General features: G+C 70.9%; 50 protein-coding genes and 1 tRNA gene (2 of these 51 only partly in view). 27 read left to right on the forward strand and 24 right to left on the reverse strand.

Going from position 1 to position 57,486, the window contains the following annotated elements; all coding sequences use genetic code 11:
• Both recD2 and OG226_RS31705 read left to right on the forward strand, forming a co-directional pair.
• Positions 1–1,400, forward strand: the 3' portion of a protein-coding gene (gene recD2, locus OG226_RS31700) for an SF1B family DNA helicase RecD2 (RefSeq protein WP_329350816.1). 907 nt of this gene lie to the left of the window's left edge; the window shows 1,400 of its 2,307 coding nt (coding positions 908–2,307); the start codon falls outside the window, past its left edge; the stop codon is at positions 1,398–1,400.
• Between the two features lie 159 nt (positions 1,401–1,559).
• A complete protein-coding gene (locus OG226_RS31705) occupies positions 1,560–2,849 on the forward strand; it encodes a citrate synthase (protein ID WP_328683232.1) in 1,290 nt (429 codons plus the stop codon).
• A gap of 788 nt (positions 2,850–3,637) precedes the next feature.
• On the opposite strand, the gene OG226_RS31710 is transcribed toward OG226_RS31705, so the two are convergent.
• The 3 genes from OG226_RS31710 to OG226_RS31720 all read right to left on the reverse strand — a co-directional run bounded on the left by OG226_RS31710 (position 3,638) and on the right by OG226_RS31720 (position 7,358).
• Positions 3,638–5,911 carry a heavy metal translocating P-type ATPase gene (locus OG226_RS31710; RefSeq protein WP_329350818.1) on the reverse strand — a complete coding sequence of 758 codons (2,274 nt, stop codon included), beginning with the start codon at positions 5,909–5,911 and terminating at the stop codon, positions 3,638–3,640.
• A 173-nt stretch (positions 5,912–6,084) separates the two neighbouring features.
• Positions 6,085–6,324 (reverse strand): heavy-metal-associated domain-containing protein, encoded by a 240-nt coding sequence (locus OG226_RS31715; protein WP_328683234.1) that lies wholly within the window; start codon positions 6,322–6,324, stop codon positions 6,085–6,087.
• A gap of 83 nt (positions 6,325–6,407) precedes the next feature.
• Positions 6,408–7,358 carry a PrsW family intramembrane metalloprotease gene (locus OG226_RS31720; RefSeq protein WP_328683235.1) on the reverse strand — a complete coding sequence of 317 codons (951 nt, stop codon included), beginning with the start codon at positions 7,356–7,358 and terminating at the stop codon, positions 6,408–6,410.
• Positions 7,359–7,419: 61 nt separating this feature from the next.
• Here OG226_RS31720 and OG226_RS31725 point away from each other — a divergent pair, with 61 nt between their 5' ends.
• A complete protein-coding gene (locus OG226_RS31725) occupies positions 7,420–7,662 on the forward strand; it encodes a hypothetical protein (protein WP_328683236.1) in 243 nt (80 codons plus the stop codon).
• On the opposite strand, the gene OG226_RS31730 is transcribed toward OG226_RS31725, so the two are convergent.
• The gene (locus tag OG226_RS31730; RefSeq protein ID WP_328683237.1) at positions 7,640–8,335 is read right to left on the reverse strand and encodes a TetR/AcrR family transcriptional regulator; all 696 of its coding nucleotides are present in this window, start codon (positions 8,333–8,335) and stop codon (positions 7,640–7,642) included. The genes OG226_RS31725 and OG226_RS31730 overlap by 23 nt on opposite strands.
• 169 nt (positions 8,336–8,504) lie before the next feature.
• Here OG226_RS31730 and OG226_RS31735 point away from each other — a divergent pair, with 169 nt between their 5' ends.
• Both OG226_RS31735 and OG226_RS31740 read left to right on the forward strand, forming a co-directional pair.
• Positions 8,505–10,793, forward strand: a complete 2,289-nt coding sequence (locus tag OG226_RS31735; RefSeq protein ID WP_329350819.1) for an MMPL family transporter — start codon at positions 8,505–8,507, stop codon at positions 10,791–10,793.
• Positions 10,762–11,805, forward strand: a complete 1,044-nt coding sequence (locus tag OG226_RS31740) for a zinc-dependent alcohol dehydrogenase family protein (protein WP_329350820.1) — start codon at positions 10,762–10,764, stop codon at positions 11,803–11,805. Before OG226_RS31735 ends, OG226_RS31740 begins: the two co-directional genes overlap by 32 nt.
• Here OG226_RS31740 and OG226_RS31745 read toward each other — a convergent pair.
• A complete protein-coding gene (locus tag OG226_RS31745) occupies positions 11,786–12,373 on the reverse strand; it encodes a GNAT family N-acetyltransferase (RefSeq protein WP_328683240.1) in 588 nt (195 codons plus the stop codon). The genes OG226_RS31740 and OG226_RS31745 overlap by 20 nt on opposite strands.
• A gap of 100 nt (positions 12,374–12,473) precedes the next feature.
• Positions 12,474–12,674 carry a helix-turn-helix transcriptional regulator gene (locus tag OG226_RS31750; protein ID WP_019065707.1) on the reverse strand — a complete coding sequence of 67 codons (201 nt, stop codon included), beginning with the start codon at positions 12,672–12,674 and terminating at the stop codon, positions 12,474–12,476.
• Positions 12,675–13,119: 445 nt separating this feature from the next.
• Between OG226_RS31750 and iolC the strand changes: the two genes are divergently transcribed.
• The 10 genes from iolC (at position 13,120) to OG226_RS31800 (ending at position 28,583) form a co-directional block, all read left to right on the forward strand.
• On the forward strand, positions 13,120–14,070 hold the full coding sequence (iolC, locus tag OG226_RS31755; protein ID WP_328683241.1) for a 5-dehydro-2-deoxygluconokinase: 951 nt from the start codon (positions 13,120–13,122) through the stop codon (positions 14,068–14,070).
• Between the two features lie 188 nt (positions 14,071–14,258).
• The gene (locus OG226_RS31760) at positions 14,259–15,128 is read left to right on the forward strand and encodes a Cgl0159 family (beta/alpha)8-fold protein (protein ID WP_443067012.1); all 870 of its coding nucleotides are present in this window, start codon (positions 14,259–14,261) and stop codon (positions 15,126–15,128) included.
• A gap of 10 nt (positions 15,129–15,138) precedes the next feature.
• Positions 15,139–15,978, forward strand: a complete 840-nt coding sequence (gene iolB / locus OG226_RS31765; protein WP_329350821.1) for a 5-deoxy-glucuronate isomerase — start codon at positions 15,139–15,141, stop codon at positions 15,976–15,978.
• Positions 15,975–17,858, forward strand: a complete 1,884-nt coding sequence (gene iolD, locus OG226_RS31770) for a 3D-(3,5/4)-trihydroxycyclohexane-1,2-dione acylhydrolase (decyclizing) (RefSeq protein WP_329350822.1) — start codon at positions 15,975–15,977, stop codon at positions 17,856–17,858. The genes iolB and iolD overlap by 4 nt, the downstream gene beginning before the upstream one ends.
• A gap of 14 nt (positions 17,859–17,872) precedes the next feature.
• Entirely contained in the window at positions 17,873–19,375 is a 1,503-nt protein-coding gene (gene mmsA / locus OG226_RS31775; protein ID WP_328683244.1) for a CoA-acylating methylmalonate-semialdehyde dehydrogenase, read from the forward strand.
• A gap of 207 nt (positions 19,376–19,582) precedes the next feature.
• Positions 19,583–20,980 (forward strand): APC family permease, encoded by a 1,398-nt coding sequence (locus tag OG226_RS31780; RefSeq protein ID WP_329350823.1) that lies wholly within the window; start codon positions 19,583–19,585, stop codon positions 20,978–20,980.
• 171 nt (positions 20,981–21,151) lie between these two features.
• The gene (locus OG226_RS31785; RefSeq protein ID WP_329350824.1) at positions 21,152–23,965 is read left to right on the forward strand and encodes an alpha/beta fold hydrolase; all 2,814 of its coding nucleotides are present in this window, start codon (positions 21,152–21,154) and stop codon (positions 23,963–23,965) included.
• The gene (locus OG226_RS31790; protein ID WP_328683247.1) at positions 23,962–24,825 is read left to right on the forward strand and encodes an ABC transporter permease; all 864 of its coding nucleotides are present in this window, start codon (positions 23,962–23,964) and stop codon (positions 24,823–24,825) included. The genes OG226_RS31785 and OG226_RS31790 overlap by 4 nt, the downstream gene beginning before the upstream one ends.
• 148 nt (positions 24,826–24,973) lie before the next feature.
• Positions 24,974–26,566, forward strand: coding sequence for a vWA domain-containing protein (locus OG226_RS31795; RefSeq protein ID WP_329350825.1), 1,593 nt, complete (start codon positions 24,974–24,976; stop codon positions 26,564–26,566).
• Positions 26,567–26,651: 85 nt separating this feature from the next.
• The gene (locus OG226_RS31800) at positions 26,652–28,583 is read left to right on the forward strand and encodes an AMP-dependent synthetase/ligase (RefSeq protein WP_329350826.1); all 1,932 of its coding nucleotides are present in this window, start codon (positions 26,652–26,654) and stop codon (positions 28,581–28,583) included.
• A 59-nt stretch (positions 28,584–28,642) separates the two neighbouring features.
• Here the strand turns inward: OG226_RS31800 and OG226_RS31805 are convergent, their stop codons facing one another.
• Together OG226_RS31805 and OG226_RS31810 are read right to left on the reverse strand one after the other, a co-directional pair.
• Entirely contained in the window at positions 28,643–29,053 is a 411-nt protein-coding gene (locus OG226_RS31805) for a rodlin (protein ID WP_328683250.1), read from the reverse strand.
• A 315-nt stretch (positions 29,054–29,368) separates the two neighbouring features.
• A complete protein-coding gene (locus tag OG226_RS31810) occupies positions 29,369–29,782 on the reverse strand; it encodes a rodlin (protein WP_328683251.1) in 414 nt (137 codons plus the stop codon).
• 191 nt (positions 29,783–29,973) lie between these two features.
• On the opposite strand from OG226_RS31810, the gene OG226_RS31815 reads away from it, so the two are divergent.
• The 3 genes from OG226_RS31815 to OG226_RS31825 all read left to right on the forward strand — a co-directional run bounded on the left by OG226_RS31815 (position 29,974) and on the right by OG226_RS31825 (position 32,017).
• On the forward strand, positions 29,974–30,390 hold the full coding sequence (locus OG226_RS31815) for a rodlin (protein WP_328683252.1): 417 nt from the start codon (positions 29,974–29,976) through the stop codon (positions 30,388–30,390).
• Between the two features lie 259 nt (positions 30,391–30,649).
• A complete protein-coding gene (gene chpD / locus OG226_RS31820) occupies positions 30,650–30,877 on the forward strand; it encodes a chaplin ChpD (protein ID WP_033284615.1) in 228 nt (75 codons plus the stop codon).
• A 96-nt stretch (positions 30,878–30,973) separates the two neighbouring features.
• A complete protein-coding gene (locus OG226_RS31825; protein ID WP_329350827.1) occupies positions 30,974–32,017 on the forward strand; it encodes a chaplin family protein in 1,044 nt (347 codons plus the stop codon).
• Positions 32,018–32,070: 53 nt separating this feature from the next.
• Here the strand turns inward: OG226_RS31825 and OG226_RS31830 are convergent, their stop codons facing one another.
• Together OG226_RS31830 and OG226_RS31835 are read right to left on the reverse strand one after the other, a co-directional pair.
• Positions 32,071–33,327 carry an NAD(P)-binding domain-containing protein gene (locus tag OG226_RS31830; protein WP_329350828.1) on the reverse strand — a complete coding sequence of 419 codons (1,257 nt, stop codon included), beginning with the start codon at positions 33,325–33,327 and terminating at the stop codon, positions 32,071–32,073.
• A complete protein-coding gene (locus OG226_RS31835) occupies positions 33,327–34,637 on the reverse strand; it encodes a carboxylate--amine ligase (RefSeq protein WP_329350829.1) in 1,311 nt (436 codons plus the stop codon). The genes OG226_RS31830 and OG226_RS31835 overlap by 1 nt, the downstream gene beginning before the upstream one ends.
• 152 nt (positions 34,638–34,789) lie before the next feature.
• Between OG226_RS31835 and OG226_RS31840 the strand changes: the two genes are divergently transcribed.
• On the forward strand, positions 34,790–36,079 hold the full coding sequence (locus OG226_RS31840) for a glycoside hydrolase family 26 protein (RefSeq protein ID WP_329350830.1): 1,290 nt from the start codon (positions 34,790–34,792) through the stop codon (positions 36,077–36,079).
• 22 nt (positions 36,080–36,101) lie between these two features.
• Here the strand turns inward: OG226_RS31840 and OG226_RS31845 are convergent, their stop codons facing one another.
• From OG226_RS31845 to OG226_RS31885, 9 genes are all read right to left on the reverse strand, one after another.
• The gene (locus tag OG226_RS31845) at positions 36,102–37,205 is read right to left on the reverse strand and encodes a GNAT family N-acetyltransferase (RefSeq protein ID WP_328683256.1); all 1,104 of its coding nucleotides are present in this window, start codon (positions 37,203–37,205) and stop codon (positions 36,102–36,104) included.
• Positions 37,202–37,834 carry a lipopolysaccharide biosynthesis protein gene (locus tag OG226_RS31850; protein ID WP_328683257.1) on the reverse strand — a complete coding sequence of 211 codons (633 nt, stop codon included), beginning with the start codon at positions 37,832–37,834 and terminating at the stop codon, positions 37,202–37,204. The genes OG226_RS31845 and OG226_RS31850 overlap by 4 nt, the downstream gene beginning before the upstream one ends.
• Positions 37,831–38,985 (reverse strand): glycosyltransferase, encoded by a 1,155-nt coding sequence (locus OG226_RS31855; protein WP_328683258.1) that lies wholly within the window; start codon positions 38,983–38,985, stop codon positions 37,831–37,833. The genes OG226_RS31850 and OG226_RS31855 overlap by 4 nt, the downstream gene beginning before the upstream one ends.
• Positions 38,982–39,740 (reverse strand): polysaccharide deacetylase family protein, encoded by a 759-nt coding sequence (locus tag OG226_RS31860; RefSeq protein ID WP_329350831.1) that lies wholly within the window; start codon positions 39,738–39,740, stop codon positions 38,982–38,984. The genes OG226_RS31855 and OG226_RS31860 overlap by 4 nt, the downstream gene beginning before the upstream one ends.
• Positions 39,724–41,460 carry a murein biosynthesis integral membrane protein MurJ gene (gene murJ / locus OG226_RS31865; protein ID WP_329350832.1) on the reverse strand — a complete coding sequence of 579 codons (1,737 nt, stop codon included), beginning with the start codon at positions 41,458–41,460 and terminating at the stop codon, positions 39,724–39,726. Before murJ ends, OG226_RS31860 begins: the two co-directional genes overlap by 17 nt.
• Positions 41,457–42,791 carry an O-antigen ligase family protein gene (locus OG226_RS31870; RefSeq protein ID WP_329350833.1) on the reverse strand — a complete coding sequence of 445 codons (1,335 nt, stop codon included), beginning with the start codon at positions 42,789–42,791 and terminating at the stop codon, positions 41,457–41,459. The genes murJ and OG226_RS31870 overlap by 4 nt, the downstream gene beginning before the upstream one ends.
• A gap of 66 nt (positions 42,792–42,857) precedes the next feature.
• Positions 42,858–44,279 carry an exopolysaccharide biosynthesis polyprenyl glycosylphosphotransferase gene (locus tag OG226_RS31875; RefSeq protein WP_329350834.1) on the reverse strand — a complete coding sequence of 474 codons (1,422 nt, stop codon included), beginning with the start codon at positions 44,277–44,279 and terminating at the stop codon, positions 42,858–42,860.
• Positions 44,276–45,451 carry a glycosyltransferase gene (locus OG226_RS31880; protein ID WP_329350835.1) on the reverse strand — a complete coding sequence of 392 codons (1,176 nt, stop codon included), beginning with the start codon at positions 45,449–45,451 and terminating at the stop codon, positions 44,276–44,278. Before OG226_RS31880 ends, OG226_RS31875 begins: the two co-directional genes overlap by 4 nt.
• A 54-nt stretch (positions 45,452–45,505) precedes the next feature.
• Positions 45,506–46,585 carry a DUF3344 domain-containing protein gene (locus OG226_RS31885; RefSeq protein WP_329350836.1) on the reverse strand — a complete coding sequence of 360 codons (1,080 nt, stop codon included), beginning with the start codon at positions 46,583–46,585 and terminating at the stop codon, positions 45,506–45,508.
• 254 nt (positions 46,586–46,839) lie between these two features.
• Between OG226_RS31885 and chpG the strand changes: the two genes are divergently transcribed.
• The 7 genes from chpG to OG226_RS31920 all read left to right on the forward strand — a co-directional run bounded on the left by chpG (position 46,840) and on the right by OG226_RS31920 (position 51,339).
• On the forward strand, positions 46,840–47,079 hold the full coding sequence (gene chpG / locus OG226_RS31890) for a chaplin ChpG (RefSeq protein ID WP_266768802.1): 240 nt from the start codon (positions 46,840–46,842) through the stop codon (positions 47,077–47,079).
• 260 nt (positions 47,080–47,339) lie between these two features.
• On the forward strand, positions 47,340–48,056 hold the full coding sequence (locus OG226_RS31895; RefSeq protein ID WP_328683265.1) for a hypothetical protein: 717 nt from the start codon (positions 47,340–47,342) through the stop codon (positions 48,054–48,056).
• Positions 48,057–48,312: 256 nt separating this feature from the next.
• Positions 48,313–48,603, forward strand: a complete 291-nt coding sequence (locus tag OG226_RS31900) for a hypothetical protein (RefSeq protein ID WP_328683266.1) — start codon at positions 48,313–48,315, stop codon at positions 48,601–48,603.
• A gap of 127 nt (positions 48,604–48,730) precedes the next feature.
• Positions 48,731–49,228 carry a DUF5949 family protein gene (locus OG226_RS31905; protein ID WP_328683267.1) on the forward strand — a complete coding sequence of 166 codons (498 nt, stop codon included), beginning with the start codon at positions 48,731–48,733 and terminating at the stop codon, positions 49,226–49,228.
• A gap of 135 nt (positions 49,229–49,363) precedes the next feature.
• Entirely contained in the window at positions 49,364–49,882 is a 519-nt protein-coding gene (locus tag OG226_RS31910; protein WP_033284546.1) for a hypothetical protein, read from the forward strand.
• A gap of 163 nt (positions 49,883–50,045) precedes the next feature.
• Positions 50,046–50,489, forward strand: a complete 444-nt coding sequence (locus tag OG226_RS31915) for a tyrosinase family oxidase copper chaperone (protein WP_329350837.1) — start codon at positions 50,046–50,048, stop codon at positions 50,487–50,489.
• A complete protein-coding gene (locus OG226_RS31920; protein WP_329350838.1) occupies positions 50,473–51,339 on the forward strand; it encodes a tyrosinase family protein in 867 nt (288 codons plus the stop codon). The genes OG226_RS31915 and OG226_RS31920 overlap by 17 nt, the downstream gene beginning before the upstream one ends.
• Positions 51,340–51,454: 115 nt before the next feature.
• On the opposite strand, the gene OG226_RS31925 is transcribed toward OG226_RS31920, so the two are convergent.
• Positions 51,455–51,754, reverse strand: a complete 300-nt coding sequence (locus OG226_RS31925) for a chaplin (protein ID WP_327403990.1) — start codon at positions 51,752–51,754, stop codon at positions 51,455–51,457.
• Between the two features lie 196 nt (positions 51,755–51,950).
• On the opposite strand from OG226_RS31925, the gene OG226_RS31930 reads away from it, so the two are divergent.
• A complete protein-coding gene (locus OG226_RS31930; protein ID WP_329350839.1) occupies positions 51,951–52,493 on the forward strand; it encodes a DUF2087 domain-containing protein in 543 nt (180 codons plus the stop codon).
• Between the two features lie 40 nt (positions 52,494–52,533).
• Here the strand turns inward: OG226_RS31930 and OG226_RS31935 are convergent, their stop codons facing one another.
• The 4 genes from OG226_RS31935 to OG226_RS31950 all read right to left on the reverse strand — a co-directional run.
• Positions 52,534–53,493, reverse strand: a complete 960-nt coding sequence (locus OG226_RS31935) for a D-2-hydroxyacid dehydrogenase family protein (RefSeq protein WP_329350840.1) — start codon at positions 53,491–53,493, stop codon at positions 52,534–52,536.
• A gap of 40 nt (positions 53,494–53,533) precedes the next feature.
• Positions 53,534–55,072, reverse strand: coding sequence for an APC family permease (locus tag OG226_RS31940; RefSeq protein WP_328683272.1), 1,539 nt, complete (start codon positions 55,070–55,072; stop codon positions 53,534–53,536).
• 344 nt (positions 55,073–55,416) lie between these two features.
• Positions 55,417–57,303 carry a TerD family protein gene (locus OG226_RS31945; RefSeq protein WP_329350841.1) on the reverse strand — a complete coding sequence of 629 codons (1,887 nt, stop codon included), beginning with the start codon at positions 57,301–57,303 and terminating at the stop codon, positions 55,417–55,419.
• A gap of 176 nt (positions 57,304–57,479) precedes the next feature.
• Positions 57,480–57,486 (reverse strand) — tRNA-Arg (locus tag OG226_RS31950) (it continues 66 nt past the right edge of the window).

Below are 57,486 nucleotides of genomic sequence, written 5' to 3' on the forward strand. Positions count from 1 at the left end.
CCGCGGTCTACCTGGTCCCCTTCCACCGTGCCGAGCTCTCCCTCGCCGCCCAGCTCCGCCGCCTGCTGAACACGACCGCGGACCGTATGCCCGGCTTCCACGACGTGGCCTGGGACAAGGCGCTGGGATGGCTGAAGGGGCGTACCGGCGTGGAGCTGGCCCCCGAGCAAGAGGCCGCCGTCCGGCTCGCGTTGACGAAGAAGGTCGCCGTCCTCACCGGTGGTCCCGGCTGCGGAAAGTCCTTCACGGTCCGCTCGATCGTCGAGTTGGCCCGCGCCAAGAAGGCCAAGGTCGTCCTCGCCGCCCCCACCGGCCGCGCCGCCAAACGCCTCGCCGAACTGACCGGCGCCGAGGCCTCAACTGTCCACCGCCTCCTCGAACTCAAGCCCGGCGGCGACGCGGCGTACGACAAGGACCGCCCCCTGGACGCGGACCTGGTGGTCGTGGACGAGGCCTCCATGCTCGACCTCCTCCTTGCCAACAAGCTGCTCAAGGCCGTGCCCCCGGGGGCACACATCCTCTTCGTCGGAGACGTGGACCAACTCCCCAGCGTCGGCGCCGGCGAGGTGCTGCGCGACCTGCTGGCCGACGGCGGTCCGATCCCCGCCGTACGCCTCACGCGCGTGTTCCGCCAGGCCCAGCAGTCCGGCGTGATCACCAACGCGCACCGGATCAACTCCGGGCAGCAGCCGGTCACCGACGGGATGAAGGACTTCTTCCTCTTCGTCGAGGACGACACGGAGGAGACCGGCCGGCTCACCGTGGACGTGGCGGCGCGGCGGATTCCGGCCAAGTTCGGGCTCGACCCGCGCCGGGACGTGCAGGTGCTCGCGCCCATGCACCGGGGACCGGCGGGCGCGGGCAACCTCAACGGACTGCTGCAACAGGCGATCACGCCCGGCCGCCCCGACGTCCCCGAGAAGCGGTTCGGCGGCCGGGTCTTCCGCGTCGGCGACAAGGTCACCCAGATCCGCAACAACTACGACAAGGGCGAGAACGGCGTCTTCAACGGCACGGTGGGCGTCGTCACCTCACTCGACCCGGTGGACCAGCGCCTCACGGTGCTGACGGACGAGGACGAGGAGGTTCCGTACGAATTCGACGAACTCGACGAACTGGCGCACGCCTACGCGGTGACCATCCACCGCTCCCAGGGCAGCGAGTACCCGGCCGTCGTGATCCCGGTCACCACGGGCGCGTGGATGATGCTTCAGCGGAACCTTTTGTATACGGCCGTCACCCGGGCCAAACAGCTGGTTGTGCTGGTCGGATCGCGCAAGGCGATCGGACAGGCCGTGCGTACGGTGTCGGCGGGACGGCGCTGCACGGCACTGGACTTCAGACTGAGCATGAAAAATGATCGATCAAATGAGTCAGGAAGGTCACACAGCACTTCCTGATAGCGGGGTGGAGGGGGCAGGATGAGCAGGTTGGCGGCACTGAGTGCCGCCAATAGGCCCAATGGTCGACCCCGAGTGCACTCTCCTGCGCCAAATGGGGGATGGTAGAGACAGTCAGGGCAACCTCGAAGAAGAGGCACAACGTCGGTGAGGGATGACGTGAGCGACAACTCTGTAGTACTGCGGTACGGCGACGGCGAGTACACCTACCCGGTGATCGACAGCACCGTCGGCGACAAGGGCTTCGACATCGGGAAGCTCCGCGCCCAGACCGGTCTGGTGACGCTGGACAGCGGTTACGGGAACACCGCCGCCTATAAATCCGCCATCACCTACCTCGACGGTGAGCAGGGCATCCTCCGGTACCGCGGCTACCCGATCGAGCAGCTGGCCGAGCGCTCCACCTTCGTGGAGGTCGCCTACCTGCTCATCAACGGCGAGCTGCCGACCGTCGACGAGCTCACCGTGTTCAAGAACGACATCACGCAGCACACCCTGCTGCACGAGGACGTCAAGAACTTCTACAAGGGCTTCCCGCGCGACGCCCACCCGATGGCGATGCTGTCGTCGGTCGTCTCGGCGCTGTCCACCTTCTACCAGGACAGCCACAACCCGTTCGACGAGAAGCAGCGCAACCTCTCCACGATCCGGCTGCTCGCCAAGCTCCCGACGATCGCGGCGTACGCGTACAAGAAGTCGATCGGCCACCCGTTCGTCTACCCGCGCAACGACCTCGGCTACGTCGAGAACTTCCTGCGCATGACCTTCTCGGTCCCCGCCCAGGATTACGACCTCGACCCGGTCGTCGTCTCCGCGCTCGACAAGCTGCTGATCCTGCACGCGGACCACGAGCAGAACTGCTCCACGTCCACGGTCCGCCTCGTCGGCTCGTCCCAGGCGAACATGTTCGCGTCGATCTCGGCCGGCATCAACGCGCTGTGGGGCCCGCTGCACGGCGGCGCCAACCAGTCCGTCCTGGAGATGCTGGAAGGCATCCAGGCGAACGGCGGCGATGTCGACTCCTTCATCCGCAAGGTGAAGAACAAGGAGGACGGCGTCCGCCTGATGGGCTTCGGCCACCGGGTGTACAAGTCCTTCGACCCGCGCGCGAAGATCATCAAGGCGGCGGCGCACGACGTCCTCTCGGCCCTCGGCAAGTCCGACGAGCTGCTGGACATCGCGCTGAAGCTCGAAGAGCACGCGCTGTCGGACGACTACTTCGTCTCGCGCAACCTCTACCCGAACGTCGACTTCTACACCGGCCTGATCTACCGGGCCATGGGCTTCCCGACCGAGATGTTCACGGTCCTGTTCGCCCTGGGCCGCCTGCCGGGCTGGATCGCCCAGTGGCACGAGATGATCAAGGAGCCGGGTTCTCGTATCGGGCGCCCGCGCCAGATCTACACGGGTGTCGTCGAGCGGGACTTCATCCCGGTCGAGGGTCGCTGATCGCTCCGCTGGGTCCGCGTGGTTAGTTCACCGCGGGCCCGGTGGGGGCTGGTCGCGCAGTTCCCCGCGCCCCACGTCGGCGAGTGAGCCGAAGGGGCGCGTCGGTGTCGAGAGCGCGAACGCGCGGAGGCCCGCAGGGTCGAGCACGATCGCGCTCTCGACACCGACTTTGGCGCCCCGGAGGCGAACCGAGCCTTAAAAAAGGGGTGGGAAGAAGGCGCCCTGCCGACGGTCCCCCCACGGGCCGGCGTACAGGGCGCCTTCCCATGTCCCGGTGCGGATTCCCCCCACGGGATCCGGCCGGGCGTCTTAGAGAACCAGCGCCTGAATCGCTGTACTGCGTACTGCCGAAGCTCGATGAAGCTGAGCCTCGTTGAGTAGAACGAGCGGAACTCCTCGTACTACTGGGTGGAGCCAGTGATGTGTGCGATCTGCCGGGACATCGCACGACGGGAGGGCCGCTCAAAGCTCCCCGGTGTACGTGTCCCGGCAACGCATCTCTGAGGAAGTCCCCCAAGACATCCTCAGATGCCAGTTCGCGCCCCCCAAGACGCTTGCTGACATCGTCAACTTAGACCTTCGAACCCCTTCGATGGTTACGTTCACACCACTGTGATCTGCGTCTCTTGCATTTGTCCGTTAGGTGCGCAAGAGCCCCGATGTCGTGGTCGGGACCCCAGCGTAAGGATGATGCGCGAGCCTTGTGAAGAGCTTATGTGAGGCCGTCCTCCGTCTCTAGGGGGACTCTTACTTCGAGTTCCCGTAACTCCCGGTAACTTTGCGGAACTTCAGCGAAATGTCCGAAGTCGCAGGCTGTTGGAGACCACGAACACCGACGAGAAGGCCATCGCGGCTCCTGCGATCATGGGATTCAGCATCCCCGCGGCGGCCAGTGGGAGCGCTGCCACGTTGTATCCAAAAGCCCATACGAGATTGCCCTTGATGGTGCTCAGCGTCCGCCGGGACAGCCGGATCGCGTCCGCGGCCACCCGCAGGTCCCCGCGCACCAGCGTCAGATCGCTCGCCTCGATCGCCGCGTCCGTCCCGGTGCCCATCGCGAGCCCGAGATCGGCGGTGGCGAGCGCGGCGGCGTCGTTCACGCCGTCGCCGACCATGGCGACGCTCCGCCCCTCGCCCTGCAGCCGTCGTACGACAGCGACCTTGTCCTCGGGCAGCACCTCGGCGATGACGTCCCCGGGGGCGATCCCGACGGCGGCGGCCACGGAATCGGCCACCGCGCGGTTGTCGCCGGTCAGCAGCACCGGGGTGAGTCCGAGGGCCCGGAGCTGCCGTACGGCCTCGGCACTGGTCTCCTTGACCGTGTCGGCGACCGCGACGACTCCGCGCGCGGCTCCGTCCCAGCCGACCACCACGGCCGTACGTCCGCCGCTCTCGGCCTCGGACCTGGCGCGGGCCAACTCCTCCGGGAGATCGCCGTAGAGGCGCCCCACGGCCACCTCACGGCCCTCCACGCGGCCGCGGACGCCACGGCCGGGCACGTTCTCGAAGTGCTCGGCCGACGGCAGCGGTCCGACCCGCTCCTCCGCGCCCGCCGCGACGGCCCGCGCGACGGGGTGCTCGGAGGCGTGCTCCAGGGCGCCCGCGAGCCGCAGCAGCTCCCGCTCGTCGGTGCCGTCGGCGACGTAGACCTCCTGGAGGGTCATGCGGCCGGTGGTGATCGTGCCGGTCTTGTCGAGTACGACCGTGTCGACGCGGCGGGTGGACTCCAGGACCTCGGGGCCCTTGATCAGGATGCCGAGCTGGGCGCCGCGGCCGGTGCCGACCATGAGGGCGGTCGGGGTGGCCAGGCCCAGCGCGCACGGGCAGGCGATGATCAGCACGGCGACGGCCGCGGTGAACGCGGCGGCCACATCGCCCGTGACTCCGAGCCACACCCCGAACGTGCCGACCGCGATCAGCAGCACCACCGGCACGAAGACCCCGGAGATCCGGTCGGCGAGCCGCTGCACCTCGGCCTTGCCGTTCTGCGCGTCCTCCACCAGCCGCGCCATCCGCGCGAGTTGGGTGTCCGACCCGACACGGCTCGCTTCTACGACGAGTCGCCCGCCGGCGTTCACGGTCGCGCCGGTGACCCTGTCGCCCGGTGCCACGTCCACCGGCACCGACTCGCCGGTCAGCATCGACGCGTCGACCGCCGAGGCGCCCTCGACGACGGTGCCGTCGGTCGCGATCTTCTCCCCGGGCCGTACGACGAAACGGTCGCCGACCGCCAACTCGGCCACCGGCAGCCGTACTTCACGGCCGTCCCGCAGTACGGCCACGTCCTTGGCGCCCAGTTGCATGAGCGCGCGCAGGGCCGCGCCCGCACGGCGCTTCGAGCGGGCCTCCAGATAGCGGCCCAGCAGGATCAACGCGACGACTCCGGCGGCCACTTCGAGGTAGATCGTCGAGGCGCCGTCCGTACGCGAGACGGTGAGGCGGAACTCGTCGTGCATGCCGGCCATGCCCGCGTCGCCCCAGAACAGCGCCCACAGCGACCAGCCGAACGCGGCCAGCGTGCCGACCGAGACCAGGGTGTCCATGGTGGCCGCGCCGTGCCGCGCGTTGGTGAACGCGGCCCTGTGGAACGGGAGTCCGCCCCAGACGACGACGGGCGCGGCGAGGGTGAGCGCGAGCCACTGCCAGTTGTCGAACTGGAGGGCCGGGATCATCGAGAGCAGCACGACGGGCGTGGCGAGGAGGGCGGAGACGGTCAACCGCTCGCGCAGGGAGGCGAGTTCGGGATCCGGGGGGTCCTCGGGGGTTTTCGCCTCGGGCTCCGGCGGCGCGGGTTCCTCGGCGGTGTACCCGGTCTTCACCACGGTCGCGATGAGGTCGGCGACCTGGATGCCCGCCGGGTAGCTGACCTTCGCCTTCTCGGTCGCGTAGTTCACGGTGGCGCTGACGCCGTCCATGCGGTTGAGCTTCTTCTCGACGCGGGCCGCGCAGGAGGCGCAGGTCATCCCGCCGATGAGCAGCTCGACCTCGGCGGCGGACTCGGGGGCCGCGGCTATGGGTGTCTCCGCGATGGTGGTGGGTGTCGCTGTGGTGGTGCTGGTCATGTCCGGACTCCAGACATCGGACCGGACCGCGCGGAGCCAGTATCAGCTGGTCGGCACGGCCCGGTCGAAAAACGGAAGTGTCGTGCGGGGGCGTTCCCCTGGGAGTGCCGCGATGTGCCGTCGGTCGTCTGCGGCGCCGTCGAACCGCGGCGGGCTTCGCCCGATCCGCTGTTTCAGACCTGGCCGACGAGCTCGAAGCCGGCCTCGTCCACGGCCGCGCGGACCGCCTCGTCGGTGAGCGGGGCGGCGGACACGACCGTGACCTCGCCGGTCGACGCGACGGCCTTCACCGAGGTGACGCCAGGCAGCCCGGAGATCTCGCCGGAGACGGAGCCCTCGCAGTGTCCGCAGCTCATCCCGCTCACCTTGTAGACGGTGGTGACGGAACCCTGGGTGTCGGTCTGGGCGGTCATGTCGTTCTCCTCGTGGAGGCGTGTGGAGGCAGATGGGGTCGGAGTGGCCCACGGTGGCTCACTCTGTGTTCCACACTATACCCCTAGGGGGTATTTCTCCAAGAGGGATCGCGCCGGGCCAGCGACCGCACCCAGGCGATGCCGAGCAGGGCCACGAGCACCGTCCCGCCCACCGAGAACGTCGTGAACAGGTGCTCCTGCTGGTCGGTCGGCCCCGTGATGTACCCCTGGGCGAACAACTGCTTGTCCAGGCCCGCGCCCGACAGCCGGGCCACCAGCCAGATGGCGATGCCGTGCGTCGAGTCCCACAGGGCGTGCAGCAAGGAGACGCCGAGACACGTGCCGACGACCGGGGCGGTGAACCGGAACCGCCCGTTCAGCTGCCGGTACGTGAGCAGGACGCCACCCGCGATCGCCGTCCACAGGCCGTGCCCGAAGGGTGCGAGGACCCCGCGCAGGATCTCGGTCTCCAGGAGCGCCCGCAGATCGATGCCCTTGGTGGAGACGGCCGCGTTGAAGGCGTACCCGGCGCTCTCCAGGGCCGCGAAACCGAAGCCGACCGTCGCGCCGAGCACGAGCCCGGCGCGCATCCCGTGCAGCCGGGGCTGCCGGCGCAGCACGAACATCAGCGCCCCCAGCTTCACGACCTCCTCGATGAGGCCGACGCCGACGAACATCCACAAGGAGGGGTGCAGCAGGTAGTACTCCATCACCGAGGCGCCCAGCACCCCGAGCGTGCCGCCGGTCAGGAAGCAGCCCAGGATCACGCTGACGCCCAGGTCGCGCCCGTGCCGTTCGTACGCCCACAGGACGAAGGTCACCGGCACCAGGAAGCTGCCGAGCAGGATCAGCGTCGGCAGCAGGGTGGTGTTCTTCGTCGCGTACGTGACCAGCGCGGTCAGCACCCACAGCGCGAGCCCGCCGCCCAGGCAGTGCTTCCAGCGGCCGGTGCGGATCTGGGGGTACGTCGGCGGCGGCTGCTGCGGCCCGGGGATACGGGCCCGGGGCGCACCGGGCGGCGGAGAGTAGGTCACGGCAAATCCCCTCGTACTCCTACAGGGCAGATTTACCGGCACTTTATGGTAGATACGGCTCATGCCGCAGTCCGGGACGCCCGTCCTGATCGCGGCCATCGCCGTACCGGCACCCCGGCCGGCCCACACGATCGGCCGCCGACTCCCGGTCCCGCCGGTCATCTCCGAGATCCTGCCGGGCAACCTCGCCGGTACCGACCTACTCGGCTGGGCGGGCGACGGGCAGGTGATCGACACCCTCTCCGGAACGGAGGGAGCCGTCCCGGATGCGGAGGGAGCCGTCAGGGGGTCCGGGTCGTGGTGATGTCCCCCGGGGTCCCGTTCTCGGCGCCGTTCCCGGTCCGGCACTCGGCCCGGTTCTCGGCGACCACCGGTGCCAGGTAGCGGATCAGGACCTTCTTCAGCTCCAGGGTGTAGGCCTCGCGCTCGGCGCCCTCGTGCGAGAGGACCAGTTCGAGGCCGGCCTTGTAGAGGCCCAGGCACATGCGGGCGGTGCGGGTGACGTCGGCGGCTGGAGCGTCGGGCAGGAACGCCGCGATCACCGCCTCTATCCCGGCGAGCAGGTTCGCGTGCAGCGCGTCGTGGTCCTCGGCGAGCCGGCCGGGGATGTCGGGGCCGTGCATCAGGGCGAAGAACACCGGGTGCCGGCAGTTGAAGGCGGTGAAGCGGTCGACCACCCGGCCGACCGCTTCCTCCAGTGGGGTCGCCGGGTCGATCGGGGCGAGCGCCTCGTCGTACATGTCCCGCATCTCGTGCATCAGCCGGTCGCCCAGCTCGATCGCGATCGCTTCCTTGTTCGGGAAGAACTGGTACAGCGTGCCCGGTGAGACACCGGCCTCGCGGGCGATGGCGTTGGTGCTGGACGCGGTGTAGCCCGTCGTGCAGAAGACGGACGCGGCGGCCTCCAGCAGCTGGGCGATGCGGCGCTCGCCGCGGGCCTGGCGGCGGGGGCCGGCCTTCTCCTGGTCCACGGACACGAGTTATCCCCAGCTCTCCGAACGGCGTTGACAAACGCGAGCGGTCGCTCGCATTCTGGTGTTCCGGCGAAACGCGAGCGCTATCTCGTGTTTCCCATTCTATTGCAGGGCCGACCCATGCCACCGCTCTGCGCCGAGGCCGGGTCGAGGTGAAGGGGAGCACCACACGATGACCGAAGTCAACAGCCCACCGCGGCTCGGGGGATGGACACGTTTCGTGACCGCCCGCCCCCGGTTGTCGCTGCTCGTCGCCCTGGTGCTCACCGCGCTCGCCGTGGTCGCCGGCAGCGGAGTCGCCGACCGGCTGGGCAGCGGCGGCTGGGAGGACCCGAACGCCCGGTCGACGTACGCGACCAAGGCGCTGGAGCGCGAGTTCCCGGCCTCGCAGCCCAACCTCCTGCTGCTCGTCGACTCCGGCACCGCCTCCGTGGACGACCCGGCGGTCACCGCCGAGGCCGACCGCCTCACCGCCCGCCTGGCGAGCGAGCCGGGCATCACCGGTGTCGGCTCCTACTGGCAGACCAGATCCCCGTCCCTGCGCGCGAAGGACGGTCACGAGGCGCTGATCGCCGCCCACCTCACGGGCGACGAGAAGGCGACGAACGACACCCTGGACCGCATCGCACCCACCCTCCGGGGCACGCACGGCCCGGTGCACGTCAAGGTCGGCGGCATCGTCGCCGTACGCCACGAGATGCAGACGATCATCAAGGAGGACCTGGCCCGCGCCGAGATGATCGCCCTGCCGGTGACCCTGCTCCTGCTGGTGATGGTCTTCGGCTCCGCGATCGCGGCCCTGCTGCCCCTGGGCATCGGCATCGTCGCGATCCTCGGCACCAACGCGGTGCTGCGCGGCCTCACGGAGTTCACCGACGTCTCGGTCTTCGCGATGAACCTCACCACGGCCCTGGGCCTCGGACTGGCCATCGACTACGCCCTGTTCATCGTCCGCCGCTTCCGCGAGGAACTGGCCACCGGCGCCGACCCGTTGACGGCCATCGCGACCACCCTGCGCACGGCCGGCCGCACGGTGCTGTTCTCCGCCCTCACGGTCGCGGTCTCCCTGGCCGCGATGCTCGTCTTCCCGATGTACTTCCTGCGCTCCTTCGCCTACGCGGGCATCGCCGTGGTCCTCCTGGCCGCGGCAGCCGCCCTGATCCTCCTCCCGGCGGCCCTGCTGCTGCTCGGCCACCGGGTCAACTCCCTCGATCTGCGGCGCCTGTTCCGCCGAGGCCGCCCGGCGAAGGTCTCCGGCGAGGAGGGCACGGGCTGGGCGCGCACAGCGAGCCTGGTGATGCGCAGGGCCCCCTTCTTCGCCCTCGCCACCACAGCCGTCCTCGTCCTCCTCGGACTGCCCTTCCTGGGCGTCAAGTTCGGCACCGCGGACGACCGCCAACTGCCTTCGGGCGCCGAGTCGCACGTCGTGCAGCAGCACATCCGCGACGGCTTCCCGGGCAACCCCGGCGGCGGCCTCGAAGTGCTCGCCGAGGGGCGGGCGACACAGGCGCAGTACAGCGCGTACAAGTCCCGGATCGCCCAACTCCCCGAGGTGGCACGGGTGGACGGCCCCCTGGTGAAGGACGACTCGGCGTACTTCACGGTGCTTCCCAAGGGCGAGGCGGTCGACTCGGCGGCCCAACGCCTGGTCGGCGACCTGCGCGCCACGGACGCCCCCTTCACCACCCAGGTGACCGGCACGGCGGCCGTCCTGGTCGACTCCAAGCACGCGATAGCCACCCGCCTGCCCTGGGCGGCGGCCCTCATCACCGTGGTCACCCTGCTCCTGGTCTTCCTCCTGACCGGCAGCGTCCTGATCCCGATCCAGGCGGTCCTGCTCAACGCGCTCAGCCTCACGGCGATGTTCGGCGCGGTGGTCTGGGTCTTCCAGGACGGCCACCTCTCCGGCCTCCTCGGCTTCACCAGCACCGGCTCCATAGAGACCACCCTCCCGGTCCTGATGTTCTGCGTGGCCTTCGGACTCTCCATGGACTACGGCGTGTTCCTGCTCTCCCGCATCAAGGAGGAGTACGACCGCACGGGCGACCACAACGAGGCGGTCCGGCACGGCCTCCAGCGCACAGGCGGTCTGATAACCGCCGCCGCCGTCATCCTCGCGGTGGTGATGGTCGCGATCGGCACGTCCCGGGTCACCAACACCAAGATGCTGGGCCTGGGCATCGCTCTCGCGGTACTGATGGACGCGATGATCGTCCGAAGCCTGCTGGTCCCGGCGGTGATGAAGCTGACGGGACGGGCGACTTGGTGGGCGCCCGGTCCGTTGCGAAGGTTCCACGACCGGTTCGGCTTGAGAGAGGCTGAGACTGAGCGCCCCGAAAGGGGCGCGGGGCTGCATCGATATGCGGCTCCGCCGCGGAGCGCGACCAGCCACGACGATCCCGCAGACAAGAACGGCGATGGGAGCCCAAGTGAAAGCGGTGGTGTTCGAGCAATACGGTGACCCCGCCGAGGTACGAGACGTACCCGACCCCCATCCCGCACCCCACGGAGTAATCGTCCGGGTCGAAGCCACCGGCCTCTGCCGCAGCGACTGGCACGGCTGGCAGGGCCACGACCCCGACATCACCCTCCCTCACGTACCGGGCCACGAACTGGCCGGCGTGGTCGAGACGGTAGGCACCCGGGTCACCGACTGGCACCCCGGCGACCGAGTCACCGTCCCGTTCGTGTGCGCCTGCGGAACCTGCCCCACCTGCGCAGCGGGCGACCAACAGGTCTGCGAGCGCCAGACCCAGCCCGGCTTCACCCACTGGGGTTCCTTCGCCCAGTACGTCGCCCTGGACCACGCCGACGTGAACCTGGTCGCGATGCCGGACGGGATGACCTTCGCGACGGCGGCCTCGCTGGGCTGCCGGTTCGCGACGGCGTTCCGCGCGGTGGCGCAGCGGGGCCGGGTCGCGCCGGGGGAGTGGGTGGCGGTGCACGGCTGCGGGGGAGTGGGCCTGTCGGCGGTGATGATCGCGGCGGCTGCGGGCGCCAGGGTCGTCGCGGTGGACATCTCACCCCAGGCGCTCGCGCTGGCAAGGAAGTTCGGGGCGGCGGAGTGCGTGGACGGCACGAGCACCCCGGACACGGCACAGGCGGTACGCGAACTGACGGGCGGCGGCGCCCACTTGTCGCTGGACGCCCTGGGCTCCCCGGCGACCTGCGCCGCCTCGGTGGACGGCCTGCGCCGCCGAGGCCGCCACATCCAGGTCGGCCTGCTCCCCTCCCCGTCCGGCACGACCCCGGTCCCCATGGCCCGCGCGATCGCCCTGGAACTCGAACTCCTCGGCAGCCACGGCATGGCCGCCCACACCTACCCGCCCATGCTGGAACTGGTCCGATCGGGAGTGCTCCGCCCCGACCTCCTGGCCACCACCACCATCCCCCTGGACGAGACCCCGGCGGCACTGGCCGCGATGGGCACGGCACCGGGAGCGGGGGTGACGATCATCGAGCCGTGGAGTTGAGGTCGACTTCGGGATACCCGCGGTGCGCACTCCACTCGCGGTCCAGTACGCCCATGACCACCTCGTCGACCCACTCCCCGTCCCGCGACTGGGCCTCGCGCCGCACACCTTCGACCACGAACCCGACCTTCTCGTACACCCTCAGGGCCCGGTGATTGTTGCCGTAGACCTCCAACTGGACGCGATGGAGCCCCAGTTGCTCGAATCCGTACCCGAGGATCAGGCGGGTCGCCTCCGTGCCGATGCCCCGGCCTCGGCCACGGGGGCCGATGAGGGTGCGGAAGGCGCAGCTGCGGGCGGCGGGATCCCACTCGAACAGGACGACCTCGCCGAGGAGTTCGCCGGTGGCGGGGTCGGTGACGGCGAGGTCGAGGCGGTCGGGCTGGGTGGCTCGGGCGCCGTAGACGGAACGCAGTCGCTCCAGGGTGAGTTCGGTCGACGGTTCGAAGGTGAAGCGGACGATCTCCGGGTCCTGGATCAACCGCCACATCGGATCGGCGTCCGACGCGGTGAAGGGGCGGAGGACGGTCTTCTCGCCGGTGAGGACGGGTTTGGCGGAGAGGTTCATCCGGGGATCCTCGGCCGCGGCCGGTCGCACCGGCAACCGAATTGCCCGCCCGCGGACGCGGTACCGGGCGCCCGGTACCGCGTCCGCGCACCCGCTCGGCTCAGTCGTCTCTGCGGCCCCGGTTGCCCGGCCGGGAGGCGACCCACGCGCGGACCGTGTCGGCGTACCAGTAGGGCTTGCCGCTCTCCACGTGGTCGGGCGGGGGCAGCAGGCCGTGCTTGCGGTACGAGCGGACGGTGTCGGGCTGGACGCGGATGTGGGCCGCGATTTCCTTGTACGACCAGAGCCGTCGGTCGGTCATGAGTGCACCTCCCTGCGCGCGCCGCGGCGGCGGCCGGGGGCGGCCGTCGGGGGAGCCGTGCGCTGCGCTGGCGATCACAAGCCTGTGCCGGGTGAACGACGCGGAGTGAGGGACGGGAAGCGCCTGTCGACCGGGTGTGACCCAAAACCCGCGTACACGCGATATGTGTGACACGAGGGGTGCTTTTGTGACACAAGTGAAGCAAAGGCGCACGCGGGCGCAAGGGCGCGGCGCGTTGACTACGGCGCCCGTAGGGGGGCGGGGCCGTCCCGGCCGACATCGTGCAAGCCCTTACCCTCAAGCTGCCCCCTCGTCTCGTCCGAATGTCTGGACAAAACATTGACAGGGCTCGGGGCGCGGGACTACAAACCGTGGAGAGCCGAAACGAAGCCGCTCCGCGTCCGGTCCTCAGGAGGTCCGGACGCGCGGGCGCGAAGGGAAGTCGATGGCGTACGACCTGATCACCATGGGGCGGCTAGGGGTGGACCTCTATCCGCTGCAGACGGGCGTGCCGCTGCCCCAGGTGACGACCTTCGGGAAGTTCCTCGGCGGCTCGGCGGCGAACGTCGCGGTCGCCGCCGCCCGGCTGGGCCGCGAGGTCGCCCTGGTCTCGCGCACCGGCGACGACCCCTTCGGCACCTACCTGCACGAGGCGCTGCGCGACTTCGGCGTCGACGACCGCTGGGTCACCCCGTTCCCCGGACTGCCGACCCCGGTCACCTTCTGCGAGATCTTCCCGCCGGACGACTTCCCGCTGTACTTCTACCGGCAGCCCAAGGCCCCGGACCTGGAGATCGACGCCCACGCGCTCGACCTGGACGCGATCCACGAGGCCCGCATCTTCTGGATCACCGGCACCGGCCTGAGCGAGGAGCCCAGCCGTACGGCCACGCTCGCGGCCCTCGCCCACCGCGCCAAGTCCGGTACGACGGTCTTCGACCTCGACTGGCGTCCCATGTTCTGGAAGGACCCGAGCGAGGCCCGCCCCTTCTACGAAGAGGCCCTGCGCAACACCACCGTCGCCGTCGGCAACCTCGACGAGGTGGAGGTCGCCACCGGCGTACGCGAACCGCACGCCGCAGCCCGCGCCCTCCTGGACGCCGGTGTCGAACTCGCCGTCGTCAAGCAGGGCCCCAAGGGTGTCCTGGCCGTGCACCGCGACGGTACGACCGCCGAGGTGCCCCCGCTGCCCGTGACCGTCCTCAACGGACTCGGCGCCGGTGACGCCTTCGGCGGCTCGCTGTGCCACGGCCTGCTGTCCGGCTGGGACCTGGAGAAGATCATGCGGCACGCCAACGCGGCCGGCGCGATCGTCGCCTCCCGCCTGGAGTGCTCCTCCGCGATGCCCACCGTCACCGAGGTCGAGGGCGCGATCGCCGCCGGAGCGGTCCTGTGAGGGCCGGCCGCGTGGCGGGCGCCGAGCACGGGGGCGAGTTCGAGGGCCAGTACGAGGGCGGGGACGGCGTGGCGCACGCGCACGGGGACCAGGACACCGGGGACGACGTCTCCGGCCACGAAGGCACCAACGGCACCGGCATCGGCGCCGCCATCGGCACCGGCACCCGCACCGGCCCCCGCGTCGACATCGCCGAGCTCGTCCGCGTCCGCACCCGCCACCCCGAGGCGATCGCCGAGGCCGCCGCCCGGCGCGTCCGGCGCCCGCTGCTCAACGACGCCGGCCGGCTGATGATCGTCGCCGCCGACCACCCGGCCCGCGGCGCGCTCGGTGTCGGCGAGCACAAGTTCGCCATGGCCAACCGCGTCGAACTCCTCGAACGCCTCTGCCTGGCCCTCTCCCGGCCAGGCGTCGACGGCGTCCTCGCGACCGCCGACATCCTGGACGACCTGCTGCTCCTCGGGGCCCTCGACGGCAAGGTCGTCATGGGCTCGATGAACCGCGGCGGCCTCCAGGGCGCGAGTTTCGAACTCGACGACCGCTTCACCGGCCACCGCGCCCAGGACATCGAGCGCCTCAACTTCGACGCGGGCAAGCTCCTCCTGCGCATCGACTACGACGACCCGGGCTCCCTCACCACCCTGGAGTCCACCGCCCGCGCCATCGACGACATGGCCGCGCGTCGACTCCCGCTGTTCGTCGAGCCGTTCATCAGCCGCCGCACCGACGAGGGCAAGCTGAGGAACGACCTCTCCGCCGATGCCGTCATCAGGTCCATCGCCATCTCCTCGGGCCTGGGCGGCACTTCGGCCTACACCTGGCTCAAGCTCCCCGTGACCGAGAACCCGGACGACATGGCCCGGGTCATGGAGACCTCCACCCTCCCCGCCGTGCTCCTCGGCGGCGAGGTCGGCGCCGACCAGGACGGCGCCTACGAGAAGTGGCGCGGCGCCCTCCAACTCCCCACCGTGCGGGGCCTCGTGGTCGGCCGCTCGCTGCTCTACCCGCCGGACGGAGACGTCTCCGCCGCCGTGGACACCGCCGTAGGACTGCTGTGAGGGCCGCCTTATGACGACCGCCGAGCCGTACGTCCCCGAGCTGTACGTCCCCAAGGGCTCCGCCGCCAACGCGCAGTACGCCGTGGACATCGACCCGAAGCGGGCCGGCTGGACCCACAGCAGTCTGCGGGTCGTCGAGCTGGGGCCGGGCGGGACCCACCACTTCACCACCGGTGACAGCGAGTGGATCGTGCTTCCGCTCAGCGGTGGATGTACCGTGCGAATTGCGGACGAAGAGTTCCAACTCCTGGGCAGGGAAAGCGTGTTCGCCGGAGTCACCGACTTCGCGTACGTGCCCCGCGACGCCCAGGCCAAGATCGCCTCCGGCGCGGGAGGCCGCTTCGCCCTGGCAGGAGCGAAGTGCGAGCGACGACTCCCCGCTCGCTACGGCCCCGCGCCGGAGGTTCCGGTGGAACGACGCGGCGACGGCACCTGTTTGCGAAGGGTCCGCAACTTCGCCTCGGCCGACGCCTTCGACTGCGACAGGCTGATCGCCGTGGAGGTGATCACGCCCGGTGGCAACTGGTCCTCGTACCCGCCGCACAAGCACGACGAACAACGGCCTGGCGAGGAAGCCGAGTTGGAGGAGATCTACTACTTCGAGATCGACGGCCCGAACGGTTTCGGCTATCAGCGCGTATTCCCCTCCCGTGAGGGCGGATCCGACGTCCTCGCGGAGGTCCGCTCCGGCGACGCCGTGCTCGTGCCCGATGGCTGGCACGGCCCGTCGATCGCCCAGCCGGGTCACGACATGTACTACCTGAACGTCATGGCGGGGCCGGGTGGAACGAGGGAGTGGCGGATCTGCTTCCACCCGGACCACGTTGAAAGCACAGGTGGTTACCGATGACCTCGACGACCAGGCTGACGGTCGCACAGGCACTCGTACGGTTCCTGTCCGTCCAGTACACCGAACGCGACGGCGTACGGCGGCGGTTGATCGACGCGACCTGGGGCATCTTCGGCCACGGCAACGTGGCCGGCCTCGGCCAGGCCCTCATCGAGTACGCCGATGAGATGCCCTACCACCAGGGCCGCAACGAACAGTCCATGGTCCACGCGGCAGTCGGCTACGCGCGTCAGTCGAATCGCCTGGCCGCACACGCCGTTACGACGTCCATCGGCCCCGGCGCCACCAACCTCGTCACCGGCGCCGCCCTCGCCACCATCAACCACCTCCCGGTCCTGCTCCTCCCCGGCGACACCTTCGCCGGCCGCCCCGCCGACCCGGTGCTCCAGCAGCTCGAAGTCCCCTACGCGGGCGACGTCTCGGTCAACGACTGCCTGCGCCCGGTGTCGAAGTACTTCGACCGCGTCACCCGGCCGGAAGCGCTCATCCCCGCCGCCCTGAACGCCATGCGCGTGCTCGCCGACCCCGTGGAGACCGGAGCCGTAACTCTCGCTCTCCCGCAGGACGTTCAGGCCGAGGCGTACGACTGGCCGGACGAGTTCTTCGCCGAACGCATCTGGTGCGTAAGGCGACCGGCCGCCGACCCGGCCGAACTCGCCGAAGCGGTAAGGGCAGTTCGGGCGGCCAAGCGCCCCCTGATCATCGCGGGCGGCGGAGTCCACCACAGCCGCGCGGAGGCGGCCCTCGCGGAGTTCGCGTCGGCCACCGGCATCCCGGTCGCCTCCACCCAGGCCGGCAAGGGCTCCCTGAACCACGACCACCCCCAGGACGTCGGCGGCATCGGCCACACCGGCACCGCGACCGCCGACGAACTCGCCCGCCTGGCCGACCTGGTGATCGGCATCGGCACCCGCTACACCGACTTCACCACCGGCTCCCACACCCTCTTCGAACGCCCCGGCGTCCGCTTCCTCAACCTCAACATCGGTGCCTACGACGGCCACAAGCTCGCCGGACAGCCACTGATCGCGGACGCGCGGAGCGGACTCGCCGCGCTGGCAGGGGAGTTGGGCCGCGACGCGTACCGGGTCACCGCGTCGTACATCGCCGAGTACCGCGAGGACAAGGAGCGTTGGGAGCAACGCGTCGACGCCTGCTACGAGGCCGAGGAACCCGACGTACGCCCCACACAGCCCCAAGTCCTGGGCGCACTGGACGAGATCGTCGACGAGTCCGACATCCTCATCAACGCGGCGGGCTCGCTCCCCGGCGATCTGCACAAGCTGTGGCGGACTCGGTCGTTCGACCAGTACCACCTGGAGTACGGCTACTCCTGCATGGGCTACGAGATCCCGGCCGCGATCGGCGTGAAGCTGGCCGCGCCGGACCGGCCGGTGTGGGCGCTGGTCGGCGACGGCACGTATCTGATGATGCCGACGGAGATCGTGACCGCCGTACAGGAAGGCATCGCGATCAAGGTCCTGCTGATACAGAACCACGGATACGCCTCCATAGGCGGCCTGTCGGAGTCGGTGGGCGGCGAACGCTTCGGCACGGCCTATCGCCACCAGGCGGACGACGGCACCTACACCGGCGCCCCACTGCCCGTCGACCTCGCCGCCAACGCGGCCAGCCTCGGCATGCGCGTGCTGCGCGCGAAGACGGTCGGCGACCTGCGCGAGGCACTCGCCGTGGCGCGGGCGGCCGACACTCCCACATGTGTCTACGTGGAGACCGAAACCGCAGACACAGTGTCGGGCGCGCCTCCCGCGCAGGCCTGGTGGGATGTACCTGTGGCCGCGACCGCGACCCGATCGTCCGCGGTCAAGGCACGTGAGCTGTACGAACGGCACGTCTCCACCCGACGCCGCCATCTGTGAAGGAGTATCTGGGCATGACGAAGATCGTCAACCACTGGATCGGCGGCAAGACCGTCGAAGGCGCCTCGGGCAACTACGGGCCGGTGACCGACCCGGCGACCGGCGCGGTCACCACCAAGGTCGCCTTCGCGACGGTCGACGAGGTCGACACGGCCGTCGCCGCCGCCAAGGACGCGTACGCGACCTGGGGCACCTCGTCGCTCGCCAAGCGCACCACGATCCTGTTCAAGTTCCGCGCGCTGCTGGACGCCAACCGGGACGCGATCGCCGAGCTGATCACCGCCGAGCACGGCAAGGTGCACAGCGACGCGCTGGGCGAGGTCGCGCGCGGCCTGGAGATCGTCGACCTGGCGTGCGGGATCACCGTGCAGCTGAAGGGCGAACTGTCGACGGAGGTCGCGAGCCGCGTCGACGTGTCGTCGATCCGCCAGCCCCTTGGCGTGGTCGCGGGCATCACGCCGTTCAACTTCCCGGCCATGGTGCCGATGTGGATGTTCCCGATCGCCATCGCGACCGGCAACACCTTCGTCCTCAAGCCGTCCGAGAAGGACCCGTCGGCGTCCCTGAAGATCGCCGAACTGCTCGCCGAGGCAGGCCTCCCCGACGGCGTCTTCAACGTCGTCAACGGCGACAAGGTGGCCGTGGACCGCCTCCTTGAGCACCCGGACGTCAAGGCCGTCTCCTTCGTCGGCTCGACGCCGATCGCCCGCTACATCCACACCACGGCCGCCGCGAACCACAAGCGCGTCCAGGCCCTGGGCGGCGCCAAGAACCACATGCTGGTCCTCCCGGACGCCGACCTCGACGCGGCGGCGGACGCGGCCGTGAGCGCGGCCTACGGCTCGGCGGGCGAGCGCTGCATGGCCATCTCGGCCGTCGTGGCGGTCGGTTCGATCGGCGACGAACTGGTCGAGAAGATCCGCGAGCGCGCCGAGAAGATCAAGATCGGCCCCGGCAACGACCCCACGAGCGAGATGGGCCCGCTGATCACCGCGGTCCACCGCGACAAGGTGGCGTCGTACGTCACCGGCGCGGCGGCCGAAGGCGCGGAGGTCGTCCTCGACGGCACCGGCTACACGGTCGAGGGCTTCGAGGACGGCCACTGGATCGGCATCTCCCTGCTCGACAAGGTGCCGACGACGGCGAAGGCGTACCAGGACGAGATCTTCGGCCCGGTCCTCTGCGTCCTGCGCGTCGACACGTACGACGAGGGCGTGGCGCTGATCAACGCCTCCCCCTTCGGCAACGGCACCGCGATCTTCACCCGCGACGGCGGCGCCGCCCGCCGCTTCCAGCTGGAGATCGAGGCCGGCATGGTCGGCGTCAACGTCCCGATCCCGGTCCCGGTGGGCTATCACTCGTTCGGTGGCTGGAAGGACTCCCTCTTCGGGGACCACCACATCTACGGCAACGACGGTACGCACTTCTACACCCGCGGCAAGGTCGTCACCACCCGCTGGCCCGACCCGGCGGACGGCCCGTCGGGCGTGGACCTGGGCTTCCCGCGCAACCACTGAGAATCGCCAAGCTCGACACATGGGGCCGTCCGGATCGCGGACGGCCCCATTTTTTCGCCTACGACGGCTGCGGTTCCCGTAGCGCTCGCAGGCGGGACCGGCACTGCCTCTGGGTGCCGAATACGGCGCTCCGACCGGACTGGATCAACGGATTCCGTAGGTGAACACCCATTGACGTGATGGTTTCCGTCAATGTTCCATCAGCGCGTGACCGACACCCTCCCCACTGCCGAAGCCGCCATGGCCGAGGCGCCGGACACCTCCGGGCATCCGCAGCAACTGAAGCGCTCCATCGGCATCGTCGGCGGCACGCTCCTCACGCTCTCCTGCGTGACACCGGCGTCGACGCTCTTCGTGGTCGTCCCCGACCTGTTCGGCTCGCTCGGTACCGCGACCGCCCTCACGATCGCGATCGGCTCCGTCCTCTGCGTCGCCGTGGCGTTCTGCTACTCGGAGCTGGGCACCCTCGTTCCCAGCGCGGGCGGCGAGTACGCGATGGTGTCGACGCTGGCGGGCCGCTTGGCGGGCTGGCTGGTCTTCGTCCTGTCCCTCCTGGTCGTGATGATCGTCCCGCCGGTGATAGCGATGGGTACGGCGGACTACCTGGCCCCGATCGCCCACCTGAACCCGTCCATGACCGGCGCCGGAGTGATGCTCCTGGCAACGCTGGCAGGCCTGTTGGACCTGCGCGCCAACGCGTGGATCACGGGCGTCTTCCTGGTCCTGGAGGTCATAGCGGCAGGAGTGGTGGCGCTCCTGGGTTTCACACACGGCCAACGAGGCCTGGGCAGCCTGACGTCGATGCAGGTAGCCGGGACAGGCGGGCACACGGACACGGTGACGGCGATGCTGGTGGTCTCGGGCCTGGCGATAGCCCTCTTCGTCACGCAGGGTTTCTCCACGGCGGTCTACCTCTCCGAGGAGTTGGAGAACCCGCGCCGCGACGTGGCCCGCACCGTCCTGGCCACCCTCGCGATCTCGACGGTGATCATCCTGGTCCCGGTGGTGGCGATCACGATGGGCGCGAACGACCTCTCCACCCTGACCGACGGCGACATCGGATCGATGGTGACGGCCTGGTCCAACTCCGCGGTGGGTACCTTCGTCAGCCTCTGCGTAGCCCTGGCGATCATCAACGCCGGCATCGTCATGGTCATCCAGAACTCCCGAGTCCTCTTCGCCTCGGCCCGGGACAAGGCCTGGCCCCACCCGGTCAACACGGTCTTCTCGAAACTGGGCCGCTTCGGCTCCCCTTGGGTGGCCACGCTCGCCGTCGGCATACCCGGCGCGATCCTCTGCTTCGTCAACCTCGACACCCTCTACGGCGTGACAGGCGTCTCGGTGACCGGCATGTACCTTCTGGTCGCGGTCGCCGCGCTGCTCTCCCGACGCGGACAACACCGGCACACACACGCGTGGCGCATGCCGCTCTGGCCCGCGATGCCGATCCTCCTGATCGCGGTCCTGGCCTACATCCTCACCCAGCAGGAGACGACCTACTTGCTGTGGACGGGCGGGATAGTGACGGTGGCCACTCTGTACTGGGCGTTCTATCTCCGCCCCCGCAGGGAAACCCGCTGGCTGATCTCAATCCCGGAGAACTGAAGGTCTTTCAAGGGGCGCGGGGAACTGCGCGACCAGCCCCAACACACCCGCACCCGGCAGCAAGCAGCACCACCCGGGCTATTGGCCGTACACCAAGCGCGGTACACAGTCATCCCCGGTTCACCCCAGGGTCTGCCCCAACTGTCAGAGACGCCCCGTACCGTTGAACGCATGGATCTTCGACTGCCCGGGCTGCAAGGCCTACGACGACTACGACACCCCCGGCGCTGGCTGGCAGCCACCGCGGCCGTCGTCGTGCTCGCCGCCGCCGGCACCTGGACGGCCGCAGCCTCGGACACCACACCCCCGGTCCACCAGACAGACCGCATGATGGCGATCGACGGCGTCACCCTGGACACCTCGTACTTCACGACGGGCGGATCAGCCCGCCGCCCCGCCGTCCTCCTTGCCCACGGCTTCGGCGGCAGCAAGACCGACGTACGCAAAGAAGCCCAGGACCTGGCCGAAGACGGCTACGCGGTACTGACCTGGTCAGCCCGCGGCTTCGGCAAGTCCACCGGCAAGATCGGCCTGAACGACCCGTCCGGCGAGGTCAAGGACGTGTCGAAGCTGATCGACTGGCTGGCGGAGCGACCGGATGTCCAGCTCGACAAACCGGGCGACCCGCGCGTGGGCATGGCAGGCGGTTCCTACGGAGGAGCCATCTCCCTCCTCGCCGCCGGCTACGACGACCGGGTCGACGCGATCGCCCCGGCGATCACGTACTGGAACCTCGCGGACGCCCTGTTCCCGAACGGCGTCTTCAAGAAGCTCTGGGCCGGCATCTTCATCAACTCCGGCGGCGGCTGCGCCAAGTTCGAGCCCGCGCTGTGCCAGATGTACGACCGGGTCGCCGAGTCCGGAAAGCCGGACGCCCAGGCCCGCGCACTCCTCGAAGCCCGTTCACCGTCGGCCGTGGCCACGCACATCAACGTGCCGACCCTCCTGGTCCAGGGCCAGACCGACTCCCTCTTCCCGCTCGGCCAGGCCGACGCCGCCGAGAAGGCGATCCGCGCCAACGGCGCCCCCGTCGACGTCGACTGGATCGCGGGCGGTCACGACGGCGGCGACATGGAGACGAGCCGCGTCCAGGCACGCGTGACGTCCTGGTTCGACCGGTACCTGAAGGACGACAAGAACACCGACACCGGCCCCGCGTTCCGCGTCACCCGCACCGGAGGCGTCGACTCCACGGACGGCGCCGCCCTGCTGCGCGGCGCGAGCGGCAGCGCGTACCCCGGCCTGGAGAGCGACCCGCGCACGATCGCCCTGACCGGCCGCCGCGAGCAGTCCTTCACCAACCCGGCCGGCGCCAGCCCACCCGCCATCTCGGCCCTCCCCGGCCTCGGCAGCACGGGCGGCCTCTCGCAACTGTCCTCCCTGGGCATCGGGGTGTCCCTCGACTTCCCCGGCCAGTACGCGGCGTTCGACTCGGCCCCCGTCACCAAGAGCCTCCGCATCACCGGCTCGCCCACGGTCACCGTCCACGTCACGTCGACCAGCGACGACACCGTCCTCTTCGGCAAGGTCTACGACGTGGGCCCGGGTGGCACCCAACAGGTGCTCCCCTCCCAGCTGGTGACCCCCCTCAGGGTCGATGGCACCAAGGCCGGCAAGGACGTCACGATCACCCTCCCGGCCATCGACCACGACGTCCAGAGCGGCCACCACCTGCGCCTGGTCCTCGCCTCGACGGACCTCGGCTACGCCTCCCCGGCGGCCCCGGCGACGTACACCGTCACCCTGAAGAGCGACCTCAAGGTACCGACGGCCCCCGGCGTCACGACCGCGGCGGCGACCCTCCCGTCCTGGGTGTGGTGGTTCCCGCTCGCGGGCGCGGCGATCGCCGCGGCCCTGCTCCTGACCGGCCGCAGGCGTGCGGCATCGACACCCCCCGCCCCCGAACTGGCCGAAGTCCCGCTCCAGATCACCGACTTGAGCAAGCGGTACGCGAAGTCGGCGGACCGGTACGCGGTACGGGACCTGTCCTTCCGCGTCGAGAAGGGCCAGGTGCTCGGCCTCCTGGGTCCGAACGGCGCGGGCAAGACGACCACCCTGCGCATGCTGATGGGCCTGATCAAGCCGGACGCCGGCGAGATCAGGGTCTTCGGTCACGCGATCCGCCCGGGCGCACCGGTGCTGTCCAGGGTCGGCGCGTTCGTCGAGGGCGCGGGCTTCCTCCCGCACCTCTCCGGGCGCGAGAACCTGGAGCTGTACTGGCAGGCGACCGGACGCCCGCCCGAGGACGCCCACTTGGAGGAGGCCCTGGAGATCGCGGGCCTCGGCGACGCGCTCGCCCGCGCGGTCCGCACCTACTCCCAGGGCATGCGCCAGCGCCTAGCCATCGCGCAGGCCATGCTCGGCCTTCCCGACCTCCTCATCCTCGACGAACCGACCAACGGCCTCGACCCGCCCCAGATCCGCGAGATGCGCGAGGTGATGATCCGCTACGCGGAGGCCGGCCGCACGGTCATCGTCTCCAGCCACCTCCTCGCCGAGGTCGAACAGACCTGCACCCACCTCGTGGTCATGGACCGCGGCCGCCTCGTCCAGGCGGGCCCGGTCGCCGAGATCGTCGGCTCCGGAGACACCCTCCTGGTCGGCCTCGCCGCCGACATCTCCGACCCCCTGATGGAGAAGATCGCCGCCCTCCCGGACGTGGAGTCGGTGGCCCGCGCGGAGGGCGGCCTGCTGGTGCGGCTGGCGCCGGGTGACGAGTTGGTGTCCGTCAACTCCCCCACAGGAGAGGCGAGTTCACCCGTCGGTGCGGCTCCCGCACCGACGCCTGGCGTCGCCGTAGCCGAGGCTTCCGACACCGCACTCGACGCACCGACATCCCTGCCCCCCTCACCTCCCACCCACGGCTCGCCCACCGCGGCCCGCCTCCTCGTAGAACTCGTACGACTCGAAGTCCCCGTCTCCTCGGTCGGCCCGCACCGCCGGCTCGAAGACGCCTTCCTCACCCTGATCGGAGGTTCCGCGTGAGCACGCTCGCCGAGCCCGTCGAGGTGGCCTCCGGCTACCGGGCCGGCCGCACCCTGCCCCTACGGGTGGAGCTGGTCCGGCAGTTGAAGCGGCGCCGCACGCTGGTCATGGGCGGCATCCTCGCCGCGCTGCCCTTCATCCTGGTCGCCGCCTTCGCGATCGGCGGCACCCCGGGCGACCGCGGCTCCCAGCTGACGCTGATGGACACGGCGACCTCGTCCGGCGCCAACTTCGCCGCGGTGAACCTGTTCGTGTCGGCGGGCTTCCTCCTGGTCGTCCCGGTCGCCCTGTTCTGCGGGGACACGGTCGCCTCGGAGGCCAGCTGGTCCTCCCTGCGCTATCTGCTCGCGGCACCCGTGCCCAGGGCCCGCCTCCTGTGGTCCAAGCTGGTCGTCGGCCTGAGCCTCAGCCTCGCGGCGATGATCCTGCTCCCGCTCGTCGCCCTCGCCGTCGGCACCGCCGCCTACGGCTGGGGCCCGCTGGAGCTGCCCACCGGCGGCGCGATCGGCGCGGGCACGGCGGCCCAACGCCTGCTGGTCGTCGTGGCGTTCATCTTCGTGTCCCAACTGGTCACCGCCGGGCTCGCGTTCTGGCTGTCGACGAAGACCGACGCACCCCTGGGCGCGGTCGGCGGCGCGGTCGGCCTGACCATCGTCGGCAACGTCCTGGACGCCGTCACGGCCCTCGGCCACTGGCGCGACTTCCTGCCCGCGCACTGGCAGTTCGCGTGGGCGGACGCCGTACAGCCCCATCCGGAGTGGTCCGGCATGATCCAGGGCACGGCGGTCTCCGTTACGTACGCCATCGTGCTGTTCGCCCTGGCCTTCCGGGGTTTCGCCCGCAAGGACATCGTTTCGTAGGTCACCGGAGGATCTCCGACCGGTCTCGACGGGCCTTGATCGCGACCCCTTCGAGACGCTTCCGCAACGCCCCGTAGCGCACATTCCCGCCCCCTCCGCCGTCACAGTCGCAAGAAGTCGACGTCAACGGACCGAGGGGGCACGGGAGATGGAGACCAACCGAACACGACCGGGCGAGCTGCCGGGGGAGTGGTCACGCCGCCGCACCCGGCGCGTGCGCACCACCCTGCTCGCCCTCACCGCCGCGGGCGGCCTGCTGCTCACGGGCTGCGGCGAGGGCGGCGGCAGCAACTCCGGCAACTCGGGCGCGGCGAACCGGTCCGGCTTCCCGGCACCGGCCCCACCCGTCGCCTCCGGTGGTGACAACAGCAGCGAACAGGACGGCGAGCAGACCGGCACCCCCGCCGACAAGGTCGCCCCGTCCCCCGACTATCTCTCCACCTTCGCCCTCGACGTGGACACCGCGTCCTACGGCTACGCCCGCCGCGTCCTCGCCGACGGCCGACGCCCCGACCCGTCCACGATCCGCCCCGAGGAGTTCGTCAACAGCTTCCGCCAGGACTACGACCGCCCCGACGGCAACGGCTTCACGGTCACCGTCGACGGCGCCCGCACCGACATCAGCGACTGGTCCCTCGTCCGCGTGGGCCTCGCCACCCGCACCGCCGACTCCAGCGACGAACGCCCGCCCGCCGCACTGACGTTCGTCATCGATGTCTCCGGCTCGATGAGCGAGACGGGCCGCCTGGACCTCGCGAAGAAATCCCTCGACGACATGACCGACCGACTGCGCGACGACGACTCGGTCGCGCTCGTCACCTTCAGCGACGAGGCCGAGACCGTCCTCCCGATGACCCGCCTCGACGGCCACCGCGGCCAAGTCCACGACGCCATAGACGAGTTGGAGACCCAGTCCTCGACCAACCTCGGTGCGGGCGTCGAGACCGGCTACGCCACCGCCACCGAGGGCCTGCGCAAGGGCGCCACCAACCGCGTCGTCCTCATCTCCGACGGCCTCGCCAACACCGGTGACACCAACGCCGATTCGATCCTCGACCGCATCGCGGACGAACGCCGCGACCACGGCATCACCCTCTTCGGCGTCGGCGTCGGCAGCGACTACGGCGACGCCCTGATGGAGAAACTCGCCGACAAGGGCGACGGCCACACCGCGTACGTCTCGAACGACGCGGACGCCCGCAAGGTCTTCGTCGACCAACTCCCGCAGAACATCGATCTCACGGCCCGTGACGCCAAGGCCCAGGTCGCCTTCGACCCCGAGACGGTCGCGCAGTTCCGGCTCATCGGCTACGAGGACCGCAAGGTCGCCGACGACGACTTCCGCGACGACAACGTCGACGGCGGCGAGATCGGCCCCGGCCACACCGTGACCGCCCTCTACGCCGTCCGCACCAGGCCCGGTGCCGACGGCCACCTCGCCACCGCGAGCGTCCGCTGGCTCGACCCCAACACCCGTGCCCCGCACGAGGAATCGGGCCAACTGGAGACCGACGCCCTGCACGACTCCCTGAGCAGCGCCCCGAACACCTTCCAAGTCACCGCCGTGGCCGCCTACTTCGCCGACACCCTCCGCTCGCCCGAGGACAGCGCGGGCACCCTGCCCGGCAACCCCGGCCTCGGTCAACTCGCCACCCGAGCCCACACGTTGGCGAAGAAAACGGAAGACAAGGACGTACGGCAACTCGCGGAGGCGATCAACGAGGCCCGCCGAATCGACTGAACCCACCGGAACCGCACAGACCCCATTGACCTTCCCCTACTTGCGAGTAGGTTGACGTCCCAGTCACCGTCGACCGGGAGCCGTCATGGGCGTACGCAAGGACCTGAAGCGGGCGCGGCAACGCACCGACCTGGCGGCCCGCACCCGGGTCCACCTCACCCGGGACGAGCGGGGCGTCGTACGGGAGGCGGGCACGCTGCCGCTCGCCGCGCGCCCGACGACCGGAAGTACCGCCGACCTTCCGTTCGCCAACGCGGCGGAGGCCCCCGACACCGTGGTCCTCCGCCGCGAACGGGCCGGCGCCTGGCACCCCGTCACCGCGACCGCCTTCGCCCGCGAAGTCACCGCCATCGCGAAGGGGTTGGCAGCCGCGGGCCTCGAACCGGGCGGCCGGGTCGCGGTCATGTCCCGCACCCGCTACGAGTGGACGGTCCTCGACTTCGCGATCTGGGCGGCCGGCGGCCAGACGGTACCGATCTACGCGACCTCGTCGGCGGACCAGGTGGAGTGGATCGTCAGGGACTCGGGCACCCGTTTCGTCGTCACGGAGACCGCCGAGAACACCGACACGGTCACCACCGGCACGGCCCGCCACCCCCAACCCCCGCGCGTCTGGCAGCTGGAAGCTGGAGCCATGGCCGAACTCGCCGCCCTGGGCGAGGAGTTGCCCGACGACGAGATCGCCAAGCGCCGCGCGTCCCTCACCCCGGACACGATCGCGACGATCTGCTACACCTCCGGCACCACCGGCCGCCCCAAGGGCTGCGTCCTCACCCACGCGAACCTGCACGCCGAGGCGGCCAACATGGTCGAGCTGCTGCACCCCCTCTTCACGGAGGTCACCGGCCAGGTCGCCTCGACGCTGCTCTTCCTCCCGCTCGCGCACATCATGGGCCGCACCCTCCAGATCGCCTGCCTGATGGCCCGCATCGAGACCGGCCACTGCCCGAGCATCAAGCCCGACGAACTCCGCCCGGCGCTCAAGGAGTTCAGGCCCACGTTCCTCGTCGGCGTGCCGTACCTCTTCGAGAAGATCCACGACGCCGGCCGCGCGACCGCCGAGAAGATGGGCCGCGCCGCCTCCTTCGACCGCGCCGACCGCGTCGCCGTCCGCTTCGGCGAGGCCTACCTCAACAAGTTCCTCGGCACCGGCAAGGGCCCCGGCCCCGCCCTCTACGCCGCGTGGGCCCTCTACGACCTGCTGGTGTACCGCCGTATCCGCAAGGAACTCGGCGGTCGCCTGCGGTACGCGATCAGCGGCGGTTCCCCGCTCGACCGCGACCTCAACCTCTTCTTCTCCGCCGCCGGAATCATCGTCTACGAGGGCTACGGCCTCACCGAGACGACCGCCGCCGCCACCGTCGTCCCGCCCCTGCGGCCCCGCCCCGGCACGGTCGGCCTCCCGGTGCCCGGCACCACGATCCGCATCGCCGACGACGGCGAGGTGCTCATCAAGGGCGGGGTCGTCTTCGGCGCGTACTGGAACAACCCGGCGGCCACCGACGCCGTACTACGGGACGACTGGTTCGCGACCGGCGACCTCGGCGCCCTCGACGAGGACGGCTACCTCACCATCACCGGCCGCAAGAAGGACATCCTCGTCACCAACGGCGGCAAGAACGTCTCCCCGGCCGTCCTGGAGGACCGCCTGCGCAGCCGCGCCCCGGTCGGCCAGTGCCTGGTCGTCGGCGACAACCGCCCCTACGTCGCCGCCCTGATCACCCTCGACCCCGAGGCCCTCGCCCACTGGCTCGCGGTCCGTGGACTCCCGGCCGACACCCCGCTCGCCGACCTCGTCGAGGACCCCCGCCTGCGCGCCGACGTCCAGAAGGCCGTCGACCACGCCAACGAGGCCGTCTCCCGCGCCGAGTCCATCCGCGCCTTCGCCCTGATCGAGGGCGAGTTCACCGAGGACAACGGCCTCCTCACCCCGTCCCTGAAACTCAAACGGCACGTGGTGACGGCGGCGTACGCGGAGGACATCGAGGCCCTGTACGCGAAACCGAGACGGACATAGCGAGAAGCGGGCCGCCGAAGTGCTCGGCGGCCCGCTTCTCGTGGTGCGTGGTGCTGAGGTCAGCTGCCCACGGCGCCGTTGCCGGACAGGACCGGGATGTTGTCCAGGATGTGCGACAGCGGCTCGTCGCCCTTGGCCTGGGTGGAGTTCTCGGTGCACTGCTGGTTCTGCGGGGCCGAGAGGACCGGCACGTCCTGCAGAACGGTGACCGGCACGAGGCCGACCAGCGAGGCGGCGTTGACCTTGGCGGGCAGGCCGACACAGGGCTTGTTCAGGCTGCCCTGAACGAGGGAGAGCTGGGGGCTCATGTCGCCCTTGGTCTCCTGGTTGCCGTACTTCTGCACGGCGCCGTTGCCCTGGGTGGTGGTGACACCGTCGTCGTTGCCGATCGCCATCGCCGGGGTGGCGACAGCGGCGGTGGCACCGGCGAGGGAGGCGGCAACAGCCGCGGTCGCCCACAGCTTCTTCATGTTCAAACCCTTTCGGAGGACGGACTCCCGTTGCGGAGCCGCGCAATGATCAACTGAGTGACGACTGGTTTGGTTGCGGCCTTTGCCCCGTATGGAGCAATAAGTCGGCTCGCGTGTAAGCAAGGTGGCTTCCCCGCCCGGGGACGCGCTGGATGATCCGCGGCGGGTCGCTCGGCAGAGGTTGCTGTCCGCGGGGGGACCAGCGGACGGGCCGCGCGCAGCTTCCCGAACTCCTCGGCCGCCTTCCGCGCGTCCCGGCGAGGCAAGCCAACGGGCCGCCGAGAGATCGGCGGCCCGCTGTGCACGTCCGCGAGGTCAGCTGCCCGCGGAGCCGTTGCCCGACAGGACCGGGATGTTGTCCAGGATGTGCGACAGCGGCTCGTCGCCCTTCGCCTGGGTCGAGTTCTCGGTGCACTGCTGGTTCTGCGGCGCGGAGAGGATCGGCACGTCCTGGGCGACGGTGACCGGCACGAGGCCGACCAGCGAGGCGAGGTTCGCCTTGGCCGGCAGGCCGATGCAGGGCTTGTTCAGCGAGCCCTGGATGAGCGCCATCTGGGGGCTCATGTTGCCGTACGTGGCCTGGTTGCCGTAGACCTGCTCGGCGCCGTTGCCGTTCGCCGTGGTGACGCCGTTGTCGTTACCGATCGCCATCGCCGGGGCGGCGACGGCAGCCGAGGCTCCGACGACGGAAGCGGCGACAGCCGCAGCAGCCATAACCTTCTTGATCACTTGCGTGGTCCCTTCTGGAGTAACCCCGTCCACCGGAGCGACCTGAACAACTGGCGCCGGGCCGCATGGTTGCTCCGATTCACTCCAATGGCCCAGATGAATCCAACCGGGTGAAGCCACGCAACCAATCCGGCCGACCTCTGTTGATGGGGGAGCAGGAATTGTGTCTCTGCCAGGAAAGGACCGCAGAAATGCTCAAGAAGGCAATGGCTGCGACGGCTGTCGCGGCTTCCGTCGTCGGCGTCTCGGCGACGGCCGCCCCGCAGGCGCTGGCCATCGGCAACGACAACGGCGTCACCACGGTCAACGGGAACGGTGCCGAGCAGGCCTATGGCAACGCCAAGACGACCGGCGACATGAGCCCCCAGCTCTCGGTCGCCCAGGGCGCCCTGAACAAGCTGTGCCTCGGCGTGCCGGTCAAGGCCAACGCGGCCTCGATCGTGGGCGTACTGGTGCCGGTCACCGTCCTCCAGGACGTGCCGGTCCTCTCGGCCCCGCAGAACCAGCAGTGCGCCGAGAACTCCACCCAGGCCAAGGGTGACGAGCCGCTGTCGCACCTCGCGGACAACATCCCGGTCCTGTCGGGCAACGGCGCCATCGGCAGCTGACCGTCCGTCAATAGAGCGGCCGGGGCGGCCCGTACGGAAATCTCCGTGGGGGCCGCCCCGGCCGTTTCGCATAGCCGTCCTCTTCCTGACTTCCCTTGAAGAGAACCGTTCCTGCATCCGTGCGGCCATCGCGTCAATTCGGTGCGGACGATCGAGTGAATTGTCAGGTGACACGCGTTCTTGAGTTTCTTCCTGCGTCTATCCCTCGTTTTACAGGCTGCAGGTCATGGTGGGCATGACCGCAGAGAAGGGAACGTTCATGAAGAAGAGTGCTGCTGTTGTCGCTGGTGCGATCATGGCTCTCGGTATGGCCGCCCCGGCCTTCGCCGACGCGGGTGCCGAGGGTGCCGCTGTCGGTTCGCCGGGTGTCCTCTCGGGCAACGTGGTCCAGGTTCCCGTGCACATCCCCGTCAACGTGTGCGGCAACTCGATCGACGTGATCGGCCTGCTGAACCCGGCGTTCGGCAACACGTGCGTCAACGACTGACGACGTAACGCACCAGCCGTTCCGGCTGTGTCATGGCCGGCCTTGGACAGGTTTCCAAGGCCGGCTTTTCCCACTTCAAGCAGGAAGACAACGAGATTGCGACAGACCCTGGGTAAGGGAATGGTCGCGGCGGCCGCCGCGACGAGCATTCTGTCCCTGTGCGGCAGCCCCGCCCTGGCCGATTCGTACACCGGCGGCGCTGCCAAGGATTCGCCGGGCGTCCTGTCCGGCAACAGCCTCCAGGTCCCGGTCGACGTACCGGTCAACGCCTGTGGCAACACCGCCGACGGGGTGTCCGGGCTCAACCCGACGTTCGGCAACGGATGCGTTGGCGGCAAGGGCGAGCACCGGCATGGTGGAGAGCACGTCGGCCACGACCGGTGGACCGAGCCGTCGTACGGGGATTCCGACGACGACTCGGGTGATGACTATGGCTACGGCTCCGGTTATGGCCGCGGTCACTACTCCGGCCACGGCTACGGTCACGGTCATGGCTACGGAGACGACTCCGGGTACGGCTCCGGCGACCACTCCGGCTACGGCTCCGGCGATTCGGGCTACGGCTCCGGTGACTCGGGCCACGGCACTCCGGACGACTGCGAGGAGACGCCTCCGCCTCCGACCGGCGGCCACCACCACACGCCGCCTCCGACGGGTGGCCACCACCACACGCCGCCCCCTTCGGGTGGGCATCACCACACGCCGCCCCCTTCGGGTGGGCACCACCACACCCCGCCTCCGACCGGCGGACATCACACCCCGCCCCCTCCTACGGGTGGGCACCACACGCCGCCTCCCCCCACGGGCGGGCACCACACTCCGCCCCCTCCTACAGGCGGGCACCACACGCCGCCTCCGGCCGGTGGGCATCACACCCCGCCGCCCACGGGTGGGCATCACACCCCGCCGCCTCCCAGCGGCGAGCACCACACCCCGCCGCCTCCCAGCGGTGGCAACGACACGCCTCCCCCCGCGGGCGGCAACCACACGCCTCCGCCCAGCGGTGGGGAGCACACCCCGCCGCCCGTTCTGGCGCACACCGGCAGTGAGGCCATGCTGGCCACGTCCGGTGCCAGTGCCGCGTTGATCGCGGGTGGCATGATCCTCTACCGACGAGGCCGAGCCGCGTCCCGTAGGTAATACGCACGGGGTGCCGGACGTCACCGCCCGGCACACCTGCGCCGCCCTCGCCGTCAGCGCCGTACGAAGGCCGGGGTGCTCCGTCGTCCCGGTGCCGGGATCATGCCGCCGCGCGGCTCCGAGCGCAGCCGGCGTTCGACTCCCCGCACCAGCGCGCCCGCCGTGTACGTGGCGCCGTGCACGAAGCGCATCGCCGGGCCGAAGCCCGAGGCCGTCACCAGGCCCGCCATGAAGAGGCCCGGGTGCGAGGACTCGAAGTCCCGGCCGACCTCGGGGGAACCGTCGCCCACCGCGGCCAGGGAACCCCTCAACTCGCTGGAGAGCAGCCCGAGTCGGTTGGTCGTCGCCTTGAACCCCGTTGCCGCGATGACGTGTTCGGTGTCCAGGACCCGCGTACCGCCCGCCCGGCTCACCGTCTCCAGGCGGACCCCGCCCGGCACCACGTCGGCCGCCGCGACCTCGTGGCCGAGGAGTACCTCCACCGCCGGTTCGACCCGGTCCCGAACCCACCAAGCGCCCGCCGGACCAAGGGCGTTGGCCGCGATCCTGGCCCGGGTCGACTCCGGGAGACGGCGGAAGAGGTCGGGGCGCTCGGAGTAGAACCAGTTGCGCCAGCCGGGGCCCAGGCCGCTGTGCGGGGAGCGGGCCGACTGCCACCACGGGCGCTCCCACGCGGGCGGCACGTCGTTCCAGAAGAGCTCGTCGGCACGTGCCAACACCCTTACCCGCGTGCCCTGTTCGGCGAGCAGGGCCGCCGTCTCCAGTGCCGCCTGGCCGCCGCCGATCACCGTGACGTCCTTGCCGCGGAAGTCGTCCAGCGTGCTGTGGTGGCTGCTGTGCGAGACGAGGGTCCGGCCCAACCCCCTTAGCGCGGAAGGGATTTCGACGAACGGCATGACGCCGACCGCGAGGGCGACGGTCCGCGCGTGCAGCACCGTGCCGTCGTCGGTCACCGCCTCGAAGCCGCCCGGCACCGGCGCGATCCGCTCCACCGTCCGCTCGTCCACCTCCGGAACGGCGTTGCGCGCGAACCACAGGCCGTACGAGGCGAACATCTCGACCGGGATCGGCTCCCCGTGCCGGGCCTCCACGCCCTGGCCCGCGCAGTACACGTCGAGCGGCCAACGGCCCTCAGGGTCCGACAGGTTGGAGGCCCAGGGCTCCGACTTGAGGAACATGCCCCGGGGCATGTGGTCGCGCCAGGACGCCATCGGCCGGCCGAAGACGCGCAGGTTCAGCCCCGCGGCCGCGGCGTGGGACGCGATGGACAGGCCGTACGGGCCCGCGCCCACCACCAGCAGGTCGTACATCAGCAGCTGCTCGCTTTCTCGTCGTCGCTCAACTCGGTCAACTTGGTCAACTCGGCCGGTTCGACGGGCCCGTTGGGGTGACTCTCGCCCGCCTGCCGGACCACCCGCACCTCAGCCGTACGCACCGCCGGGGGCGGCCCGCCCAGCCGCTCCCGCACCTTGCGCAGCACATGCAGGCCCCACAGCCCCCACATCGCGCGGCCCGGCCCCGGGTCGTCCGGCGCGTGCCAGGCCAGCTCGCGTCCGCCGAGCACCGGGCGCAGCGCGCTGAGCGGCGCGTAGTTCTCCACCACGAACGTCCGCCCCGGCCGCGGCGCCCCGTCCGGCAGCGGACGGTGGGTCAGATCCAGGTGCAGGGCGCGGACGACGTCCAGGCCCGCGGAATCGGCGAAGAGCCGGAACTGGGCGCCGGGCCGCGGGTTGAAGTCGAGGAGGTGATAGCGGCCGGTCGAGCCGCAGCGGCGGAAGTCCAGGTCGAAGATGCCCCGGTAGCCGAGCGAGGCGGTGAGCCGCTCGGCCAGCGCCCGCACCTGCGGGTTGGGCGTCCAGCGGCCCACCGCCGTCAGCCCCGCGCCACGCGGCCAGGCCCGTTGCTTGCGGCCGGAGCCGCCGCCGCGCACGGCACCGGACCGGTCGGCGTACCCGTGGAAGAACCAGTCGCGGTCGGGCCCGGACGGCAGGAACGCCTGCAACAGCAGTCGGCTGCCCGCCTCGTCGGCGCGCAGGAACAGCTCGCGCGCCTCCTGCGCGCTGTGCACCACCACCGTGCTGCGCAGCCCGGTCCCGGCCGGCACCAGCCAGGGCCGGCTCCACTTCGCGACCACCGGCAGCCCCAGCTGCCAGGCGGCGCTCGCCGCCTGCGCCGGGCTCTCCGGGATCAGCGTCACCGGGTGCGGGATGTCCGCGCCCGCGCACACGGCGGCCAGTTCGGCCTTGTCCGCGACCCGTTCGGACAGCGCGCCGGGCTGCTGCGGCAGCAGAAAGGAGGGCGCGAGTTCATCGCCCAGACGGCCGACCGCGACGGCACTCGCGTCGTCCATCGGGATCAGTACGGCGGGACGCGCGATCCGCGCCGCGACCCGGCGGAGCGTGCCGGCGATGTCGCCGGGAGACGCGCCGGGTGCCGGCGGGGGATGCATCTGGCAGACAAAGCGGGAGCTGCGTACGGGACTTCCGGCGGAATCGGCGACCACATGCACCTCCACTCCCGCCCGGCCCAGCGAACGCACGGCACCCAGCGTTCCGTGGTGAAAGGGATTCCGGTCGATCCGCAACAGAACTGCGGGGACACGGATGTCGAGCAGCGACACGGACTGTTTCCTTCGGTCGGTTCACCCGTGCGGGCGATAGAGGAACTCGGAAGCCGTAACGGCGGTGGCGTAATTCATATTCATATGACTGAGTGTCAGTAGAAGGAAAAGCAAAGTCGGCACGGAGTACGAGAGTGGAGAGAGGAGCAGGCATGGCCCCACAGCAGCGACGGTCCCGAACCGCCCGGCTGGCCTTCATCGCGGCTACGGTCGCCGCGTCGGCGGCTTTCGCGTCGGGTCCCGGGTTCGCGGCGGGGGTGACGCGGGTCACCGATCCGCCTGCTCCCGCGACCACCCCGGCTGTCGTAGAACCCACCAAGACCCCGGAGCCGAGGCAGACCCCCGAGCCGAAGCAGGCCCCCGCGTTCGGGGCCTTCCTCGACTCCGGGGCCCGGGGTGTGGCCCGGATGGCGGCGCTCAGCAGTTGGCTGGGCGGTGCCGAACTGCGCGTCGGGCACACCTACCTGCCCGGCAATCACTGGAGCGACATCGAGGGCGCCCCCGGTCTCCTCGACGTCTGGGCGGACTGGCGTACCGAGAAGTCCGACCGGATGCTCGTCCTCAACGTGCCCATGCAGGAGCACAACGAGGACGGTGTGTCCGACTGGCAGGTGCGGCAGCTGCTCCAGCAGGGCGCGGCCGGGCAGTTCGATCAGCACTTCAAGGCCCTCGCCGAGCGGCTGGTCGACCTGAAGGTGCCGGACACGGTGATCGTGCTCGGCTGGGAGATGAACGGCACCACGTACACCTCTCGTTGCGGGCCGGACCCGGAGGCCTGGAAGAAGTACTGGAACAGGATCGTCACCACGATGCGCTCGGTGCCGGGACAGAAATTCCGGTTCGACTTCGATCCGACCCGTGGCCGGGACGCCGTTCCCTGGACGCAGTGCTATCCGGGGGACGACACGGTCGACATCGTCGGAATGGACTCGTACGACCAGCCTTCCGGGCTGACGTTCGACGAACAGGTGAAAGAGCCCTACGGACTTCAGGCACATGTGGACTTCGCCAAATCTCACGGCAAGCCCATTTCCTATCCTGAATGGGGACTCTTCCGTAACGGCGACAACGCGGAGTACATGAAGCGCATGCTCGCCTGGATGGACGAGCACAAGCCGCTGTACAACACGGTGACCGACTACTGCCCGCACGGTGTGTGGCAGTGCTCCGAGAACCCGAAGTCGTCCCAGGTCTATCGCTCGGTCCTGTTCGGCCGCACCGAGGACCCGACCACGACCCCGACCGCGCCTACGACACCCACGACACCCGTGACGCCCACGGCCCCGGTCACTCCGGAGCCGACCAAGCCGACCGCACCCACCACACCGCCCACCCCGACCCACCCGGCCAACTGCTCGCCGGTCGAGCTGGGCGACTGGGTGGAGTACTGGCTCGGCGGGAAGCTGTGCGTGAAGTTCGACTGGTGGCAGCGCGACCGCTGAACCAGAGGTGGCGGCGGGCCGCTCACGGTCCGTCGCCACCGCGTTCCTTCCACTTCCGCACCAGCACCTTGCCCCGCCGGCGCGCGGCGACATCGCAGACGACCGCCCCCATCAGCGGCGCCGTACGCCGCCGGGCCAGCAACAGCCGCTGGTTGACGACCGGTTCGGGCCGCCAGTGGTGCTTGTACGGCTCGTCCCCGCGCAGCAGGCTGAGCGTGCGGGGCCCGTCGGCACCGGTGTGCTCGGCGCACGCGTCGAGCAGCATCACCGCCACATCCGCCTTCCGCTCCCGCAGCCGCGGATGCGCGCCGTAGAGATAGCCGCCCGCGAGCCGCCGCGACAACAGCGTCAGATCCACGGCGACCACGTCCTCGTCGAGCCGGAACTCGGTGACGACGGCGTCCCCGGAGCGCACCATCGGCCCGACCGAGCGCACCAGGTGCTCGCAGAACCGGGTCTGGAGATGCTCGGACGTCACCTTCCGCCCCTGCCACTGGAGTTCGTGCAGTTCCAGCAGCCGCCGTAGCGCCGAGTCCACCCCGTCCGGGTGTACGACGTGACGCTCGACGCCGAGTGCGGTCAGCTTGCGGAGCTTGGCGCGGACGCGCTGGGCCTTGGAGGAGGGGAGACGGGCGACCAGTTCGTCCATCGGTACGGCGGGCAGCTCCAGGCACAGCGAGTCGTGGACGCGGCGGCGGGGGCCGCGCCAGCGGTCGTAGACGCGCTCGACCGCGCCGCCGGGGCGCACCTCGCGGAAGTCGATCAGCGCGGTGCGGGCGGCGGACGCGAGGCCCTCGGTGAGCGCGGCGACGGCCGGGTCGCCGTGGTCGTCGTCCAGCAGGACGTCCCCGTAGTCGGAGATCGCGCCGCCGAGCGGGACCAGCGAGGGCACCGGACTGCGGACGAGCATCAGGGGTGCGGCGGCGACGAGTTCGCGGCCGTCGCGGACGACGAGCAGACGCAGACGGCCCGTTCGGCCGTACGACAGCCACCAGGAGTGCAGCCAGGCGTGGGACTGGAACGGGGTCGCCGCGCCGCACTTCTGGTACAACCGGCCCCAGGCCGGGGCGAGTTCGGCGAACTCCTGGGCGTCGGTGACGAGTTCGGTCGAGTACACCGGTGTCACAGCACGTCGGCCGCGGTGGCCGGGCTGGGCACGGAGGCGGGACGGCCGGTCTCCTCGGTGGTCCGGCGCGGCCGGACGAGCAGCAGCAGGCCGCCGAGGAGTCCGCCCGCGCTCGCGCCGACCAGGCCGGTCACCGCGGCCGAGGCCGAGGTGGGCGCGGCGGGCTTGATGGCGCGGGCGAAGGTCTGGAGTTCGACGTGGGTCGCGGCCTTCGCGTCGTTCGCGTGCACGGTCAGCGAGCGGGACACGGCGTTGGCCATGTCGGCGGCGAGGTCTGCGCGCGAGGAGGTGGCCGTCACGGCGACCATCGGCGCGTCCGGCGAGGTCGCCGTCTGCACGCTCGACTGGAGCGTCTTCACCGGCACGCCCGCCCACACCTGCGCGTCCCCGAGCACCGCGAGCTGCGTGGCGACCCGGCCGTAGGCCTGCGCGAAACCGAGCGCGGTCGAGGAGTCGGCCTTGTCGGTGGGGACGGCGATGACGTAACTGGTGGCCGTGTACGTCGGGGTCTTGACGATGCCGTACGCGCCGCCGAGCAGGCCGCCGGTCACGGCGCCGGCCGCGAGGAGGGACCAGGCCGGGAGGGCTTTCGCGCGGCTGAGGGGGAGGTGCTGTCGGATCTCGGTCATGAGGAACTGGCTCCCTGGGGTGCGGGGGACGGCGACGAGGTGGAGACCGCGGCCGCGTACACGTCCATGAGTTGGGCGGCGCTGCGGGTGATGCAGTAGTGGTGGGCGGCGTCCGGTGCGGTGCGTGGACGCGGGCCCTGCGCGCGGGCCGCCGCCAGCGCGCGGGCGAAGACCTCGGGACCGCCCTGCACCCGCCGGGCGCCGGCCGCGGCCTGCGGGGGGAGGTCCTCGATGGCGGGACAGGAGGCGTAGAGCACGGGCAGCCCGGACGCCAGACCTTCTACGACCGCCAGGCCGAAGGCCTCCTCGGGGGACGGCGACGCGAGCAGGTCCATCGCGGCGGTGAGGGAGGGCAGGTCGGGGCCCGGTGAGCCGTCGGGTGTGTAGGGGCGTTCGCCGGTGAACAGCACCCGGTCGGCGACCCCGTAGTCGTGGGCCGTGCGGCGCAGGAGGTTCTCCTCGGTGCCGCCGCCGACCAGCAACAGCCAGTAGTCGTCCGGGAGTTGGGCCAGGGCGCGGACCAGGACGTCGAAGCGTTTCCCGGCGGCGAGGCGGCCGATGCCGCCGACGACGTACGCGCCCTCGGGCAGGCCGAGCCGCTGGCGGGTGCGCAGGCGCTGCGCCGGGTCGAAGCGGAAGCGGGCCAGGTCGATGCCGTTCGGGACCACCTCGATGCGCGAGCCCGGTACGCCCCAGTGCTTGAGGCGTTCGGCGACCGTGGGGGAGACGGCGACCGTGGAGCGGCCCAGGCGCTCGCTGGCGAGGTACAGGGCGCGGACCCCGGTGCTGAGGCCCCGGCCCTCCATCTGCGAGTCGCCCAGGGAGTGTTCGGTGGCGACGACCGCCTTCACGCCCGCGATCCGGGCGGCGAGCCGGCCGTAGACGCAGGCGCGGTAGAGGTGGGTGTGGACGAGGTCGTAGCGGCCGGTGCGGATGATCCTGACCAGGCGGGGGAGGGCGGCGAGGTCGCGGTTGCCGGTCATGCCGAGGTGGAGGACGCGGACCCCGTCGGCGGTCAGGCCGTCGGCGACCGCGCCCGGGTTGGTGAGCGTCACGACGTCGCAGTCGACCGGCAAGTGCCGGATCAGCAGCCGCAGTTGCTGCTCGGCGCCGCCGACGCCGAGCCCGGTGATGATGTGCAGGGCCCTCATGCGAGCCCCTCCACCGGACGCCGGCGCAGGCGATGCAGCCGGTACTTGAGGAAGAGGCGTACGGCGGTGTCGTTCTGGCCGATGTGCACGCGGGGGAGCGCGTGCGGGCCGTTGAGGTCGCCGGGGTCGATGGCGCAGGCGTAGGCGTAACCGGCCTCGCGTACGGCGTCCATGGCGCGGGCGTCGATCGTGCCGTAGGGGTAACAGAAGCCGTCGACCGGGGAGTTGACCAACTCCCGTAGCCGGGAACGGCTTTCGGCGACCTCGGCGCGCAGGGTGGCGTCGTCCGCCTTGGTCAGGTCGACGTGGGTCAGGCCGTGCGAGCCGATCTCCACGCCCTCGGCGGCGGCCTGGCGGATGCCGTCCGCGGTGAGGAGGGGTTTGCGTGGGCCCTGTGGGTCCCAGGCGTTGTCGCCGCCGAGCCTGCCGGGGAGGACGAAGAGGGTGGCCCCGCAGTCCCGACGGGCCAGCAGGGGAAGGGCGTTGGTGACGAAGTCGGCGTAGCCGTCGTCGAAGGTGAGACCGACCAGGCCCTGGCCCTCGCCCCGGGCGCGGGCGGCGAGCAGGTCGGCCATGGACACGCCCCGCAGTCCGCGCCTGCGCAGCCAACTCAGCTGCTGGTCAAGGCGGTCGGGGGCGACCGTGATGCGATAGGGGTCGTCGGAGCAGTCGCCCACGGAGTGGTACATCGCCACCCACGGGACCGGGCCCGTGACGCGTCTGCCGGTGGTCGGGGAATCAACGGGAGCGGCCATGGATGAGCCTTCGTGTGATCGAGCGTACGGATTCCAGTGCGGGTGCGAAGCCCTGGGCGCCCAGGGCCCAGCCGAGCAGGACGAAGACGACGGTGACGGTCGTGCAGCCGACGGTGAGACCGAGCAGCGGCGAGGGCAGCGCGTGGGCCACGAACGCCCCCGCGATCGTCGCGACCACGGCCGCGCGCACCGGCCGGCTCAGCTCGATCAGCACCTGCCGGGTACGGAGCGGGACACTGCGCGGGCCCGATCCGTAGAGCAGGAGTACGGCGGTGAAGGTGATGCCGGTGGCGTTGGCGACGGCGATGCCGATGACGCCCCAGGGGCCGACCGCCCAGGCGCCGATCCAGGTGGTCACGACGATGCCGGCGGCCATCGCGCCGACCGGGTACCAGGTGGGGCGGCCCGCCGAGAAGTAGGAGCGGACCAGGACGCCGACCAGGGTCTGGCCGAGCAGTCCCAGGGCGTACACGCGCATCACGCCCGCCGTGGCGGCGGTGTCGTGGACGGTGAACGCGCCGCGCTGGAAGAGGAGTTGGATGATCTGCGGGGCGCAGGCGATCACCACGGCGGCGCCGAGCAGCACCAGGCAGGCGGCGAGCGCGAGGTCGCGCTCCACGCGGTCGCGGGCCTTCTCCGTGTCGCCCTCGGCCAGCGCCCGCGCGACCACTGGGAAGGTGACCGTGCACAGCATCAGCGAGAGCACCATCGGCATCTGGGCGACCTTCTGCGCGTAGTTCAGGTGCGAGATGGCGCCGGCGGGGAGGTGGGAGGCGAGGAAGCGCTCGATGAGGACCTGGGACTGGCGGCACAGCGCGAAGAGCAGCACGGTGGCCATCAGGGCGAGGTTCATCGGGCGGGCCTCGGCGGGGCCCGCGTCCGGGGTGGTGGGCTTGTGGCTCGTCAACTGGCGCCACAGCGAGGGGAGTTGGGTCAGCACCATCAGGACGCCGCCGCCGGCCACGCCGAGGGCCGCCGAGCGGACGCCCCAGTGGGCGCCGAAGGCGTACATCCCGGCGATGATGCCGATGTTGTACGCCACGTAGATCGCCGCCGGGGCCACGAAGCGGCGGTGGGCCCGGAGGGCCGCGCTGCAGTAGCCGGCGAGGCCGAAGCTGAGGACGCAGGTGGCGGTGAGGCGGGTGCAGCTGATGGCCAGGGCGGGGTTCGGCAGGCCGGGGGCCAGGGCTTCGACCAGGTAGGGGGCTGTGCCGATGAGCAGGGCCGATACCGCGATGAAGGCGAGGGTCAGGCGGGGGAGGGTGGTGGCGACCAGGGAGCGGACCGGGTCGCCGGGGGCGCCTTGGGCCCTGCGGGCCAGGGCCATGCTGAAGGCCGGGATCAGGGCGAAGGCGAGGCCGTCCTCGATCAGGAGGGTGGCGGCGAATTCCGGGATCGTCCAGGCGATGAGGAAGGCGTCCGTTTCGCTGCCGGCGCCGAAGAGGCGGGCCAGGGCCTGGTCTCTGGCGAGGCCCAGGAGGGAGCCGGTGATGGAGAGGACGGCGGTGATCAGCGCGGCTTTGGCCAGGAAGCCGCGGGGTTCGGGGGTGGGGGTTCCGGTGGGCGCCGGGGTGGCAGTGCGTGCTTGTGGGAGGTGTGGGGCGGTGTCGGGTTCGTCGGTTGTGGGTCCTGAGGCTGTCTCGCGGGTTGCGCGCCGTGGGGGCTGGTCGCGCAGTTCCCCGCGCCCCTTAGGGGGGTTGCTGCTGGCCTGTGTCGTCATTGGGGCACGGCCTCTGGCTGTGTCGTGCGCACCGGAGCCTGGAGGACCGGCTGCTCCTCCGCGGTTGCGCCCACCAGGGACCACCACGCCACCACCCCGAAGACCACCGCCGTCAGGACCGTTGACGGGCCGCCGATGTCCGCGTACATGAAGTCGATCAGTTGCCAGGTCAGGAGGCCGGTGGCGACCAACGCGCAGTCCAGGCCCGGGAGTTTGGTGCGGTGGACGCGGAACAGGCCGCGCAACGCGCAGACCAGGAGGGCCAGCCAGCCGCCTGCCAGGGTGAGGAGGCCGAGGAGGCCCTGTTCGCTGAGGACCAGGAGGTACATGTTGTGGGGGGAGAGGAGGGGTTGTTTGAGGAAGGCGGCGCCTGCTCCCTCCGTGTCGCTGCCGGAGGACAGGGCCAACGAGGCGTTGCCGTCCCGGTGTTCGGGGAAGCCCTTCAAGCCGACGCCGGTCAGCGGGTGTTCGCGCCACATCGCCGTCGCCGCCGCCCACATCGTGTAGCGGTCGATCACCGACTGGTCGGGGGCGTCGGTGACTTGGGTGATGCTGTCGATCCGCTCCTGGAGCATCGCCGTACCGACGCCGAAGCCGCCGACGAGGACCACGCCCGCCGCCGTCACCGCCGCGGCCACCTTCAGGGCGCGGCGCAGGCCGGCCAGGGCCAGTTGGATCGCGCAGGTCGCCGCCGTCGCGATCCACGCGCCTCGGCTGAAGGAAAGGGCGAGGGGCACCAGCAGAGCGAACGCACAACCTGCCGCAACTGCCCGCCGGCGTGCGTCATTTCGGCCCAGGGCCAGGGCCAGCGCGCAGATCAGGCCGAAGGAGACGACCGTCGCCATGCCCATCACGTCGGTCGGGCCGAAGGTGCCCACCGCGCGGATGTCCTCACCCTGGTACGAGGCGCCGGTCGCGGTGACGTACTGCTTGACGCCGATCGCCCCCTGCCACAGCGCGAGGGACACGAACGACCAGGCCAGGAGGCGGAAGTCGCGGCGGTCGCGGATCAGCAGGACGACTGCCGCGGGGACCAGTACGAAGATCTGGAGGTAGCGGCCGAGGCCGCTCAGGCCCGCGCCCGGTGAGGACGCGCCCATCGCGGCGATCGACAGGCCGAGGACCGGAAGTCCCATGACCGCTACGGCGGTTGGGGTCAGCGGGCGGCTGCGGTCGCGGAGGAGCCGGATGCCGCAGTACAGCACGACGAGACCGGAGACCGCGTCGGCCGGACCGGCGCCGCCCTCGCCCGGGGTGAGCGGCAGGCCGAGCAGGGCGATCACGGCGACGACCGGGAGGACGGGGGCGAACACGCGGACGCGGCGCAGCACGGTTCAGCTCCCCGTCGGACGTACGGGCGGGACAGGGGCGTTCATACGGACTCGGTGGTTCACGGCTCAGCTCCCGGTCGGACGTACGAGCGCGGTCACCGTGCGGGCCAGGATGCAGATGTCCTGCCACAGCGACCAGTTGTCGATGTACGCGTTGTCGAACCGGCAGCGGTCCTCGATCGAGGTGTCGCCGCGCAGCCCGTGGATCTGGGCGAGGCCGGTGATGCCGGTCTGCATCCGGTGGCGGGCCGCGTAACCGGGGTAGGTCTGGCTGAACTGCGCGACGAAGTACGGGCGTTCGGGGCGCGGGCCGACCAGGCTCATGTCGCCGCGGAACACGTTCCAGAGCTGGAGCAGTTCGTCCAGCGAGGTCTGGCGCAGGAAGCGGCAGAAGCGGCTCATCTGCGGCTCGCGCGCGATGTTCCAGCGGGTCGCCGCCTCGTGCTCGTCGACCGGGCGGTGGGTGCGGAACTTCAGCAGGGTGAAAGGGCGTCCGTCCTTGCCGATGCGCTCCTGGTGGAAGACGACACCGCGCCCGTCGGTGAGACGGAGGACCACCGCGCACACCAGCAGCAAGGGGCTGACCAGGAGGAGCAGGGCGCCGGACGCCAGCACGTCCAGGGCCCGCTTGCCGAGGCTGCCGGGGTGGTTCGACCCCAACTCCAGCCTGCGGCAGGCGAATCCGGCGAGCTGGTCACGCATCTCGTACGACGGGGAGTCGGCGTCGACCTCCCAGACCGCGCAGCCCGACTCCGCCAACGCCCTCAGCAGCGGCCCGCGTTCGGACCGTACCGAGGGATGCACGGTGAGGACGGCCCGGACGCCGTTCTGGATGAGGGCCCGCTCGACCTCCTCGCCGGTGGTCAGGACCGGCAACCCCTCGGAGCCGTCCGGGTGTTCGGCGACGATGCCGACCGGCTCGATCCCGCACCTCGGGTGCCGTAGCACCGCCGCCGCCACGCGTTGCGCGGTCGCGGCCGGGCCGATCACCAGGGCGGTGCGGGGGTGGTTGACGAGTGCCTTGCGGCGGCGTCGGTGCACCGCGCCGCGGGCCACGCAACTCGCCGCCGATTGAAGGGCGAAGCCCAGGAGCAGGGTGCGCGGGGAGAGGGCGCGGTCGGGGTCGTAGGCCGCGGTGAGGGTGCCGAGCGCGAGCCACGCGACGGCGATCCGGCCGCAGACGGCGGGCAGTTCGTCGAGGACGCGCGGTACGGCCCGGGGCAGCTGCGGGCGCAGCAGTATCGACCCGGCGATCAACAGGGCCACCAGGAGCGGTCTGCGCTGACCCCCGGTGAGCGCGAGGGCGCCCACCAGGGCGGCGGTGAGATCCGCGCCGAGCAGCGGCAGCGGGGAGGTCGGCCGCGCGGGCGGGCGGCGGACCGGGAACCGGAAACCGCCGCCGGTGCGGCGGGGGATGACCGAGACGTTCGAGAATCCGTGGTCCCGTGGCTGTCCGCCGGGGGAGGGGACGGTGCTTTCCGCGGTCACGAGTGGATGGACTCCCTGCACTCGGTGGGCACGACGGGTTTGCCGCTGAGGAGATCGCGATAGACCTCCGCGACCGCCTCGGCGGAGTGCCGCACGTCGTGCGTGGACTGGACGTACCGGCGTCCCTGGTGGCCGAGGGACTCGCGCAGCAGCGGGTCGAGCAGCAGCTCGGCGACGGCCCCGGCCAGCACCGCCGGGTTCTCGGCCGGGACCAGGCAGCGCGGCACGAGAGCGGGGGGCAGGCTCTCGCGGGCGCCGGCCACGTCCGTGACGACGACGGGACGCCCGCAGGCCATCGCCTCCAGCGGGGCGAGTGCCATGCCCTCCCAGCGCGAGGGCAGGACCACCAGGTCGGCGGCCTGGTACCAGGGCACGGCATCGGGGACGGCACCCGCGAACAGCACGGAATCCGGGGCGAGTTGACGCAACGCGGCCCGGTCGGGTCCGTCGCCGACGAGCACCAGCCGGGCCTTCGGCACGCGCCGGACCACCTCGTCCCACGCCGTCAGCAGGACGTCCTGCCCCTTCTGTCGGCACAGCCGCCCCACGCACACCACCAGCGGTGCCGCCGGATCGACCCCGGCGAGCTGCTCGATGCCGGCCCGTACGGTGTCCACGGCCGCGGGGTGGAAGCGCTCGGTGTCGATCCCGTTGGGGATCACGCTCCAGCGGCCCCGGACCCCGGCCCGCAGCCCGGTCGTACGCTCCGCCTCGCTCACGCACACCGTCCGGGTGGCCCACCGCGCGCCCCAGCGCTCCCAGCCGACGGCGAGCGTGGCGGTGACCCCGCCGACCGCCTCGAACGACCAGGCGTGCGGCTGGAACACGGTCGGGATCCGCCCCCGCACGGCAAGACGTCCGGCCAGACCGGCCTTCGCGCTGTGCGCGTGCACGAGATCGGGCCGCACCTCCGCGACCACCCGGGCGAGCCGCCGTACCTCGGAGACGAGCGCCGGGCCGGGTGACCGGGTCGCCTCCCACCGGCGTACGTCGGCGCCGAGCGCCCGGACCCCGTCCGCGAGGCCGCCGCCGGCGGGGCAGGCGACCGTGACGTGCAGGCCGGACGCGAGCTGGGCCCGCGTCAGATCGATGACGACACGGGCGACCCCGGCGTCCACGGGCTGGGCGAGGTGCAGGACCCGTGGCCGAGTGTCGGTTGCTGGCTGGTGCATTGCGCGGTTTCCTCGCTCACGGGTGGCGCTCGGGACTGCGGGCGGGAACGCGCCTCACTGCTGGGCGTCGACGGCGACGAAGAGCGCCCCGAACCACGCCGCGTCCCGGTGGGAAACGAGCCGGAAGGCCAGCTGGTCACCGCCGGGACGCAGCGCCTTGCCGAGATCGAACACATCGGAGTCGTAGCCGAGCGTGTTCGCATACGCGGGCGCACGCTCCGAAGGCGCCGCCGCCGGGTCGCTGATCGTGGAATTCAGCACGTCGTCACGGGGGTTGGCGCCGTCACCGAGCGCGGTGGCGTTCGTACGACCGGTCGAAAGCGTGAGCGAATCCCCGGTGCGGCCGCGATCCCCGTCGTACGCCACCACGCCCGCGCGTCCCCCGGCGTGCGCGGGCATACGCACCCCGCGCATTCGGATCTCCGCGCCGGTACGGGAGTCCAGCGCGTCGAAGCCGTCCCACAGCTCCAGCCGGCGCAACGGCTCCTGCGGCTTCTCGTACGCCACGACGAGCGTCCAGCCGCCCCATGCACCGGCCGCGGACCTGCCCATGGCGGTGTTGATCTGGGCCACGGTGTAGAGGCCCGAACCACTCGCCCGGACCAGCTCGGTGACGTCCGCCGAGGCCTGGAACGCGTCCGCGCCGCCCGCCACCCGGTGCCCGACGACGGTGTCCGCGAGCACCGCCTTGTAGTCGCCGCCGGGCTCCGCGATCAGTACCCGACCGTTGTCCTTGGCCGGCTTCTGCTCGCCCACGCGGAGGTTGCCGCCCCAGTACAGGCGCGCGTACGTGGCCCGGGCGCCCTCGGGCAGCCGGACCTCCGCGCGGGAGGAGTTGTAGGTGTTCGGGTCGCTGTCGACGTCGACGTAGAACATGTCGAAGTCGCTGTTGACCGCCGCCTGTCCTTTTCGTACGGCCGGGCACGCGGCCGAGTTCGTACGGCAGCTGACGGAGGTGTTGGCCGCGCGGACGATGCCGCCGTGCTGGAGCGCGGAAAAGCGCTGGGTGAACGGGACGCGCGTCGCCTCGGCGGGCGGGGCGGATGCTCCGGAGGCGGCCGGGGCCCAGATCGTGACGAGGGCGAGAGCGCCCGTCGACGCCCGGCGCAGCAATGGACCCAGGGAATTGCGCATGACCGGAGGTGCCCTTTCGGGAAGTACGGCCCCTATGTGCGATGTGATGGCTATAGGGGTACTTCGGGAGGTGCGCAACTGTAGTGGCTGTCTGGATTAATCCGTCGAAACGCAACAAGTGTGTCGGAATGGTGAAGTTGGGCTTTCTGGGAGATCACCCCATTGGCGGCACAACCCCTTTGGGCGCCGCGCGTTGACACAGCGCCGGGCATCCCCGCCCGGATGTTTGTTTCAACCCCAAGGAGCACCTCTCCATGTCGCGTATCGCGAAGGGCCTGGTCCTGACCTCCGTTGCCGCCGCCGCCATGGCGGGCACCGCCGGCATCGCCGCCGCCGACAGCGACGCGCACGGCGCGGCCGCCCACTCCCCGGGCGTGCTGTCCGGCAACGTCGTCCAGGTTCCGGTCCACATCCCGGTCAACGTCTGCGGCAACACCGTCAACGTCATCGGCCTGCTGAACCCGGCCTTCGGCAACACCTGCGTCAACGGCTGACGTCCGCGCGCATCACTTCGTCCGGCCGTTCTCCCGTGGTGTCGCCACGGGGGGACGGCCGGTCGGCGTTCGGCGGTGTTGCCCCGAATGGGCGGTAGCGATCCCGGTCCGGCGCTTCGGTCTTGACATGGCCCTCACCAGGCACGACGTCGACCGTACGGCTGACGGACGGTCACCCGGCGCGTCCGACCGGTTGCAGATGGTGGTGAGCGCTTTCACGGTGGGCTCAAGATCCGAAGCACCACCGAAAGGAAACACCCATGCGTGGTCTGCCCGCACGGCGCGTCGCGTCCTCCGTGCTCTGTGCCACCGTCCTGATCGGGATCGCCGGCCCCGCGGCCGTCGCCGCCGACAACGACTCGGCGCGGAAGCACGTCCACGCCGCGTCGAGCGCGCCGGTCCCGAACGCCGACACACTGCTCGCCCCGGTCAAGAGCCTCGGCGACCTCGGCAGCGTACTCGGCCCCGTCACCGACCTGTTGAACCAGGCGCTCAAGGCCGACAACGGCCAGCTCTCCGCCGACCAGGCGAAGTCGCTGGGCGCCGCCATCACCACGGCCGTCGCCAAGATCACCGCGGCGGCGCCGGCCGCACCGGCGGTTCCGGCGGTCCCCGCGGCGCCTGCCGTGCCCGCCGCCCCCGCGGTTCCCGCCGTGCCCGCGCTGCCCTCGCTCAAGAGCGCCGACGACTCCAAGGCGAAGGCGCCCGCCGACCTCGCCGGTGACGCCCTCGCGTCCCTGCAGAAAGCGGTCACCACGCTGCTCGCGGCGGTCACCTCCGGCGATGTCGCCGGCGTCGTCCCGGCGGTCACCGGTGTCGTGACGGGCCTCGTCAACGTGGTCGCGGCCACGCTGCTCGGCGGCGGTCTGCCCGCACCGAGCCTGCCCGGTCTGCCCGCGTTGCCGTCGTTGCCGTCGACGCCCGCGCTTCCGGCGGTGCCCGCGGTACCGGCGGCACCGGCGGTTCCCGGCGTCTGACGCGAGCGGCCGTGGAACGGTCGCGGAGCAGTCGCAGAACGGCCGTCGGGCCGGTCCCTTTCCTGGGGTCGGCCCGACGGCCTTTTCCGCTGTACGGCCTTTTCATATGAGGATGGGAAACGCCGATGAGACACACGCCGCATTCGGGTGGGCAGCAGAAAGTTTCTGCGCACGGGGTTTCCGCCCCGGCCGGAACTCGTTACACACGGCGACAGAATTCGCTCTGGTGACATGAGTTGCCGAAGAAAGGAACACGATGAAGTCCCTGAAGGCTGCCGCTGTCGTTGCCGGGTCCCTCGCCATCGCCGGTGCCGCCGCGCCCGCGTTCGCCTACAGCCCCGCCGACGTGACGCCCACCAGCCTCACCGGCGCCGTCAACACCCTCACCAGTGGCCGGCTCCAGCCCGCCGACGTGATGCCGCTCCAGCACCAGTCGGACGCGCTCGACACCGAGAACAAGGGCTCCGCGCTCAACACCCTCAAGGGTGCGACCGCCGCGCTGAACCAGCACAACCCGCTGCTCGGCGGTCTGCCGCTGCAGAGCTGAGTCTCTCCGGTGGTGTTCGAGGGGCGTCGCGAGGCGTCCCTCGTTCGTGTGGCGGGGTGCCCGCACCATCGGCCGGACGGGTGAGAACGCGGCCGGTTGCCTTCCGGCCCGTCGATAAGGTCGCGCGGTGACCTCAACCTCAAGCGAAACGCGCCCCTTCCGCGTCGCCGACCTCGGCACCCTCGTCGTCCTGGCGTGGAGCGGCGAGGCCCCCGACGGGGACATGCCCTATCTCCTCGCCTACACCCTGGGCGACGCCGCGGACGGCCCCGAGGCCGCCACCGCCGCCGTGGAACGGCTGCTGACCGACAACGGGCTCCCGGTCGGTGGCAACGTCGTCGACGGCGCCACCAAGCCCAGCCTGCCGATCACGATGCTCGTCGAGTCCGGGCAGGCCGTCCTCAACATGCCGCAGCTCAACGCCCAGTGCGTGCCGCCGCCCGAGTGGCTCGCGGCGGTCGGCGAACGCGGCTTCGCCTACCTCGTGTTCACCACCCGCCCCTGGCCCGAGGCCGAGCCGGGCAAGCCCGTCACCCCCGAGGCGCTGGCCGAGTTCGCCGGCTCCGAGGACACCCTGAACGCCGCCGCGCACATCATCCTGCCCGCCCGCAGCCTGCGCGGCTGAACGACCGGACAGCGGGCGGGAATTCCGGAAAGCTGACTACTACGGCACCCGGGGGAATCTTGAACTGATGCGCTGTCCGGCCTCGTTACCCGGTCAGCACGCAGAGCATCCGAATTCCGAAAGGGACCGCACTCCATGAAGTCGACCACCCGAGGAACCATCGCCGCTGTCATCACGGCCGTGGCGGCCGCGACCGGCGCCGCCGTCGCGACCCCCGCCGCCGCGATCGGCACGGTCCCCGTGCCCGTGCCGCTTGAGGGTGCGGAGAGTGCCCTCGGCATGGAACTCCCCAAGCTGGGCGGGGAGGTGCCCGTGCCCATGCCGGGTTCGCCCGAGGGCCCGCGGTACGTCGAGGGCCGGCTCATCCCGGAGCGGGCCGTGCCCCAACTCCCGGTCCACGGCGGGCTGCCCGGCCTCGGCCTGCGCGCTCCGCTGCCGCACGTCCTCGGCGACGGCTTCGACCACGTCGGCGTCAGCACGCCGGCCTCCGACCTGCGCACGATGGCTCCGGGCCTGGCGCTGGACGTGCCGCTGACCCCGCCCAACCCCGACAACTTCGGCCTCCCGGACCTGAAGGCGCCCCAACTGGGCGTCCTGGCACCGGTGTTGCAGACGGTGCCGGGCGCGGACCTGGTCACGGGCGCCGGCCTCTAGGCCGTAGCGCGGGAAGAACGAAGGCGGCCGCAGGGCCGGAACGGACGAGGGCCCGGGTGGTGCGACCCGGGCCCTTCCGTCTGTCTGCCGTCGGCATGGTGACCGGGCGGGGTGTCGGACGGTTAGCCCCTCGAACGATGCCGAACGGACGAGGAGTTGGGCCATGAGCGTGAGCGTCGGTGGAGTACCCGTGGGCCGGGAGCCGGTCAGACCCGGTGCGGTGCGCAGGACGCGGCGGGAGGCGTTGCGCGGGGCGTTCGGTGCCGTGCTCGCCGTGGCCCTCGTGCCCGTCGTCGCGGCCTCGCGGCCCACGCGCTCCGGCGAGGACCCGGGGGACACCGCCTTCGACGAGACGTACCGGGGCCGCCGTATCCACGGTGTGCTGAAGGACGGGTGGCAGGTCACGGTGGACGGCCGGCCGCTGCATCTGATGCGGCGCGCGGACGGGACCTGGCTGAGCATGGTCGACCACTACCGGTCGTATCCCACCGCCCTGGAGGCCACGCGCGCGGCCGTCGACGAACTGAGCCCCGGCCGGGAGTTGCGCGAGGCGGACGGGCCGATGGAGCAGATGCACATGGGGGGAGACCATGGCGTACACGCGTAAGGACGTCAGCACACTCACGAGCGCCGAGAAGCGGCGGTTCGTGGCGGCGCTGCTGGAGGTCAAACGGCGGGGCGAGTACGACGAGTTCGTGCGCACCCACATCGAGTACTTCGTGCCGGACGGGGAGTACGGACTGCGCTCCGCGCACATGGCGCCCTCCTTCCTGCCCTGGCACCGGCAGTTCCTGCTGGACCTGGAGCGGGCGCTGCGCCGGGTCGACTCCTCGGTGACGGTGCCCTATTGGGACTGGACCCGGGACCGCTCCGCGACCGCCCTGCCCTGGACGAAGGACCTGCTCGGCGGCACCGGGCGGCGCTCCGACCACCAGGTGACGACCGGGCCGTTCGCCTACGCGGCGGGCAAGTGGAGGATCACGGAGAACATCACCGACGAGCCGTACCTCACCAGGGACTTGGGCCGGGCCGGCGCCCCGATCGCGCTGCCGACGAAGAGCGACCTGGACGGGGCGCTCGCCGATCCGGTCTACGACATCTCGCCCTGGGACTCGACCTGCCGCACGGGGTTCCGCAACCGGCTCGAAGGGTGGGGCACCGGGTCGGGCAGCGCGTCCTGGCGCAACCACAACCGGGTCCACAAGTGGGTCGGGGGCGTGATGCTCGGCGGCGCGTCCGTCAACGACCCGGTGTTCTGGCTGCACCACGCCTTCGTCGACCTGCAGTGGTCGCGCTGGCAGAGCAGGCACCGCGGCGCCCGCTATCTGCCGGCGAAGCCGCCGGGCGCGGGCGACGACCAGGAGGGGCGGGTCGTGGCACGGCGGGAGCGGATGCCGCCGTGGGACGTGACGCCGGAGCAGCTGGAGGACGTCAGCGCGATCTACCGGTACGCGTGACGCCGGTGTACCGCCACGGCTGACCGGTCGTGGCGGTCCGGACACGGGGAGAGCCCCGGCGCCTGAGGTGCCGGGGCTCTTCGCGTACGTACGTCCGTCCGCGTGTGCGGTCGGATCAGTGGCCGTAGCCGTTGCCGCCGTAGCCCGGGCCGGGGTGGCCGGGGTGGCCGTGGCCGCTCACGTTGGCGCAGGTGTTGCCGAAGGCCGGGTTCAGCAGGCCGATCACGCTGATGGTGTTGCCGCAGACGTTGACCGGGATGTGGACCGGGACCTGCACGACGTTGCCCGACAGGACGCCGGGCGAACCGACGGCCGCACCCTGCGCGCCCGCGTCCGCCATGGCCAGGCCGGCGCCACCGAGCGCCACGGCACCCGTGCCGAGGGCGACAACGGCCGCCTTCGCGATGCGAGACATCACGTTCTCCTTTGGTTCGATGAGTGCGACGGCAGGACTCGCCACCGCACTTGGAGTTCAACGCGGCGGCGCATGGCTGGTAACGGCGCAGACGTGGGGATCACCCTTTTTGAACACGGCTTCGAGCGCCGGGCGCGGATGTTCGACGGCGGAAAATCGGTGCCCCCGGCGGGCGGGTGTCCACTAGCCTCCGGACATGGCAACCGACCAACTGATCCGTCTGTTCGCCGAGGAGAACCGGGTGCGCGCCTTCGCGGCGGTGGCCCTGGGCGCGGAGACCTCCGAGCGGGTCGCCGAGGTGGCGGGTCTGACCCCGAGGGGCACGGCCGTCGCCCTGCTGCGGCTGCGCGAACAGGGCGTGGTGAAGACCATGGACGACGGTGAACTCCGCGTCGACTACGACCTGTTCAAGCAGCTGGCCCGCGAGGGCGACGATCCGGCCGAGGACGGCCCGGCCACCGGCGACGAGCACACCGACATGATCCTGCGGACCTTCGTCCGGGGCGGCCGGCTGATCCGCCTCCCCGCCCAGTGGACCCGCAAGCAGGTCGTCCTCCAGCACATCGCCGAGCAGACCTTCGCCCCCGGCATGGAATACCCCGAGCGCGTCGTCAACGAGAAGCTGCGCGCCTGGTGCGACGAGGGCGAGGTCGACCATGTGACGCTCCGGCGCTACCTGGTGGACCTCCACCACCTGCGCCGGAGCGCGGGAATCTACCGCCTGTCGACAGCCGCGTGACCCGCTCTCTCCACGGCAGCCGTCGTACGGGCCCCGGGTTCTACGGCAGCTGTCGTACGGGCGAACCCGCCAGGTAGGCCTGGATGTTCTCGACGGCCTGCCCGTAGTACGTCGTGTAGTTGGCCCGCGACACATACCCGAGGTGGGGTGTCGCGAGCAGGCGCGGGGCCGTGCGCATCGGGTGACCGGCGGGGAGGGGCTCGCTGTCGAAGACGTCGATCCCGGCGCCGGCGATCCGGCCCTCGCGCAGGGCGGCGAGCAGGGCGTCCTGGTCGACGATCGCCGCGCGCGAGGTGTTGATCAGGTACGCGGTGGGCTTGAGGAGGGCGAGTTCGGCGGGGCCGAGGAGACCGCGGGTGCCGTCGCCGAGGGCGAGATGGACGGAGACGAAGTCACTGTCCGCGAGCAACTGCTCCTTGGACGGGGCGAGTTGTACGCCGACCTCGTCCGCGCGCTCTTGTGTGAGGTGCCGGCTCCACGCCGTGACGCGCATGCCGAAGGCCAGGCCCACCTGTGCGACCCGGCTGCCGATCTTCCCGAGCCCGAGCAGCCCGAGGGTGCGGCCGTGCAGGTCGGCGCCGACCGTCCGCTGCCAAGGGCCGCCGCCGCGAAGGGAGTTGGCCTCCTCGACGATTCCCCGGGCGAGGCCCAGGAGCAGCGCCCAGGTCAGTTCGACGGGCGGGGTGGAGGAGCTGGCCGTACCGCACACGGTGACGCCGTGGGTCTTCGCGGCGGTGTAGTCGATGACGGAGTTGCGCATACCGGAGGCGATCAGCAGCTTCAGGCGGGGGAGCCGGGCGAGGAGCGCGGCGGGGAAGGGGACGCGTTCGCGCAGGGTGACGACGATGTCGGCGGTGGCAAGGGCGGCGGCCAACTCGCCCTCGTCGTCGAGGTGTTCGCGCAGGCTCACGACCTCCACGGTGTCCTTGAGCGGCGACCAATCGGCTAGTTCGGTCGCCGCGTTCTGGTAGTCGTCGAGGACAACACAGCGCAGGGGCACGGTAGTTCCTTGGGTAGGTTCCCGGTGATCGTCCGGAACGCTACTCCTTGGTGAGCGAGAGCGAGTTGGCCGTGCGGGTCGGCTTGCCCAGGGCCCAGAAGAGGACGCCGAGGAGCATGAAGGCGAGGAGCGGTACGAGCTCCGTCAGCAGGTACTTCCAGCGTTCGGCGTGGGTCCAGCCGTCCGGGAGGTAGTCGGCGCCGAACCAGTGGTCGCCGAGTCCGGGGGCGATCAGCTGGATGCTGGCGAACAGGATGAGCACCGTGAGGACCGTGCTGATGGTGCGGGGGAAAGGCGCCCTGTAGGGGCGGGGGACGTCCGGGGCCTTGCGGCGGAGTACCGCCAGGGCCGGGAAGATGCCCAGGTAGCTGACCAGCGTGGTGGACACGGCGAGACCGAGGACGGCGCCGAAGAGTTTCGCCGCGCTGCCGTTGGTGAGCTGGTGGGCCAGGACCAGGACCAGGGTGGAGACCAGGCCGCTGAGGATGTTGACCCGGACCGGTGTGCCGAAGCGGCTGGAGATGACGCCGAGGAAGCGGGGCGCGGCGCCGTCGTAGCCGGAGACGGCGAGGGCGCGGTCGGAGCCCATGACCCAGGTGACGCCGGAGGACAGCACCGTGAGGATGAACAGGACCGCGGCGATGTCCCCGAGGACCGTGCCCGCGCCGCTGCTGGTGACGGTGCCGTCGGCGGCCACGTCACCGCCGTAGACGGTGAAGACCTGGCGGATCGCGTCGAGGAAGCCGCCGAGGCCGGTGATGGCCTTGACCGGGAGGACGAGCAGGATGCCGAGGATGGGGAGGGCGTAGAGGAGGACGGCGAGGGCGGCGCTGCGGAAGATCGCGAAGGGGACGTCCTTCTGGGCGTCGGTCATCTCGTCGCCGGCGGTGTTGGGCAGTTCGAAGCCGACGTAGTTGAACATCAGGACGGGGACCAGGCCGACGAAGCCCGCGTACGTCGGGGAGAAGTCACCGAGGCCGAAACCGTGCAGGCCGTGCTGGATGCCGTAGATGACGACCGTGATCGTGAACAGGCCCAGGAGGACGAAGCGGCTCCAGGCGCCGATGGTGGGGATCCACTTGCCGACGTCGAAGGAGAGGATCGCGGCGAGGACGCCCACCCAGATGAAGACGAGGGCGAAGACGTAGAAGGCGGGGGTGCTCAGGTCGTGGCCGTCGTTGAAGAAGGTCGTGTACGCCGTGACGGCGGAGACGGCGAGGGTGCCGCCGAGCCATACCGGGTTGGTGATCCAGTACAGGAAGTTGTTCACCGCGCCCGCGAGGCGGCCGAAGGCGCGGCTGGTCCAGATGTAGGGGCCGCCCTCCTCGGGGAACGCGGCGCCGAGCTCCGCGATCAGCAGCGCGGAGGGGACGAAGAACACCGCGGCCAGGATGATGAGCCAGGTGAACGCCTCGGCGCCGGACGAGGCGACCGTGCCGATCGTGTCCACGCCGACGATCGTGCAGAGGAGGAAGAAGAGGATGTCGAAACGGCCGAAGTGCTTGCGCAGCTTCTGCCGCTCCACCTGCGCTGCGGCCGACGTACCGGCCGGCTCGGAGTCGATCTGACCTGCGGCCACCGGGGCTCCTGCGGGTTCGGGGAGGAGGGGGGACTAACGGGGACGGGGGTGGGGGTGAGGCGGGGACGGGGAGGGGCGGGATTCGGCCAATGATCCGCCGTCCTTGTGAAATCCCACAAGCGTTCGGGGCCAATTCTTGACCATTGCGTATCCATCCGGGCGTATCGGAAACCGGGATGAAACACGGGTGGAAACAGGGGGCGGGACGGGGTGGATCGAGCGGCCGGGCGTAACGGGATTCGCACAGGTGACTCCGGTTCGTGTCGGGGGTAGCACTCGTTCGGCCGGGTCCGGTCGTCGCCGGCCTTCGTGGCGCCCGCGCGGATCGACTCCGGTGTCGTGGCTCAGTCGGCGATGTCGACTCCGTATCCGCGGGCGAGGGTGGCGAGGCCGTGCTCGTAGCCCTGGCCCACGGCGCGCAGGCGCCAGAGGGGGCCTCTGCGGTAGAACTCCGCGAGGAGCATGGTGCGTTCGGTTGTCGCGGCGTCCAGGGTGGCCCGGGCGAGGGGCGATCCGCTGGTGCCGGGGGCCGCGCCGATCTGGATCGCGCCGACCGTTCTGAAGGTGGCCGGGCCGTCGACGGCCGCGGCGACGACGACCTTGCGGGTCGCGGGTGGCAGGGCCGCGAGGTCGAGGGCGACGGTCTGTTCGGCGGGGCCGCCGGTGAGGAGTCGCACGGTGCCGGCGGGGCTCTCGGGGGCGCCGTAGAAGATGAAGTCCTCGTCGAAGGTGACCTGTTCGTCCTCGTCGAGGATGAAGGCGACGACATCGATCTCGCAGGTGGACTGCGGAGCCCAGGTGACGGTGAGGTGCCACTCGGGTGTTGGTGTTGGCGCGGGTGTGTCGGATGACGTGGGTAGGTCGATGACGCCGCCCCTCGGCATCACGTGTGGTTCCTTCGGCCGGGACGGTGGTGTGCCCGGGGTGGTGGCCGTCGGGGAAGTGAGCCAATCCGCTGTGTGCACGGGGAGTTGAAGGGCCGTGATGCGGCTCATACGGCGGTCCTTCTCGCCGTCCGCCAGGACGACTACGTCGGTGACGCTGGTGGAGAGGTTGACCGCCGCGGAACCGCCCAGTTCGACGACGCGGGTACGCGCTGCGGCGGCATCGGTGTGGTCGCCGCCGAGCACCAGCACACGGCGGTTCGTCAGGGGTTTGGTCAAGTCGTGGTCGGGGGTGGTGCGTTGGCGAGGAACGGGCGGTGACGGGGCGGGAGGTACCGGGGCGGGAGGTGCCGGGGTGGATTCGGGCTCGGTGGTTCGAACTCCTTTCGCCGGCCGTGTGGTTGAGGCGGAAGTGGTCGTTCCTTCGTGCGCCGTTCCGCTGCGCACGTCCGCCAACAGCCTTAGGAACGTGGGTTCGTCGATGACCGGTACGCCCTCGGTGGCCGCGCGGCGGGCCTTTGTGGACTCGGACGTCGGCTCGTTGGTGACGAGCACGCTGGTGTGGCGGCTGACGGAGGTCATCATGTTGAGGCCGGCGGCGACGGCGCGGCCGATCAACTCCGCGCGGGCGAGCGCGGTTTCACCGGTTATCGCGATCTTCATGCCCTGCAGCAGCGGGCCGCCGGGCGCCATCCGTCCCGGATTGCGGTACGCGCACGGCGTCTTGGGCGGCTTCGGCGTGAACTGCGATTCCGCGCGGGGTGGGCAACTCACCAGCGGCAACGGCAGATCGAGCCGCGCCGCCTCGCGCAGGGAGGCCCGCAGGATGCCGGCGAGCACCCGGGTGTCGTCGAGGGCGTCGTGGGCGCGCTGTTGCGGTACGCCGTAGTGGGCGGCCAGTGTGCCCAGTTTCATGTCGTTCGTGGGCGGGTCCACCTGACGATTTAAAGCCAAAGTGCAGAGCCGCTGGGACACCGGCAGCCACCTCCGCGCACGGGCGAACTCGTAGGCCAGGAAGTCGTAGTCGAACTGGGCGTTGTGCGCGACCAGGACCCGGTCCTGGAGCATCGCCCCGATCCGCCCGGCGACCTGGTCGAAGGCCGGAGCGCCCCGCAGCCTCTCGGCGGTCAGCCCGTGCACCTCGACGGGTCCCGGGTCGCATCCCGGGTCGAGCAGGGTGGAGAACTCCCCGGTCTGCTCGCCGTCCGGCCCGATCGTCACCACCGCGACGGCCAGCACCCGGTCCCGCCGGGCGACGAGCCCGGAGGTCTCCACATCGACGAGGGCCCAGTCGCGGGCGTAGTCGCCCGTGGCGGGCAGGTCGAAGGGGGCGGAGGCGGGACTCATGGCGTCAAGGGTGATGCGATATATGGCCGTCCTTCAACCTGAATGCCGTTTTGCCCGGTTCTGGAACGGTGCGGCCGACTCGGCCTTACGCCGCTGTGACGCCGTGCTCGCTACTATGCCCCTGACCAGCAAAAACGCCCTCCCGGAGGGAGGGCGGATACGGGATGTACGCGAAGCGCCCCC

It is taken from the genome of Streptomyces sp. NBC_01261 (assembly GCF_036226385.1).
Taxonomy (GTDB): Bacteria; Actinomycetota; Actinomycetes; order Streptomycetales; family Streptomycetaceae; genus Streptomyces.

Coding starts and splice junctions, on each gene's coding strand:
- chpD (WP_033284615.1), top strand. CDS start 30,650: ATGAAGAAGAGTGCTGCTGTTGTCGCTGGTGCGATCATGGCTCTCGGT.
- mmsA (WP_328683244.1), top strand. CDS start 17,873: ATGACGAAGATCGTCAACCACTGGATCGGCGGCAAGACCGTCGAAGGC.
- OG226_RS31880 (WP_329350835.1), bottom strand. CDS start 45,451: ATGCACCAGCCAGCAACCGACACTCGGCCACGGGTCCTGCACCTCGCC.
- OG226_RS31930 (WP_329350839.1), top strand. CDS start 51,951: ATGGCAACCGACCAACTGATCCGTCTGTTCGCCGAGGAGAACCGGGTG.
- chpG (WP_266768802.1), top strand. CDS start 46,840: ATGTCGCGTATCGCGAAGGGCCTGGTCCTGACCTCCGTTGCCGCCGCC.
- OG226_RS31830 (WP_329350828.1), bottom strand. CDS start 33,327: ATGTACGACCTGCTGGTGGTGGGCGCGGGCCCGTACGGCCTGTCCATC.
- iolD (WP_329350822.1), top strand. CDS start 15,975: ATGACCTCGACGACCAGGCTGACGGTCGCACAGGCACTCGTACGGTTC.
- OG226_RS31885 (WP_329350836.1), bottom strand. CDS start 46,585: ATGCGCAATTCCCTGGGTCCATTGCTGCGCCGGGCGTCGACGGGCGCT.
- murJ (WP_329350832.1), bottom strand. CDS start 41,460: ATGACGACACAGGCCAGCAGCAACCCCCCTAAGGGGCGCGGGGAACTG.
- OG226_RS31725 (WP_328683236.1), top strand. CDS start 7,420: ATGCCGCAGTCCGGGACGCCCGTCCTGATCGCGGCCATCGCCGTACCG.
- OG226_RS31715 (WP_328683234.1), bottom strand. CDS start 6,324: ATGACCGCCCAGACCGACACCCAGGGTTCCGTCACCACCGTCTACAAG.
- OG226_RS31945 (WP_329350841.1), bottom strand. CDS start 57,303: ATGAGTCCCGCCTCCGCCCCCTTCGACCTGCCCGCCACGGGCGACTAC.
- OG226_RS31750 (WP_019065707.1), bottom strand. CDS start 12,674: ATGACCGACCGACGGCTCTGGTCGTACAAGGAAATCGCGGCCCACATC.
- OG226_RS31915 (WP_329350837.1), top strand. CDS start 50,046: ATGAGCGTGAGCGTCGGTGGAGTACCCGTGGGCCGGGAGCCGGTCAGA.
- OG226_RS31840 (WP_329350830.1), top strand. CDS start 34,790: ATGGCCCCACAGCAGCGACGGTCCCGAACCGCCCGGCTGGCCTTCATC.
- OG226_RS31805 (WP_328683250.1), bottom strand. CDS start 29,053: ATGAAGAAGCTGTGGGCGACCGCGGCTGTTGCCGCCTCCCTCGCCGGT.
- iolB (WP_329350821.1), top strand. CDS start 15,139: ATGACGACCGCCGAGCCGTACGTCCCCGAGCTGTACGTCCCCAAGGGC.
- OG226_RS31925 (WP_327403990.1), bottom strand. CDS start 51,754: ATGTCTCGCATCGCGAAGGCGGCCGTTGTCGCCCTCGGCACGGGTGCC.
- OG226_RS31895 (WP_328683265.1), top strand. CDS start 47,340: ATGCGTGGTCTGCCCGCACGGCGCGTCGCGTCCTCCGTGCTCTGTGCC.
- OG226_RS31855 (WP_328683258.1), bottom strand. CDS start 38,985: ATGAGGGCCCTGCACATCATCACCGGGCTCGGCGTCGGCGGCGCCGAG.
- OG226_RS31795 (WP_329350825.1), top strand. CDS start 24,974: ATGGAGACCAACCGAACACGACCGGGCGAGCTGCCGGGGGAGTGGTCA.
- OG226_RS31860 (WP_329350831.1), bottom strand. CDS start 39,740: ATGGCCGCTCCCGTTGATTCCCCGACCACCGGCAGACGCGTCACGGGC.
- OG226_RS31800 (WP_329350826.1), top strand. CDS start 26,652: ATGGGCGTACGCAAGGACCTGAAGCGGGCGCGGCAACGCACCGACCTG.
- OG226_RS31910 (WP_033284546.1), top strand. CDS start 49,364: ATGAAGTCGACCACCCGAGGAACCATCGCCGCTGTCATCACGGCCGTG.
- OG226_RS31735 (WP_329350819.1), top strand. CDS start 8,505: ATGACCGAAGTCAACAGCCCACCGCGGCTCGGGGGATGGACACGTTTC.
- OG226_RS31785 (WP_329350824.1), top strand. CDS start 21,152: ATGGATCTTCGACTGCCCGGGCTGCAAGGCCTACGACGACTACGACAC.
- OG226_RS31815 (WP_328683252.1), top strand. CDS start 29,974: ATGCTCAAGAAGGCAATGGCTGCGACGGCTGTCGCGGCTTCCGTCGTC.
- OG226_RS31920 (WP_329350838.1), top strand. CDS start 50,473: ATGGCGTACACGCGTAAGGACGTCAGCACACTCACGAGCGCCGAGAAG.
- iolC (WP_328683241.1), top strand. CDS start 13,120: ATGGCGTACGACCTGATCACCATGGGGCGGCTAGGGGTGGACCTCTAT.
- OG226_RS31710 (WP_329350818.1), bottom strand. CDS start 5,911: ATGACCAGCACCACCACAGCGACACCCACCACCATCGCGGAGACACCC.
- OG226_RS31900 (WP_328683266.1), top strand. CDS start 48,313: ATGAAGTCCCTGAAGGCTGCCGCTGTCGTTGCCGGGTCCCTCGCCATC.
- OG226_RS31745 (WP_328683240.1), bottom strand. CDS start 12,373: ATGAACCTCTCCGCCAAACCCGTCCTCACCGGCGAGAAGACCGTCCTC.
- OG226_RS31850 (WP_328683257.1), bottom strand. CDS start 37,834: ATGACCGAGATCCGACAGCACCTCCCCCTCAGCCGCGCGAAAGCCCTC.